Source organism: Variovorax sp. VNK109, assembly GCF_049445855.1.
Lineage (GTDB): Bacteria > Pseudomonadota > Gammaproteobacteria > Burkholderiales > Burkholderiaceae_C > JAGOCV01.
This window is the reverse complement of sequence record NZ_JBMSDV010000004.1, coordinates 393,182-436,083: the sequence shown is the minus strand read 5'-3', so window position 1 is coordinate 436,083 and position 42,902 is coordinate 393,182. Positions and strand designations below refer to the sequence as shown.

The following is a 42,902-nucleotide window of genomic DNA, read 5'->3' as shown; positions in this document are numbered from 1 at the left end:
CCACCGAACTTCGTGGACAGCACCGTCGTGATCGCCGCCGTCAGCGTCGTCTTGCCATGGTCCACGTGACCGATCGTGCCCACGTTCACGTGCGGCTTCGTACGCTCAAACTTGCCTTTTGCCATTTTTTCGACTCCGAAAAAGAAACAACGATCTCAACAAAATATCTGGTGCCCATGGCGGGAATCGGACCCGCGACCTCTCCCTTACCAAGGGAGTGCTCTACCACTGAGCCACATGGGCAAAACCGTTCGCCAATGCACAGAACCGATGATGGAGCGGGAGACGGGAATCGAACCCGCGTCATTAGCTTGGAAGGCTAGGGTTCTACCATTGAACTACTCCCGCTTCGGGCTAACTCAATGACCCTCGCGGCTTCCGCAGCGCCATGCAATCAATTCTTCGCTGGTGGAGGAGGCTGGATTCGAACCAGCGTAGGCGTAAGCCAACAGATTTACAGTCTGCCCCCTTTAGCCACTCGGGCACCCCTCCGGCGAACCTCGAAATATAGCATGTTTTGATTGCGCCAGCGAGTACCCCCATGGGTTTTGAAGCATGGGCTTTATGCAACCCGCTGCAACAAAGTCATGTTGCACTGCACAATAAGCCATGTCCACGCCGTCTTCCGCCATTCCCGCTCATGTCGTTGCGCCCTCACCTGTCCGGGGGCATGCCGTAAATCTTGCCCTCCAAGGCGGGGGCTCCCATGGCGCGTTCACCTGGGGTGTACTGGACAAACTGCTGCAGGACGGCCGGCTGGAGCTCGAGGGCGTCAGCGGTACGAGTGCCGGCGCCATCAACGCGGTGGCAATGGCGAGCGGATTTGCCGAAGCAGGCAAGAACGCCACGCCCGAAGAAGCTCGGGAAGCAGCGCGCGCCTCGCTGGCCCGCATCTGGCACGGCGTGGCGGCGGCGGGCAGCCTCGGGGCCCTGACCCAGGGTCTCATGCGCATGCTGATGGGGGGCTGGCCTACAGAACAAGTAGGCGCAAACTTCTTTGGAAACCCCATCAGTCAATGGCTTTCGCCGTATCAATCCAACCCGCTCGACATCAACCCGCTGCGCAGGCTGCTGGAGGAACAGATCGATTTCGCGGCACTGGCCAGGCTCGATTCACCCAAAGTCTTCGTGTCCGCGACCCACGTGAAAACCGGTCGCGCGGAGATTTTCTCCGGCAAGCGGCTCACATTGCAGGCCGTCATGGCTTCGGCGTGCCTGCCCATGGTGTTCCAGGCGGTGGAAATAGACGGCGAGCACTACTGGGATGGCGGCTTTTCCGGCAACCCGGCGCTGCTGCCGCTGATCAACGCGTGCGCCAGCCGCGACATCGTGCTGGTGCAGATCAACCCGCTCAAGCGGCAGCACACGCCGCAGGCACCGAACGAGATCATGGACCGCGTCAATGAACTGACCTTCAATGCCAGCCTGTTGTCGCAGATGCGCACCATCGACTTCATCAACCGCTTGCTGGCCGATGGCCGCCTGCAGGAGGGCGAGAAGTACAAGAGCGTGCTGCTGCACCGCATCGACGGCGGCGAGGCCATGGAGGAGTTCCCTTCTTCCACCAAGATGTCCACCGACTCCGCAATGATGGAGAAGCTGTTCGCGCTGGGTCAGGATGCCGCAAAGCGCTGGCTCAGCCGTCACTTCGAGGCGCTGGGCCAGCAGAGCACCATCAACATCCGGCGCGACTACGTGGGCAACGTGCCGCAGGGCTTCTAGCCCCGCCAACAGCGAACCTGCTCAGAAACGCAGATCGACGCCCTGCTCCGCCAGCCACGCCTGCGTCTTGCCGAAATGGCCGCAGCCCATGAAAGGCTCCGGCGGGCGCAACGCTGACAGCGGCGACGGATGATTGGCCGTCAGGATGAGGTGCCGGCCCGCGTCGATCAGCGCGCGCTTGGCCTGCGCATGCGCACCCCACAACAGGAACGCGATGGGCTGCGGCTGCTTGCCAACGGCGGTGATCAGTGCATCGGTCAGGGTTTCCCAACCGCGGCGGGCGTGGCTTGCCGCCTGTCCGTCTTCCACCGTGAGGCTGGTGTTGAGCAGCAGCACGCCTTCACGCGCCCAGCGCACCAGCGAACCGTTTGCCGGTATCGGGACGCCCGGATCACGCTGCAACTCCTTGAAGATGTTGCGCAGGGAAGGCGGTAACTTGACGCCCGGTGCGACAGAAAACGCGAGCCCTTCCGCCTGGCCGGGGCCGTGGTACGGGTCCTGCCCGAGGATCACGACGCGCACACGGGACAACGGGGTGAGTTCAAGCGCGCGCAAGGGTTGGGGCGGATAAATCACAGCCCCCTGTCCGATCCGCTCACGCAGGTAGGCCAGCAGGGACTGGCCTCTGGCTCCCTGCCAGAACGGCTGCAGCACGGGCTGCCAGTCGGGCGCGGCCGCCCATTGCGAAGGATCCGCCGACGCCAGTTGCATGTCCGGGATCAGCATGGCATCACCCGAACAGCGCGGCCAGCGCTTCGCCCGGCTCCTTCGCGCGCATGAAAGCCTCGCCCACGAGGAAGGCGTTGACATCCGCTTCACGCATACGCTGCACGTCCTCGCGCGTGAGGATGCCGCTCTCGGTCACCAGCAGGCGATCGGCGGGCACGTCTTTCATCAGCGACAGCGTCGTGTCCAGCGTGACGTCAAAGGTGCGCAGGTTGCGGTTGTTGATTCCCACCAGCGGTGTCTTCAGCTTCAGCGCGCGCGCCAGTTCCTCGCCGTCGTGCACTTCCACCAGCACCGCCATGTCGAGCGAACGGGCAACCGCTTCGAGCTCGCCCATCTGCGCATCCGACAGGCACGCGGCGATGAGCAGGATGCAGTCGGCGCCGATGGTCCGCGCCTCATACACCTGGTAGGCGTCGATCATGAAGTCCTTGCGCAGCACGGGCAGCTCGCACGAGGCGCGCGCCTGCTTGAGATAGTCGACGCTGCCCTGGAAGAACTGTTTGTCGGTGAGGACGGACAGGCACGCTGCGCCATGTTCCGCGTAGCTCTGCGCAATGTCGGAGGCGAAGAACTCCTCGCGCAGCACACCACGCGACGGGCTCGCCTTCTTGACCTCGGCGATCACCGCAGGCTTGCCCTGCGCGATCTTCGTGCGCATCGCGCCGATGAAGTCCCGCGTGAGCACGCGGCTCTCCGCATCTTCACGCATGGCGGCAAGCGATTTCTTCTTCAGGCCCTGCGCCACTTCCTGGCGCTTGACCTCGACGATCTTGTTCAGGATGTCGGACATCGATCAACCCGCCAGTGAATGTGTGAGGCGCGACAGATGGTCCAGCCGCGCACGCGCCGCACCGGATTCGATGGCTGCGCGCGCCTTCTCCACGCCGTCCTTCATCGTCGATGCGACGTTCGCCGCGTACAGCGCAGCGCCGGCATTGAGGATCACCACGTCACGTGCTGCGCCCGGCACGTTGTCCAGCACACCCAGCAGCATCGCGCACGATTCCTGCGGCGTGCCGACGCGCAGTGCGCGGTTGCTCGCCATCGGCATGCCGAAATCCTCCGGGTGGATTTCGTACTCCGTGATCTCGCCGTTCTTGAGCTCGCCCACCAGCGTGGCCGCGCCGAGGCTCACTTCATCCATGCCATCCTTGCCGTACACCACCACCGCGTGCTCGGCACCCAGGCGCTGCAGCGCGCGCACCTGGATGCCCACGAGATCGGGGTGGAACACGCCCATGAGGATGTTCGGCGCGGATGCCGGATTGGTGAGCGGGCCCAGGATGTTGAACAGCGTCCGCACGCCGAGTTCCTTGCGCACCGGCGCCACGTTCTTCATCGCCGGGTGATGGTTGGGCGCAAACATGAAACCCGCCCCCACCTCGGCGATGCAACGCGCAATGGCCTCGGGCGACAGGTTGATGTTGATGCCCAGCGCCTCCAGCACGTCCGCACTGCCCGACTTGCTGGACACACTGCGGCCGCCGTGCTTGGCCGTGCGCGCGCCCGCCGCGGCCGCCACGAACATCGAGCAGGTGGAGATGTTGAAGGTGTGCGACCCGTCGCCGCCCGTGCCGACGATGTCCACGAGATGCGTCTTGTCCGCCACGTTCACCTTGGTGGAGAACTCGCGCATCACCTGCGCTGCGGCAGTGATCTCGCCGATGGTTTCCTTCTTGACGCGCAGTCCGGTGATGATGGCGGCGGTCATGACGGGCGAAAGTTCGCCGCTCATGATCATGCGCATGATCGAGAGCATTTCGTCGTGGAAGATTTCGCGGTGTTCGATGGTGCGCTGCAGCGCTTCCTGCGGGGTGATGGACATGAAGGTCTCCGGTCTTGGTTATTTCGATGGGGATGGCAGCGCGGCCATCGGGTTCTCCGAGAACGCCAGCTTCAGGCCGAAGCCGATGAACAGCGCGCCCGCCACGCGTTCGAGCCAGTGCATGCCGCGCTGCACGGCACCCACGCGCCGCGCGAGCCACGCCGCGCCGAGCGCCCACCCGATATTGACGGGAATGGCATTGATGTTGAACAGCAACCCCAGCAGGAAGAATACCCAGGCCTTGTTCTCGACACCCGGCGCTATGAACTGCGGGACGAACGCGAGGAAAAACAGTGCAACCTTCGGGTTGAGCACATTGGTCAGGAAGCCCTTGACGAAAACATCGGACAAGCCGGATTCGGACGTCGGCGAGGACGGGCGCGCGTGATCGGGTGATTGCGCTCCCCCATCAAGCGACAGGGCGGGCGCCTTCGACATCAGCATGCGCACGCCGACGTAGACCAGATAGGCCGCACCGATCAGCTTGAGCACGGTGAATGCCGTGGACGACGCCGCCATCAACGCGCTCACACCGATGGCGGCCGCAAAGATGTGCACGAAGCAACCCGCGGTAATGCCGAACGACGCCACCACGCCCGCGCGCGCGCCGCGGCGCAGGGCGTTCGTCACGATGTAGAGCACGTCCGGGCCCGGCGTCAGGTTGAGCAGCCAGCCCGCGACGATGAAGATCAGGAGTTGATGCGAGTCAGGCATGGAAATGCTCCCGGATGGCGGAGACGGCGCGATCGACACCGGCCGCATCGACGTCCAGATGGGTCACGAAGCGCAGGCGGTAAAGGCCCGTGGCCAGGACACCGCGTTCGGCGAGAAACGGCAGCAGCCCGTTGCCGCGTTCGCGCGCCGCGCCGGAAAGATCCACGAAAACGATGTTGGAGTGCGGAGCCTCCACCTGCACGCCTTCGATGCCCGCCAGGCCATCGGCCAGCCTGCGCGCGAGTGCATGGTCATCCGTCAGCCGGGTGATGTGATGGTCCAGCGCATGGGAAGCAGCAGCAGCCAGCACACCGGCCTGCCGCATGCCACCGCCTGCCATCTTGCGCACACGGTGGGCGCGGGCAATGAACTCCTTGGAGCCGCACAGCGCGGAGCCGACCGGCGCACCCAGTCCCTTGCTGAAGCAGACGGACACGCTGTCGAAACACTGCGCAATGCGTCGCGCTTCGTCATGCACGTCGGCGCCGGTCTGCGCAGCCTGCGCCGTCGCCGCGTTGAACAGCCGCGCACCGTCCAGATGCCGCGACAGGCCATGCCGCCTGGCAAGCGCAGTGGCCGACTGCACATAGGCGAATGGAAGCAACTTGCCGCCGAGCGTGTTCTCCAGTGCCAGCAGGCGGGTGCGCGCGAAATGCGCGTCGTCGGGCTTGATGGCCGCCTCGATGTCTTCGAGCGGCAGCGTGCCATCGGCTGCATGGTTCAGCGGCTGTGGCTGGATGCTGCCGAACACCGCGCCGCCGCCGGCTTCCCAGCGGTAGCTGTGCTGCATCTGGCCGACGATGTATTCGTCGCCGCGCTGGCAGTGCGACAGCAGCGCGCACAGGTTGCTCTGCGTGCCGGTGGGCACGAACAGCGCGGCCTCGAAGCCCAGCATCGAAGCAATCTTCTCCTGCAGCGCATTCACGCTCGGGTCGTCGGCGAACACGTCGTCGCCCAGCGGCGCAGCCATCATCGCTGCGCGCATCGCGGCGGTGGGCTGCGTCACCGTGTCGCTTCGCAAGTCCACCCTGCGGCCAGTCGTCATTTCTGCTCCAGGAAGTTGCGCAGCATGGCATGGCCATGCTCGGTGAGGATGGATTCCGGGTGGAACTGCACGCCCTGGATCGGCAGCTCCTTGTGGCGCACGCCCATGATCTCGCCGTCGTCCGTCCACGCGGTTACTGCCAATTCTGCCGGACAGCTCTTGCGGGCAATCGCGAGCGAGTGATAGCGATTCACCGTGAACTTCTCCGGCAGGTCGGCAAACACACCTTCACGCGTGGTGGTGATGACGCTGGTCTTGCCGTGCATGAGCTCCTGCGCTCGCACAATGTCGCCGCCGAACGCTGCGCCGATGCTCTGGTGTCCGAGGCATACGCCCAGGATCGGCAGCCTGCCTGCGAAGTGGCGGATCGCCTCCACCGAGATGCCCGCCTCGGCCGGCGAACACGGGCCGGGCGAGATCACCAGCAGGTCGGGCCTGCGCTCGGCCACACCGGCCACGGTGATCTCGTCGTTGCGGAACACTTCCACGTCCGCCCCCAGTTCACCGAAGTACTGGACGATGTTGTAGGTGAAGCTGTCGTAGTTGTCGATCATCAGAAGCTTGGCCATGACTTACTCCAGTCCTTCTTCGACGAGTTCCGACGCGCGCAGCAACGCACGCGCCTTGGCTTCGGTTTCTTTCCACTCCAGCTCGGGCACCGAATCGGCGACGACACCTGCCGCAGCCTGCACGTAAAGCGTCTGGTCCTTGATGACACCGGTGCGGATGGCGATCGCCACGTCCATGTCGCCCGCATAGCTCAGGTAGCCGCAGGCGCCGCCATAGAGGCCGCGCTTGGTCGGCTCCATCTGGTCGATCAGTTCCATGGCGTGTACCTTGGGCGCGCCGGTCAGCGTGCCGGCCGGGAACGTGGCTTTGAGCACGTCGATGCTGGTCATGCCATCGTTCAGCACGCCCTCGACGTTGCTCACGATGTGCATCACATGGCTGTAGCGCTCGACCGCGAAAGCCTCCGTTACCTTCACCGTGCCGGTCTTTGCGATGCGCCCGATGTCGTTGCGCGCCAGGTCGATGAGCATCACATGTTCGGCGCGTTCCTTCGGGTCGCTGATCAGTTCCACCTCGGTGGCCTTGTCCAGTTCCGGCGTCGCGCCGCGCGCGCGTGTGCCGGCCAGCGGCCGGATGGTGATCTTCTGGCCTTCGGACGTCTGCTCCTGCCGGACCAGGATTTCAGGCGAGGCCCCCACCACGTGCATGTCGCTGCCCTCACCTTCGGCACCGCTGAAGTTGTAGTAGTACATGTAAGGGCTGGGGTTGAGAGAACGCAGGGCCCGGTACAGCGAGAGCGGGCTTTCCGTGTAGCGCTTCTTGATGCGCTGGCTCACCTGCACCTGCATGAAATCGCCGGCGGCAATCAGCTCCTTCGCGCGCTCCACCGCCTTGATGTAGTCGGCCTTGGCGAAGTCGCGCTCTGCCGGATAGCCCTGAGATGCCCGCACCTGGGGCGCGCTGACCGAGTAACGCAGCTTCTCCTTCAGGTCGCGCAGGCGCTTCTTGCCATTGGCGAACGCCTCGGGCTGCGCCGGATCGGCGTAGACGATGAGATAAAGCTTGCCCGACAGGTTGTCGATGACGGCGAGTTCCTCACATTGCAGCAGCAGCATGTCGGGGCAGCCGAGCGTATCGGGCGGGCAGCTCTTTTCGAGCTTCTTCTCGATGTAGCGAACGGTGTCGTAGCCGAAGTAGCCCGCCAGACCGCCGCAGAAGCGCGGCAGGCCGGGCCGCAGCGCCACCTTGAAGCGCTTCTGGTACGCCTCGATGAAGTCGAGCGGGTTGCCCGACGCAGTCTCGACGACCACACCATCCTTCACCACTTCAGTGACGGCCTCGGCACCAAAGCCGCGCGAGCGCACCAGCGTGCGCGCGGGCAGCCCGATGAAGCTGTAACGGCCGAAGCGCTCGCCGCCCACGACGGACTCGAGCAGGAAACTCAGCTTGCCGCCGCCTTGCGAGTGCGCGAGTTTCAGGTACAGGGAGAGGGGGGTTTCGAGGTCCGCAAAGGCTTCCGCAATGAGCGGAATGCGGTTGTAGCCTTGCAGCGCAAGGCTCTTGAATTCGAGTTCGGTGATCACAGGTTGAGCCTCCAGCTCGGGCCACGCGGTGGCCGTTCATTCAGGGTCCGGGTGCTCCAGCGGGTGGAGCGTGGGAGCGCAGGCTGTGCCGGGGCGAGCCCCCGCGGCTGCGCGTCAGATACGCACGAATTCAGGCTTACGCCAGGGCCAGGCTCCCCGGTCGCTCAAACCTGTGATGGTGGTGCGGTGAATGAACATTGGACGCAAAGTGTAGCAAAGCCTTGTTCGAGGGCAAACACCCTTGATTCGCACGTCGCCCGCACCCCACAATGCGCGGCCACACTCGCCGAACAAAATTCCGGAGACTCCATGACTGCTGTACGCCGCGCTGGCAAGCGCCTCTTCGTCCGCCACGCAGGGGCGACGCTATGTCTCACCCTCGGACTGGCACTGTCCGTGCCCGCGCTGGCGGCGCCCGTGGACGTGAGCGGCGTGAAGTACGAGGAGTCCATCGACCTGCGCGGCACGCCGCTGGTGCTCAACGGCGCGGGCATCCGCTACAAGGCCGTGTTCAAGGTCTACGCGATGGGCCTGTACCTGCCGCAGAAGGCGGCAACCCCCGAAGCCGTGCTGGCGCAGACTGGCGCCAAGCGCTTTTCCATCACCATGCTGCGCGACATCGACGCCAATGAACTGGGCAAGCTGTTCGTGCGTGGCGTGGAAGACAACACCCCGCGCAGCGAGTTCTCGCGCCTCGTACCCGGGCTGCTGCGCATGGGCCAGATGTTCGCCGACCAGAAAAAACTGAGCGCAGGCGACACCTTCACCGCCGACTGGATTCCCGGTGTCGGCACCGTGATCACGGTGAAAGGCAAGCCGCAGGGCGAGCCGTTCAGGGAGCCCGAGTTCTACGGCGCGCTGCTGCGCATCTGGCTCGGCCCCAGCCCGGCCGACTGGCAACTCAAGGAACTGCTGCTCGGGAAGTCGCCGCGCGCCCAGTGAGCTTGCCGAGCAGCGCGGCAATCCCGGTCATCGAATCGACATACGCGTCGGCGCCGGCCAGCCGCACCGGCTCGCCATGGTTGTAGCCGTAGGTGACGAGCACCACCGGGCAGCCGGCCGCCCGTGCCGCCTGGGCATCGTTGCTCGAGTCACCGATCATCAGCGTGCGCGCCGGCTCGGTGCCGAGCGCCTCACAGGTCTTGAGGAGCGGCAGCGGATCGGGCTTCTTGCGCTCGAACGAATCGCCGCCGAACACCTGTTCGAAGCAGGAAGCCAGCCCCTTGATTTCCAGCAGTTGCCGAGCGAACCCGACGGGCTTGTTGGTCAGGCAAGCCAGGCGCAGGCCACTCGCGTGCAATGACGCGAGACCTTCCGCGACGCCGGGAAAGACGTGCGCGTGACGGCCATTGATCCGGTCGTAAGCCGCCTGATACGCGTCCCACGCCGACGGAAACAGTGACTCGATCCTGCCTGCATCGGCAGCCGGTAACACCGTCTGCAGTACGCGACGGATCAGATGCCCGGAGCCCTTGCCCACGAACGTGCCCACAGCGGGGCGGTCCACGTGCGGCAGCGACAGCGTGTCGAGCATGGCGTTGAGTGCCGCCTCGAAATCGCCGAGCGTGTCGACCATCGTGCCGTCGAGATCGACGATGGCGGCCTGGAAGGGGTGCGGAGGGTTGCTCATGATCGGCGCCCATCCTACAAGGCCCGACCGGAACGTCCTACCGCGCCGGCTCATGCGGGCGGTCAGACTGGTCGATCATTCACGTGGAGACAGCCATGTCCGACCCCGACAACAAACCCGCACCCGGCGAAACCCGTGTCACCCGTAACGATGGCGACAAGGAGAAGAGCGAACCGAAATTGCCGCATGAACGCGACCAGTCCGCCAGTGCGCAGGTCGACGGCACCCCCATGGACGACGAGCGTGCGCGCAAAGGCCATGACGACATCGAACGCGGCGTGGTGGACACCGACAAGGGGCCGGTGCTGGAACAGATCGACGAACGCATGAAGCGCTCGGCCACGGTCAAATAGAAGAACGAAGCAGATCGGCTCAGGCGAGCGCGGCCCGCATCTGGTCGATCACGCCCTTGTAGTCCGGCTTGCCGAAGATCGCACTGCCCGCCACATAGGTGTCGGCTCCTGCATCGGCCACGCGCCGGATGTTGTCAGTCTTGATGCCACCGTCCACTTCGAGGCGGATGTCCTTGCCCGACGCGTCGATGCGCTTGCGCACGTCCTCGATCTTGCGCAGCGCCGAATCGATGAAACTCTGCCCGCCGAAGCCCGGGTTCACGCCCATGATGAGGATGAGGTCGATGTCGTCGATGACCCAGTCCAGCACGTCCAGCGGCGCGGCCGGGTTGAACACGAGGCCCGGCTTGCAGCCCTTGGCGCGGATGGCCTGGATGCTGCGATGCACATGCGGTGACGCGTCCGGGTGGAAACTGATGTAGTCCGCGCCCGCATCGGCGAAGGCGGCAGCGAGCGCGTCCACCGGCTGGATCATCAGGTGCACGTCGATGGGGATCGCCTTGCCGTCCGCCGTCTTCGAATGCGGCTTGAGCGCCTGGCAGATCATCGGGCCGAAGGTGAGGTTCGGCACGTAGTGGTTGTCCATCACATCGAAATGGATCCAGTCGGCCCCGGCCGCGATGACATTCTTCACTTCCTCGCCCAGCCGCGCGAAGTCGGCGGAGAGGATGGACGGCGCGATGCGATGGGTACGGGGGGGCTTGCTCATGGTTTGCGGATTGTCGCAGGTAACATACCCGCCATGCCCAAGTACCAGTTCACCGTCGAAGTGACGCCGCGCTACCTGCCCGAGCAATCGGCGCCGGACCAGAACGTCTACAGCTTCGCCTACACGGTGACCATCTCGAACACCGGGGAAGTGCCGTCGCAGCTCATCTCGCGGCACTGGAAAATCAATGACGCCACCGGCCACGCCGAAGAAGTGAAGGGCCTGGGCGTCGTGGGCGCGCAACCGCTCATCAAGCCCGGCGAATCGTTCCAGTACAGCAGCGGCTGCCGCCTGCGCACCCCGACAGGCACGATGCACGGCACCTATTTCATGGTGGCCGAGGACGGCGAGCGCTTCGATATCTCCATCCCGCTGTTCGTGCTGGAGGCTTCCAGCGGCGGTGGCGCGCCTTCCGGCCGCGTGCTGCACTGAAGGCTTGCATGGCGCGCGGCCCCGACCTGAAGACGCTGCTCGCGCGGATCGACCCCCACGCACCGCTGGCCGAACGGCATCTCTGGCTGATCGCCCTGTTCGACTGGATCCGCGGCAAGCGTGACTCCGCAGAGGCCGCCGCCAGCCGCGTGCGCCTGTTCCTCGATGCCATCGAAGCCGATGCCGACGCGCAGGCCCGTCTGCAGGCCTGGTGGCAGGTACTCGCTCAGACGGTCGACATCACCACGCTGCTGGCCGACTTCGGCTTCGCGCCACGCACCGCTTTCGTGAGCGAACTGTCCGACCGCCTGCGCCGCAAGCTACTGCCCGGCACACCCGAAACGCAGGACGCGTCCGAACTCTTCCGCCTGGTGCTGCCGGGCGACTTCGACGCACGCTGGCTGATGCTTCTGGATGAGACACAGGTCAATCGCCTCGCCCGTGCGCTGGGCGGCCCCACGCCGAACGGCGGCACGCGCTGGCAGGGCATCCTGGTCGAGGCCATCACCTTCTGCACGAGCCAGATCGTTTCGGCGGGCTTCTCGCCCGAACTCCGTTTGCGCATGAGCGCCCCGGTCCGGCAGGAGGCGCCCTTCCACCTGCTCACCGACAGCCTGGTGGAATTGCGCGTCGCGGCGCTCGCACAGCCCCGCGACGTGTCGCGCCTGCAGCAGGCCATGCAACAGTTCCGCGAACGACTGGACGCCTGCCGGCATGCTGCGTCGTCCGTGTACACGCACCTCGAGGAAAACGGCATCTCGGTCGGCCTGGTGTTCCGGCTGCGCCAGTTGCGCGAGCGCGTGCTGCGCATCCGCGAGCTGATGGACTGCCTGATGTCACCCCATCCCGCCACAAGTGCTGCGAAGCTGATCGGGCGGCTCGTCGTCACCGGACGCGAACGCGCGAGCGTGCGCGCGCTGATCGCCTCCAACTCGTCGCTGCTGGCCGCCAAGGTGGCCGAGCGCAGCGCGGAAACCGGTGAGCACTACATCACCCGCAACGCGCGCGACTATCGCGCCATGTTGCGAAAGGCCGCAGGTGGCGGCGCGTTCATGTCCATCACGACGATGATGAAGTTCGCGTTGCTCGCACTGGGCTTCTCGGCGTTCTGGAGCGGCTTCTACGCGGGCATCAACTATTCGCTCAGCTTCGTCGCCATCCAGTTGCTGCACCTCACGGTGGCCACGAAGCAGCCGGCAATGACGGCGCCGGCGATGGCCGCGAAACTGAAAGACCTGAACCAGCAGGGCGGCGTCGAATCATTCGTGGACGAAGTCGCACACCTGGTGCGATCGCAGGTGGCGGCTGTGCTGGGCAACGTGCTGCTGGTCGTGCCCTGCGTGCTGCTGCTGAGCTGGCTGATCCTGCTGGCGACAGGCCGCCCGATGATCGACCGGGCCGAAGCCGACCACGTGCTGCATGCGCTCACCCTGCTCGGCCCCACCGCGCTGTTCGCTGCGTTCACCGGCGTGCTGCTGTTCTCGTCGAGCATCATCGCGGGCTGGGTGGAGAACTGGTTCGTGCTGCACAAGCTCGACTCGGCCGTGCGCTACAACCCGCGCATCACGCGCTGGCTCGGCGTGGCACGTGCGGACCGCTGGGCCCGCTTCATGCGCGAGAACATCTCGGGCCTCGCGTCCAACATCTCGCTGGGCATGATGCTCGGTCTCGTACCGGCTTTCGCGCTGTTCTTCGGCCTGTCGCTCGAGGTCCGGCACGTTACGCTGTCCACCGGACAGGTGGCGGCAGCCGTCGCCAACTACGGCATCGCTGCCTGGCAGACACCGGCCGTACTTCATGCCGTGTTATGGTGTCTGACAGGCGCGGCGGTCACCGGCGCGCTGAACGTGGGCGTGAGTTTCTACCTGGCGTTCCGGCTCGCACTGCGGGCCCACAACATCAGCGGCGTGGAACGCGCCCGCATCCGCTCTGCCATCTGGGCCCGCTGGCGCCAGAGGCCGCTGAGCTTCTTCCTGCCCGAGCGTGAAAATGCACGCGTGCAGATGTAACCGATTCCGGCCCAGTCCTACAGGCGGGCCTGCCGATGCCGGATAACCTGCGGCGCGACGGGAGACATTCGAGATGAACGAATTGATGGCCTTCTGGGCCGAATGGATACGGCCTTCCGCCGGCGTGCCCACGGTGCAGTGGTCACTGCTGCTGGCCGTTGCCAGCATTGCCGGCTATCTGGTCCAGCGCTACACGGGCCTGCCCAAGGTGCTCGGTTATACGGTGATCGGTACCTTCGCGGGCCTGGCCGGGTTCACCGGCGTGCAATGGCCCCTGCAGGGCATCGGCCTTTTCCTGCTGGAGCTCGGCGTCGCGGTGGTGCTGTTCGAAGCCGGTGGGCGCATCCCGCTGCGCTGGTTCCGCCACAACCCGATGGTGTTGCTGCAAAGCCTGCTGGAAGCGGTGCTGACTTACTTCGGCGTCCTGTGGGTCCTGATGTGGCTCGACATTCCCGGCCCCGTGGCGGCGCCGATCGCAATCATCGCCGTGGCCGCTTCGCCGGCCGTGCTCACCCGCGTGGTGATGGACACGCGCGCCTCCGGCCCCGTGACCGAACGCGCCGTGACGCTCGCAACGCTGAGTACGCTCTACGCACTGGCCATCGGCGCTGCGCGTGCGGGCCTGATGGACCGCTCGGAGCACGGCCTCGTTGCCACGATGTATCCGGTGGCGGTGGTGCTGGGTATATCGGTGGCCGTGGGCGGCGCGCTCGCGCTGGCCTTGCGCATGGCACTGCGCGTGATGAGCCCGACCAGCGAGAACACCTCCATCGTGCTGCTGGCACTGATTGCCGCGAGCGCCGCCGTCGCCGCGACGCTGGGCGGCTCTGCGCCGCTGGCCGCACTGCTGGGCGGCATGCTGCTCAAGCAGTTGAACCCGCGTCCGTGGTCCTGGCCGCGTCAGCTGGGCACCGCGTCTTCGCTGCTCACCATGCTGATGTTCGTGCTGGTGTCGGTGGTCGCGGCGCAGGCCGACTGGTCCGGTCCGGTGGCGAGTGTGGTGCTGGCTGTGATCGTGGTGCGCGGCATCGCGAAGATCGCCGGCGTCGCGCTCGCGAACCCGGGCAGCGGCGCGAGCTGGCGGCAGGCGCTGTGGGTCGGTTGCGCGATGTCTCCCATGTCGTCGGTCGCGTTGCTCATCACCTCGCAGTTCGTCGCCTCGTCGCCGATGCTCGGCCCGATGATCACGCGCATCGCACTGCCCGCCATCCTGCTGATGGAAGTGCTGGGCGCAGTCATCGCCACCATCGCGCTCTACCGCGCCGGTGAAAGTTCGAAACCCTGGGAGCCGCAGGCGCTCCCGCCGCTGGCAGGAGACACACGTGAGTCTTGAACCGTTCCAGAAATCCGCGGCGCTGTCGCTGGGCGTGGAGCTGGAGCTTCAGCTGGTCAACACGCACGACTACGACCTCGCGCCTTATGCGGAAGACATGCTGCGGCTGATGGACAAGATCGAGCTGCCGGGCTCGGTGGTGCCGGAGATGACGTCCAGCATGATCGAGATCTCCACTGGTGTGTGCCAATCATCGGCGCAGGTGCTGGGCGAGCTCACGCAGATCCGCGACTCCTTGGTGAAAAGCGCCGACAAGCTCAACATTGCGGTGGTAGGCGGCGGCACGCACCCGTTCCAGATGTGGCACGAGCGGCGCATTTACGACAAGCCGCGCTTCCGCGAACTGTCCGACCTGTACGGCTACCTGTCCAAGCAGTTCACCATCTTCGGCCAGCACGTGCACATCGGCTGCCCGAGCGCGGACGAAGCGCTTTTGATGCTGCACCGCATGTCGCGCTACATCCCGCACTTCATCGCGCTCTCGGCGTCGAGCCCGTACGTGCAGGGACACGACACCGCATTCGACTCCGCACGGCTCAATTCGGTGTTCGCCTTTCCGCTGTCGGGCCGCGCACCGTTCACGCTGACGTGGGACGAGTTCACCGCTTACTTCGACAAGATGACCCGTACGGGCGTCGTCAAGAGCATGAAGGACTTCTACTGGGACATCCGTCCCAAGCCGGAGTACGGCACCATCGAGATCCGCGTGTTCGACACGCCGCTGACGGTGGAGCGTGCGTCCGCGCTGTCGGGCTACGTGCAGTCGCTCGCCTCGTGGTTCCTGCGCGAGCAGCCGTTCATGCCGGCCGAGGACGACTACCTCGTCTACACCTACAACCGCTTCCAGGCCTGCCGCTTCGGCATGGAGGCGGTGTACGTCGATCCGGCCACCGGCGAGCACATGGCCCTGCGCGACCACATCCTGCAGACCATGCAGCGCATCGAACCCGATGCCGAGAAGGTCGGCGCTGCGGCCGCCGTCCATTTGCTGCGAGGCAGCGTGGAGCGTGCGCACAACGACGCGCGCTGGCTGCGCGAGGTGCAATACAAGGAACGCCTGCTGGCCGAGGCCGTGCGCCAGGCTGCGCAGCGCTTTCGCGGCAGCGTCTGACCCAGGTTCGCGACCCACACGGGTATGCTTGCGCGCATGGGTGAATTCGACCTCATCGCGCACTACTTCAAGCGGCCTGCACGCCGCGCGGCGCTCGGCGTCGGTGACGACTGCGCTTTGCTCGCACCGGCGCCCGGCATGCAGCTCGCGATCTCCAGCGACATGCTGGTCGAAGGCCGGCACTTCCTGTCCGGCGTCGATCCGGCGCGGCTCGGACACAAGTCGCTTGCGGTGAACCTGAGCGACCTGGCCGCATGCGGCGCGAAGCCGCTCGCCTTCACGCTCGCGCTGTCGCTGCCGCATGTGGATGAGACGTGGCTCGCCGGCTTTTCGCGCGGCATGTTCGCGCTGGCCGACGCCCACGAATGCGAACTGATCGGCGGCGACACCACGCATGGCCCGCTCAACATCTGCATCACCGTTTTCGGTGAAGTACCGCAAGGCAAGGCATTGCTGCGCAGCGGCGCAAAGCCCGGGGACGACCTCTACATCAGCGGCACCGTCGGCGATGCACGCCTGGCGCTCGAAGCGCATCGCGGCACTGTGTCGCTGGACGCGCAGGCGCTGCAGGCCGCGCAGGCGCGCATGGACATGCCCACGCCGCGCGTTGCGCTCGGCACCGCTTTGCGCGGCATCGCGACCTCTGCCGTCGACCTGAGCGACGGGCTGCTCGGTGACGTCGGCCACGTGCTGGCCGCTTCGAAGGCAGGCGCGCGCATCGACGCGGATGCCGTGGCCGCGCGCCTGGGCATCCGCATCGATACGACGACACTGCCGCAAGACCTGCGCCGCCAGTACACGCTGGCAGGCGGTGATGACTACGAGCTCGCCTTCACCGCGCCCGCATCGGCACGCGACGCGGTTGCGCATGCGTCGCTCGCTTCGCAGACGCCCGTCACGCGCATCGGCAGCATCGAAGCGGATGCCGGTCTGCGGCTCGTCGATGCATCAGGCCAGCCGGTGACCGGCCGCTTCGCGTCGTTCGATCATTTCGCCTGAGCCAGGCGCGACGCGCCGGAGCGTGCCGTGAGCTCCGCCCGCAAGACCTGCACGAAACTCTCGCACGCCGGTGGCAGTGAACGTCCGCGCCGCGTGACGATCATGATGTCACGCGTCACGCGCGGCGCCGTCAACGGCCGCACGGCCAGGCCTTCGCCGTCGCCGGTCTGCGCGAAGGCGGCCGGCATGATCGATGTACCCAGCCCGCTGCGCGTCATCCACAGCGCGGTCGACAGAAAGGTGACGTCATTGACCACCTGCAGCTTCACACCCGCCTGCGCCGCCGTGCGGTCGATCAGCGGGCGGATGCCATAGCCGGCCCGCACGGTGATCACCGGCTCACCCGCCAGATCGGCCCAGCGCACCGATTTCTTCGCCGCCAGCGCATGACCGCGCGGCATCACCACGCTGAGCGGATCGCGCATCAGCGTCTGCAGATCGACACCCGCCGCCGAGCCTTCCGGTGTACCGATGCCGAAGTCCACATGCTCACCGGTGACGCGCGCCATGAACTGGTCGGGTGCGCAATCGTCGATGAGCACGCGGACGTCCGGGTGGCCCGCGCTGAACTTGCGAACCGCCTCGGGCAGCAGGATGCCCGCCAGAGTCGGCGTGACGGCGATGCTGACCCGGCCACGCCGCACACCCGCGATTTCGCCCATGCCTTCGCCCAGCAGGTCCACGTCGCGCAGGATGCGCGTTGCCACGACCACGGCTTCGTCCGCCGCCTGCGTGGGCTGCAGCGAACGCGTGGTGCGATCAAACAGGCGCGCGCCCAGGCCTTCTTCCAGTTGCCGTATCAGCACGCTCACCGCCGACTGCGTGACGTGCAATTGCTCCGCCGCCGCGCCGAGCTTGCGCAGTTCGTACACCGCCATGAAGGCACGCAGCTGCCGCAGGGTCGGCATGAATTTCTTGTTCATGAATAAAAATCAGGAATCGTTCGGAAATTTTCGATTTACGAATGAATTGTGCTGCGGTTCAATGCGCCTTGACAACAATCAAACGGAGACAAGACATGCAGCTTTCCCGGCGCTTCCTGATGGGCGCGGCCACGGCCGTCGCTTTCGCATCCAGCCTTCTCGCCGCCGCACCCGTGGCGGCGCAAGGCAACTACCCCGACAAGCCGATCCGCGTGGTCGTCACCTTCCCGCCCGGCGGCAGTGCCGATGCGGTGGTGCGCATGCTGGTGCCGCGCCTGAACGACAAGCTCGGCCAGCAGGTCGTGGTGGACAACCGGCCCGGCGCAGGCGGCAACATCGGCCTGTCGATCGCGGCCAAGGCGCCGGCGGACGGCTACACGCTCGGCGTGGGCGCAGCCGGTGCACTGGCCGCCAACAGCAGCCTGTACGCGCAGATGCCGTTCGATCCGCTCAAGGACTTCAAGCCGGTGTCCATGCTTGCCGCCATTCCCTTCGTGATCGTGGGCCACCCGTCGCTGGGCATCAAGACGCAGAAGGAACTCGTGGCGATGGCGAAGAGCCAGCCGGGCAAGCTGTCCATCGCCCATGGCGGCAACGGCACGGCCATGCACCTGTCGTCTGCGCTGTTCGCACAGATGGCCGACGTGAAGCTCGTCGAAGTGCCTTACAAGGGTTCCGGCCCTGCCGCGCTGGACGTGCTGGCCGGGCAGATTCCGATCGGCGTGGTGGACCTGCCTGCTGCGCTGCAGCACATCAAGGCCGGCAAGCTCATCGCCTTCGCCGTTACCAGCCCGCAACGCCTGCCCATGCTGCCGGACGTGCCGACCGTGTCCGAAGCCGGCCTGACCGGCTACGACTCGACCGGCTGGTTCGGTGTGGTGGCCCCTGCGGGCACGCCGCAACCCATCGTGAACCGGCTGAACGCGGAGATCACCGCGGCGCTGAACGACGAACAGATCAAGACCAGCATGCGCAACCTCGGCGTGGAGCCCGCACCCGGCAAGCCGGAAGAGTTCGACGCCTACATCCGCAGCGAAACGCAGAAGTGGTCCAAGGTCATCAAGACCGCCAACATCAAGCTCGAGTAAGAACACATGATTGCTGAACTCAAGGCCGACGTCCTCATCGTCGGCGGCGGCCCCGTGGGCCTCACCCTCGCCATGGACCTCGCCGGGCGCGGCGTGCAGGTGGTGATTGCCGAAATCCGCCGCTACGCAGAGCCGCCCAACGTGAAGTGCAACCACGTCTCGGCGCGCACCATGGAGCAGTTCCGCCGCCTGGGCGTCGCGCAGAAGCTGCGCGACGCAGGCCTGCCCGCCGACTACCCGAACGACGTGGTGTTCCGCACCAGCGTCACCGGCACCGAACTCACGCGCATTCCGATTCCCTGTCGCGCGGACCGCTACACCGAGACCGAAGGCCCGGACGCGTGGTGGCCCACGCCCGAGCCGCCGCACCGCATCAACCAGCTGTTCCTGGAGCCGATCCTGCTGGAACACGCCGCATCGCTGCCCGGTGTGACCTTGCTCAACCGCACGCAGGTGACGGACTTCACGCAGGATGCTTCGGGCGTCACCGCAACAGCGACCAGACTCGACACCGGCGAAGCGCGCACCATCCGCGCGAAGTACATGGTCGGCTGCGACGGCGGCAGCTCCGCCGTGCGCAAGCAGATCGGCGCGAAGCTCGAAGGCACGGCCGTCATCCAGCGCGTGCAGTCCACCTACATCCGTGCGCCGCAACTGCGCGCCATGATCCCGGGTAAACCGGCGTGGTCGTACTACTCCGTCAATCCGCGGCGCTGCGGCACGATGTTCGCCATCGACGGCCACGAGACCTGGCTGGTCCACAACCACCTCAACCCCGACGAACCCGAGTTCGACTCGGTGGACCGCGACTGGTCGATCCGACAGATCCTCGGCGTGGGCGACGACTTCACCTACGAAGTCATCAGCAAGGAAGACTGGGTGGGCCGCCGCCTCGTGGCGGACAAGTTCCGTGACCGTCGCGTGTTCATCGCGGGCGACGCCGCGCACCTGTGGGTGCCCTATGCGGGCTACGGCATGAACGCCGGCATTGCCGATGCGATCAACCTGTCGTGGCTGTTGGCCGCGCGCATCCAGGGTTGGGGTGACGAAGCCATGCTCGACGCGTACGAAGCCGAGCGCCAGCCGATCACCAACCAGGTGTCGCACTTCGCCATGGACCATGCGGCCAAGATGATCAAGGCGCGCCGCGCCGTGCCGCAGGACCTGGAGAAGCCGGGCGCCGAGGGCGAGCGGCTGCGCGCGGAAATCGGCGAAGAAGCGTATGCGCTCAACGTGCAGCAGTTCTGCTGCGGCGGGCTCAACTTCGGTTACTTCTACGCGGGCTCTCCGATCATCGCGACCGACGACGAAGCACCGCCGGTGTATTCGATGGGCGACTTCACGCCGTCCACCGTGCCGGGTTGCCGCGCGCCGCATTTCTGGCTGAAGGACGGCCGCTCGCTCTACGACGCATTCGGGCCGGGCTACACGCTGCTGCGCAGCGACGCGTCGGTGGACGTTGCGCCGCTGCTCGCAGCAGCAGCCGCGAAAAAGGTGCCGCTGGCGCTGCTCGACATCGCCGGTGAAGCCGTGCCCGACGCCTACCGGCACAAGCTCGTGCTGTGCCGCGCCGACCAGCACGTCATCTGGCGCGGTGATGCGTTGCCGCGCGACGCAGCGCAGCTGGTCGAGATGCTGCGCGGGGCCGTGGCGGCGGAGATGCCGCTGGCGGCCTAGTTCCCGTACTTGCGGGGTCCATGCGGGCGTGGTGGCAAGATAGCGGCTGTCGTTCCCCGCCACATGCCCTCCTCCGACCCCTCCATCGACACCGTGCTCGAGCACTCCGGCGCCGAAGCGCCGCGCCCGTACCGCCCGACGGTGCGGTTCATGCTCGCGCACCCGGCGCACTACGTGGCGCTCGGCTTCGGCTCGGGCCTGAGCCGGTTTGCGCCGGGAACGGCCGGCACGCTGTGGGCATGGTTCGCGTTCTTCGTGTGGCAGCTGTATGTGCCGCCGCAGCATTTCGAGCTCTGGACGGGCACCGCGATCCTGGTGTCGACACTCATCGGCTGGTGGGCCTGCACGGTCACGGCGAAGAACCTGCGCGTGGCCGACCCTGGCAACATCGTGTGGGACGAAGTGGTGGCGTTCTGGCTGGTGCTGTGGCTCATTGCACCGACAGGTTTCTGGGGACAGCTGATCGCCTTCGCGCTGTTCCGCTATTTCGACGCTGCGAAACCCGGACCGGTCGGCTGGGCGGACTCGGTCTTCAAGGGATTCAATGCACGCGGTGGCTTCGGCATCCTGTTCGACGACTTCGTGGCCGCGTTCTGCACGCTGCTGGTGATCGCGGCGTGGAGGCACCTCACATGAGCGCAGACATGGGTGGTGGCGTGCATGCCGCCGTACCGCCACTCTCTGCGTTGCTGGCCTCGCGCAACTGGATGATGGCCACCGCCGAGAGCTGCACCGGCGGCCTGATTGCGGGCGCCTGCACCGACATGGCCGGCTCCAGCGCGTGGTTCGAACGCGGTTTCGTCACCTACTCCAACGAAGCCAAGACCGAACTGCTGGGCGTGGACGCCGCGTTGATCGCGCGCCACGGCGCGGTCAGCCAGGAAGTCGCCCGCGCCATGGTGCTGGGTGCCATCGCCCGTTCGCGGGCGCAGGTCGCAGTGGCCGTCACCGGGGTCGCCGGCCCCACGGGCGGCAGCAAGGAAAAGCCGGTCGGCACCGTGTGGTTCGGCTGGTCCGTCGACGGCCACGTCATCACGGAGATGCAGCGCTTCGACGGTGACCGCGCCGCAGTGCGCGAGGCCACCGTGACGCACGCCCTGGAGACGCTGCTCAGCCTGCTGCGCTGAACGCGATCCGTTCGATGCAGTCGGCCATCCAGTCGTCCGGCAGCACGGGCAGCGCGCTCGCGGGCAAGGGCTTCACACGCCATCCGGCATCCGTGCGCTCCGCCTGAACCGGCTGGCCGCGCCACACCTGCCAGGCCAGCCAGGCAACGGACGCGGCGCTCGGCTTGTCGCGCGTCGGCGCTTCGAGCGCCCAGGTGAAGACGCTGCGGTCCGTCACCACGAGCACGTCGCCCTCCGCATGCGCCTGGCCGGGCAAAGCCTGCGCCAGCGCGGCGAATGTCGCTGCCGTTTCGCCACCGCTGCCGAAGGCGGGCTCCCACCGCGCCAATAGCTGGCCGATGGCGATGCCGCGCTGCGTCTCCAGCTGCATCAGGTCGGCGTGGTCCATGGCGTGCCAGTCGATGGAAGGCGCCGAGCAGCCGACCTGCATCGCCGTCTCGAGGAATGCATAAAGGCCTTGCGCATATTCCGGTCGCACGAAGCCCGCGCTCGCCACGGCAATCTGGCTCACGCGTGCGGCGAGGAGTTGTTGCTGCTGCACCAGCATCTTCTCGCGCACGAGGCCGTCGCGCTCGCTGCGCAGTTCGGCAAGTTCCAGCGCATTCCTGAGATCGGCGCGCAGGCTTTCGATGTCCCACGGCTTGGTGATGTAGCGGTAGATCTCGCCGGAGTTGATGGCTTCGATGGCCTCGCCGAGTTCGGAATAGGCGGTCGTGAGCATGCGCACGATGGACGGATGGTTCTCGCGCGCATAGCTCAGCAGTTCGTTGCCGTGCGCGCCCGGCATGCGCTGGTCGGACACCAGCACGGCGATCTCGTCACCATGGGCGCGCAGCAGTTCCTTACCTTCGGCAACGGACGAGGCGGTGAGCACCGGCGCCATGGGCCTGACAAGGCGTTCGAAGTACTTGAGGGCCATCGCCTCGTCGTCGACGTAAAGGATCTTTTCGGGTTTGGTCATGCAGGTTCCTCAGGTGGGCAACGACGGGAAATACAGCGACACGCAGGCACCCTTGCCCAGGTTGGATTCGATGTCGATGGCGCCGCCCAGTGACTGGACGACGCGACGGCAGAACATGAGCCCCATGCCGCTGCCGCCCGAATGCGCCCGTGTCGTCACGGGTTCACGCGTCAGTCGCGACAGGATCTCGGGCGGGATGCCGGGCCCGTTGTCGATGAAGCGGATGGCGCAGCGCGCAGGTTGTCCGGCGGGGGCCTCGTTCTCGCGGCCCAGTTCGATGGACAGCGACGGCGCAGGCCTGCCACGCAACGCGAGCAGCGCATTCTTCGTCAACGTGCTGAGCACCAGGAACAGCAGGTCGCGCTGGCCCGGCAACGCGAAGTCTTCCCCGAGGCTGGCGCGCACGCAATCGCGCTCGCCCTCTTCGAACGGATATTCGTTCAGCAGCACCTGCACCAGCCCGCCCGCCGTGACGGACTGGGCAATGACGCCGGGATACGCGTCGCGCGCCGAACGCACGAACGTGGACACGAGCGACTGGCAATACAGCGCGTTGCGCTCGGCAGCTTCCAGCGCGGTCAGGATTTCGCCGGGCCGTTGTTCGGTGAACATCGCGCCGGCTTCGCCGTTGAGCGCGGGCACATGCCTGTCGCGCAGCGCGCTCATGTAGCCGCGCACGGTGGTCAGCGGCGTGTTGAGTTCGTGGGCGAGAAAGCCCAGCGTCTCGCGCACCGCGAGCACGCGGCTTTCGTGCAGCGCCTGTGCCAGCACCTGCGCGCGGTGGCGCGCGATCGCCTCACGCAGCACCTGCCGTGTCTGCAGGCCATCCAGCGGCTTTTCGAGGATGCGGAACACCTGCCCCTGATTGACCGCGGCGATGGCGACCTCCTTCTCCGCGAAGGCCGTGACGAGCAGGCGGATCACATGGCGGTGGTCGCGCTGTGTGGCGAGCAGCAGGTCCAGCCCGTTGCGGCCCGGCATGCGGTAGTCCGTGGCCAGCACGGCGACGGGCGGCACGCCCTGTTCGAGCAGCCGCAGGGCTTCGTCGACGCCATCTGCCGTGATGATCGTGAATTCATCGCCGAACGAACGCTCGAACCATTTGCGCGCCTGAGGTTCGTCGTCCACGTAGAGGACCGCGTAGGCTTCGGTGTAGGGCGGGACGGCCGACATCGCGCTTTCCTCAGGCCTGCGGGCTGGCCAGCGCCAGATCGAAGGAGAACTCGGTCCACGCACCTTCTTCGCTCGTCACGCGAAGCTCGCCGCCGTGGCGCTGGATGATCGCGTAGCTCACCGACAGGCCGAGCCCGAGGCCCTGGCCGACGTCGCGCGTGGTGAAGAAGGGCTCGAACACCCGCGTGAGGTTCTCCGGCTTGATGCCGGTGCCGTTGTCGCGCACGGCCACGTGCAGCCGCCCGGCTTCGCTGTGCCCCTTGACGGTGATGCGCGGGTCTTCGCGCTGCGCATTGCGCATGGCCAGCGCAGCATTGCTGAAAAGGTTGATCAGCACGCCGATCAGCGCGGGTTCGTCGCCACGCACATGCGTGTCCAGCGGCAGCTCGACGTCGATCGCGATGCCCTTGAGTTCGTAGCCCGTCAGGCGCTCGGCGGAATTCACTGCCTTCTCGAGCAGGAAGACGCGGTTGCTGTCTTCGCCGGGCTTCTGGTAGGCGAAGGTCTTGAGGTCCGAGACGATGTTCTGCACCCGTTGCATGCCTTCCTTGGCATCGGTCAGGCTCTCCTTCAGGTCGGCGCTGGTCTCGACGGCCGGGTCGATGAGTGCCATGTTGAGCGCCATCATGCTGTAATTCACCGGGTTGTTGACCTCGTGCAGCAGGCCCGCCGACAGCGTGCCGAGGGCCGCCATTTTTTCCTGCTGGATCATGTGACCCTTGATCTGCGCGAGGTTCTGGTTGGTGTCCTGCAGCAGGTTGTTCTTCTCGGACACTTCGTGCTGCAGCTCGAACAGCTGGATACGCGCGCGCTCGTTGTAGAACGTGCAGCCGGCCGAGATGGTGGCCGAGAACACGAGGAAGAGGCTGTTGCCGATGAACTCCGCCAGCCCCGCGCCCGGGTGCAGGTAGCACGCCAGCGCATAGGCCAGGCAGGTGAACACGCCCAGCGAGATGCTCTGGAAGAAACCGATCGGCATGATGATGCCCGCCGCATAGAGCGCCAGGCTCAGGCCGAACACGTAGGGCGAGGCCGGTCCCTGCGTCCAGAAGATCATCCACGAGATCATGACCTGCGGCACCGCGAGCCACAGGAGTGTGAGCAGTCGCACGCGCTCAAGCGCAGCCGGCATCCACAAGGCCCAGAGGATCAGCAGCGACGCGAGCGTGCCGAGTGCGCGGGCAATGCCCAGTGGACCCATGTGTTGCGGATAGAACGCATAGTCCAGGCCCACGCCGAATGCGATGAGGACGGTGGACACGATGCAGCCGGTGCGGCTGAAGGCCAGCCGGAACCCGGCGAGTTGGGCCTGGTAGCCGGAGCGCAACGGCTGGTCCACGGCGACCGCCTCAGACCGGCAACGCCGAACCCGGCGGGGGCGCGTTGCGGATGTCCACGAACACGTTGACGCCGGTGACGTCGGTGTAGGTGCGTTCCACCGTGCAATGCGGCGGCACCAGGCGGTTCATGTCCGCCTCGTTGCGGTAGATCAGGTGCCACTCGAGCAGGTGTTCCATGGAATGCCGCTCCGGATTGTTCTTGTGGACGTTGGTCACCAGGATCATGCCATCGGCGCGCGTGCGTGACGAGAAATACTGGATGAGCCGGTTGCAGACCTTGTCGGACAGGTAGTCGAACAGGCCGGCGCAATACACGTAGTCGAACTGCGGGCCGGCCGCCGTGCGGCTGGCCGAGGTGCGCTTGAGCAGGTTGTGCACCGATTCATGCACCAGTTCCACCTTGGCGGTGATGCCGCGCGTGGCGCACACCTCGTCGATGCGCGCCTTGGTGTAGGCCAGCGTCTCCTCGCTGAAGTCCATCAGCGTGAACGAGAAGCGCTCGGGGTTCGGGTGCGTGGCCAGCAAGCGCTGGATCTCGACCGCCGGGCCGCAGCCGACGTTGAGGATGCGCACCTCGTCCTTGCCCTGCGGCATGTCGAGCGCGATCTGCTGCAGATGCTGCACGAGGATGTCGATGCGGTTGCGGTGCGCCTGCGCCACGGCGGCGTTCAGGAACAGCGCATTGATGATCTGGAAGTAGATGCTGGCGCCGTCGCGCGGGTCGGACAGCATCTGGTTGACCATCTCGTAGTCGCCCGCATAGCCCATGGGCTTGGCGAAGGTGCGGTAAACGAAGGGCGCGCGCAGGATCAGCGGATGGATGGCCGTCTGCGCAAACACACGATGCGCACTCTGCTGCTCGACGGGCACGGTGGGCGCCACTTCCTCCAGCCGGTCGAAATAGGTCCGCGCATGCAGCATGAGCGGCGTTGCGATGTCGGTGAACACGTCCATGCGCAGGCGACCCGTGTCGTCCTTGGGCAGTGTGGCCGCCATGTCGGCCTGGTCGACCCAGCGCGACACGTCCGCCAGATACGCCCGCAGTTCGCTCACCACCACCTGGTAATCGCGCGAAATGTTGAAGCGGGCCAGCCACTCCTGAACGAAACCCGAGGCCTGGATGCCATAGGACGCCTGTTCCCGCCCGAGCACGGCCAGCTCGTTCCATTCGTCCGTGAGCGTGACGGACACCACGGCCATGAGCCCGGTGTTCACCAGGCTCACGACGACGGCCTTGCCGCGGTAGATGCTCTTCTCGCCCGCGCGCACCACGAGGTCGCTGAGCACCTCGCTGACCTGCACGATGGAGTACGGGTTGTAGATCTCCATCACCAGCGCCCGGCGCTGCAGGTTGGTGAGGGTGCCGCGCACGACCTCTCCCTGGCTGTTGCGGAAGGTGATGACAGGATCTATCGGGCGGAGTGACTGCACGGAATCTGGAGGTACTGCGGTTGAATCCCAAGTCGGCGGATGATTGTGGCACCGTTGTCCTGCTTCTGTTACACGAGCCTTCCCGCTGTGTGGCATGGGCACGACGTGACGCCATGCATTCGAACCATCCCTGTCATGGGGCAGGTGTACCATCCGCCCGACGTCGCAACCCCGGAGACACAACGATGAATGCTCAAGAGCAGCTGATCGACAGGTTCTACCGCGCGTTCACCGCGCTCGACACCGACACCATGGCTGCCTGCTATGCCGAGGATGCGACCTTCGACGATGAGGCCTTTTCTCTCAATGGCCGCACCGAGATCGCAGGCATGTGGCGCATGCTCGCAACGGCGGTGCGCAAACAGCAGGCCGCCGGCAGCGGCGACTGGAAGCTGGCCTACAGCAGCGTTCGCGCCGACGCATCCCGCGGCCAGGCCCACTGGGAGGCGCACTACCTGTTCAGCGCGACGAACCGGCAGGTGCACAACGTCATCGATGCGGACTTCGTCTTCAACGCGCACGGACTGATCGCGAAGCACCGCGACCGCTTCGACTTCTGGCGCTGGTCGCGCCAGGCGCTGGGCACACCGGGCCTGCTGCTGGGCTGGAGCCCGTTCCTCAAGGCGAAGGTGCGCCAGCGCGCCGCCGACAACCTGCGCAATTTCCTGGCAGCAGAGTCGAAGACCACGGCAGCCGCGCAGGCCTGAGCAACGCCCATGCTCGCTGCACTCAACCAGCTCTACCCCGTCAGGCTGACTGTTTTTGCGCTGTGCGTGTTCGGCCTGCTGCTTTCTGCGCTGGCCATTGCCGCCTACGGAACGGTCTGGGCCTGGATGGCGTTCGTCGTGTTCGGCCTGCTCACCTGGCTGGGTGTGTACGACGTGCGGCAGGTGCGTCATTCGGTGCTTCGCAACTACCCGGTCATCGGGCATCTGCGCTTCCTGCTCGAATACATCCGGCCCGAACTGCGGCAGTACTTCATCGAAGGCGACAACGAAGCCGCGCCGTTTTCACGTGCGCAGCGCTCGCTGGTGTACCAGCGCGCCAAGGGCGAGCCGGACAACCGGCCCTTCGGTACACAACTCGACGTGGGCGCCGATGGGTACGAATGGATCAACCATTCCATGCAGCCGACGCACCTGGCGTCGCACGACTTCCGCATCCTCATCGGCGCGGATCGCGCGCAGCCGTATGAAGCGAGCGTGTTCAACATCTCGGCGATGAGTTTCGGCGCACTGTCGGCCAATGCCATCCTCGCGCTCAACGCCGGCGCGCGGCGCGGGCGCTTCGCGCACGACACGGGCGAGGGCTCGATCTCGGTGCACCACCGCGCCAATGGCGGCGACCTGATCTGGGAGATCGGCTCGGGCTACTTCGGCTGCCGCAACGACGACGGCTCGTTCAGCGAGGAGCGCTTCATCGTCAACGCGCAGGACCCGCAGGTGAAGATGATCGAGCTCAAGCTCAGCCAGGGCGCCAAGCCCGGCCACGGTGGCGTGCTGCCCGGGCCGAAGGTGACGGTGGAGATTGCCGCGGCGCGCGGCGTGCCCGTCGGGGTGGACTGCGTGTCGCCGTCATCACACAGCGCGTTCTCGACACCCGTGGAGATGATGCGTTTCATCGACCGCCTGCGCGAGCTCTCGGGCGGCAAGCCCACCGGCTTCAAGTTCTGCCTGGGTCACCCGTGGGAATGGTTCGCCATCGTCAAGGCCATGCTGGAGACCGGCATCACGCCGGACTTCATCGTGGTGGACGGCGCCGAGGGCGGCACGGGCGCGGCGCCGGTGGAGTTCAGCGACCACGTGGGGGCGCCGCTGCAGGAAGGGCTGGTGCTCGTGCACAACACGCTCAAGGGCGTGGGCCTGCGTGACCGCATCAGGATCGGCTGCGCGGGCAAGGTCATCACCGCCTTCGACATCGTGCGCATGATGGCGCTGGGTGCCGACTGGTGCAACGCAGGGCGCGGCTTCATGATGGCGCTCGGCTGCATCCAGGCGCAGGCCTGCCACACCGGCCATTGCCCGACCGGCGTGACCACGCAGGACCCGAAGCGCCAGCAGGCACTGGTGGTGCCCGACAAGGCCGAGCGCGTGTTCCACTTCCACCAGAGCACGCTGAAGGCGCTGAAGGAGCTGGTGCAGGCCGCCGGCCTCAACCACCCGCAGGAGATCACCGCGCACCACATCGTGCGGCGCATCGACGACACCGAGGTGCGGCTGCTGTCCAACCTCGTCATGCAGGTGGAGACCGGTTCGCTGCTCGGCCCGCTGGACGGCAAGCAGAAGGTCTTCAGTCTCTACTGGCCGCTGGCCGACGCGCACAGCTTCCGCGCATTGAAGGTCGAACAGCTTCCCGCGTGAAGCGCTTTGCGCCAAGGGCGCCTGCCGGTCGCACGCCCATAATCAGTGCATGCCCGACTCGAACGACCCTGCTGCCTTCCTGCGCGCCACACTGCCCGCGCAACGAGCCGGCATCGCGCGGCACGTGACAGGTGGCCGCACCGTCTGGCTGAAGAAAGCCGGCCCTCGCAACCCGCGCTGGCGCTACTGGCTGCTCGGCGCTCTGGCCGGCGCCTTCCGGCTGGACGTGCTCAGTCCCGTCATGAACCTTGGCGGCGAAGACGCCATTGCCCATGAGGCGCGGCGCCTGCGTGAGCTTGCAGCGCTCGGCCTTCGCGTGCCGCAGGTACTGGCCGAGCAGGCCGACGGCCTGCTGCTGTCGGATCTGGGTGACCATCGCCCCGCCGGTAGCGCGGGCGCCGCACCTGTGGACACGATGCTCGGCGAAATCGCCGCTGCTGCGCGCCGCGGCCCTGCCGACGCCCTGTTCACCTGGAAGCTGGGGCTCGACGCGATTGCCGACGTGCACGCACGCGGCAGCTACCTGAGCCAGGCCTTCGCCCGCAACCTGGTGCTCTGCCCCGATGGCCGCATCGGCTTCATCGACTTCGAAGACGACCCCGGGCACAGCCTCGACCTCGCGCACTGCCAGGCGCGCGACTGGCTGAGTTACATGCACTCGACGGCGATGTACCTCGTGCAGGTCGATGGTGTGGCGGCCGCAGTGCCCCTGTGGCATGGCGTGCTGTCACGCGAAGCCGCCGAAGTGCGCCAGGCCATCGACGAAGCTGCAGCGCGCATGCGCTGGTTGCGCCGTCTGCCGCAGGGCCCGCGCTGGGGCACGGACACGCGGCGGCTGCGCTCCGCCGCACTGTTCTTCGCTACAGCGGCTCCTGTGCAGTCACACTGACCGGCAGCGCGGTCTGCGCCTGCACACCCAGCGCGAGAAGGCGCTTCTTCATGCGCAGCACCTCGCGATCCTTGCTGAGCAGCAGCGCCCGGTGCGCTACGGCGAGGTCGATGAATTTCTGGTCATCCGGGTCGCCGCAGGTGGTGGGCGCCTTGCCGGCCGCAGGCACGATGTGCACGTTCCGGTCGAACGCGTCCATCACCTGCCCGGCCGGCGTCCTTAAAAGCCGGCGCGCGATCTGCGGATAGCCGAGCACGCGTTCCAGTTCGGCGCGCATCTCGCCACTGGCCAGCCACTGCCAGGTGCGCTGCTCCAGCGCACGCCTGAGCGGCAGCGCGGCTTCGTCTGCGAAGACGAAGAGATCCAGCACGATGTTGGTGTCAATGACGATCGGCGGGCTTTCCATCGGCAGACGTGCTCGCGGGTGTGTCGGCAACAGGCTTCTGCCGGGCCGTGCCCTTGACCATGTCGAAGCGGAACAGGCGGCATTCGATCGGCCCGTTCCACATCGGCACACGACGCGATTCCTTCAGGCGCATGCGGCTGGGCAGCTTCATGTCGGGCGTGAGAATCCACGCCGTCCAGTCCGCATAGTTCTTTTTCCAGTGCGTCGCCAGCTGGCTGAAGAAGTCGCCGCCGTCCGCCGTCTCGGCGCGCTGACGACCGGCCACGCCGGCTGTTTCGATGCGCTCGCCATAGGGCGGGTTCACCAGCATGAGGCCGGGCACGTCCGCCGGCGGCATGCGCTGCAGCGCGTCGCCGCCCCGCAACTGGATGGCGTGCGCAATGCCCGCACGCTGCGCGTTGCGCATCGCGAAGTCCACCATGCGGTGGGCCACGTCGCTGCCGAAGACCTCGGCCTTGGGTGCATGCACCGCCTCCTGCGCTTCGCTCTTCAGTGCACTCCACACGTGTGGCTGGAAAGGCAGCAGCTTCTCGAACGCGAAGCGGCGCAGCAACCCTGGCGCCATGCCGCAGGCGACCTGCGCGGCCTCGATGGCCACCGTACCGCTGCCGCAGCACGGGTCGTACAGCGGGACGGTTGCGTCCCAGCCGCTGGCGGCGATCATCGCAGCGGCCAGCGTTTCCTTGAGCGGTGCGTCGCCCTTGTCCTCGCGCCAGCCACGCTTGAAGAGCGGCTCGCCGGAGGTGTCGATATAGAGCGTGACTTCGTCCTGCGTGAGGTGCGCATAGACGCGCACGTCGGGCCATTGCGTCTCCACGCTCGGGCGCACGCCGCCGCGATCGCGGAAGCGGTCGGCGATGGCGTCCTTCACGGTGAGCGCGGCAAAGTTCAGGCTCTTGAGCGGGCTGTTCTGCGCGGTGATCTCGACCTTGAAGGTCTGGCGCGGCGTGAACCAGATCTCCCATGCGACGCTGGCAGCGGCGGCATAGATGTCCTTCTCTTCTCGGTAGCCGCCATGCGCCAGCTGGATCAGCACGCGCATGGCCAGGCGGCTGTGCAGGTTGAGCGCGAGCGCGTCGCGCCACGAGCCGGACAGCAGCACGCCACCGCGTCGCTTGCGCACGTCTTCCGGCGCAGCGCCTGTGATGCGCAGCACTTCGTCGGCGAGGAAGTCTTCCACGCCGGCGGCGCAGGGCAGGAACAATCGGAGCTGGTTCACAGGGACTTGCGGAGGTTGGCGGGCGCGATGCGCAGCGCCTCGCGGTATTTGGCGACGGTGCGGCGCGCGCACTCGATGCCCTGTTCCTTGAGCATTTCGGAAATCTGGTTGTCCGACAGCGGCTTCTTCTGGCTCTCGGCACTCACGAACTGCTTGATGAGCGCGCGCACTGCCGTGCTGGATGCATTGCCGCCGGTCTCGGTGCCGAGCGCGGAACCGAAGAAATACTTGAGCTCGAAGGTGCCATAGGGCGTGGCCATGTACTTGGCCGTGGTCACGCGCGAGATGGTGGACTCGTGAAGGCCGAGTTCGTCGGCGATCTCGCGCAGCACCAGCGGGCGCATGGCGAGCTCGCCGTGCACGAAGAAATTCTTCTGGCGCTCCACGATGGCGTTGGACACGCGCAGGATGGTGTCGAAGCGCTGCTGGATGTTCTTGATGAACCAGCGCGCCTCCTGCAGCCGCTGCTGCAGCGCCTGGTGGCCCTCGCCCTTGTGCGACTTCAGCGCGCCGGCATAGATGTCGTGCACACGCAGGCGCGGCATGACGTCGGCGTTGAGCTGCACGCGAAAGCGCATCGATGCGCCCCGGCCCGACTTCACGACGATGACGTCCGGCACGACGATGTTGCGCTCCACGTTCACGAAGCGGCGGCCGGGCTTGGGTTCGAGCCGCCCGATGAGCGTCATCGCGGCCTTCACCACGGCTTCGGACTCGTTGCAGATCTGGCACAGGCGCTTGATGTCGCGCCGCGCCATCAGCTCCAGCGGCTGACCGCAAATGCGCAGCGCGGCAGCGCGCACGGCGGGCTCGGCGTCTTCGTCGGTGAGCGCGCGGATCTGCAGCGACAGGCATTCAGGCAGGTTGCGTGCACCCACGCCGACCGGCTCCATGCTGTGCAGCAGGTGCAGCGCCATGGTGAAGCGCCCGACAAGTTCTTCGGCCTGTTCGAGATCGTCACCGGCCAGGCTCACCGCCAGCGCGTCGATCGAATCCTCCAGATAGCCGTCGTCGTTGAGCGACTCGATGAGGAAGCGCAGCGCCGCACGGTCCACCTCGCTCAGGCGCAACGACCGTGTCTGGGCATGCAGATAGGCCTGCAGCGACTCGTGCTCACGCGCGAGTTCGGTGGCGTCCATCGCGTCGTCGCCATCGAGGTTGTTCTTGCGGGCAGGCGCGTCGCCGCCCCACTCGGTGTCGTCCACCACGATCTCGGTGCTGCCGTCGCCTTCCCAGCTGTCGGCGAGTTCGGCCGCAGGGTCGGCCGGCGCGGCTTCATCGGACACGTGGTCGGACGCCGCATCGCTCCCGTGGTCTGAGCCGTCGTAGTCGGAGCCCGCATCATCCCGCACGCGGGTCGTCTCCAGTTGCGCGGCCGCCATGTCCTCGCCCGGATGGTCTTCGACCTCCATCTCGAGGAACGGGTTCTCGTCGAGCATCTGCTCGACTTCCTGGCTGAGTTCGAGCGTCGACAGCTGGAGCAGGCGGATCGATTGCTGCAGCTGGGGCGTGAGCGCCAGATGCTGCGATACGCGTAGAGAAAGACCCTGCTTCATGACGGAACCCGAAGACGCGGCGAAAGCGCCGTCACATCCGGAAGTGCTCGCCGAGGTACACCCGGCGCACTTCGGCGTTGTCCACGATTTCCGACGGCGTGCCCTGCGCGAGCACATGGCCGTCGCTGATGATGAACGCATGGTCACAGATGCCCAGCGTCTCGCGCACGTTGTGGTCGGTGATCAGCACACCGATGCCGCGCGACTTGAGGAAGCCCACGATGCGCTGGATCTCGATCACCGCGATCGGGTCGATGCCGGCGAACGGCTCGTCCAGAAGGATGAACCGCGGCTGCGTGGCCAGTGCCCGCGCGATTTCCACCCGGCGTCGTTCGCCGCCCGAGAGCGCAAGCGCGGGCGAGTCGCGCAGGTGGTCGACGCGCAGGTCCTGCAGCAGGGTGTCCAGCCGCTTGTTGATCTCGGCGCGGGACAGTGACTTGCCCGCGTCAGGCCCATCCTGGTATTGCTGCAACTCCAGCACGGCGCGCACGTTCTCTTCCACCGTCAGCTTGCGGAAGATCGACGCCTCCTGCGGCAGGTACGACAGGCCCATGCGCGAGCGGCGGTGGATCGGCATGTCGGTGACGGGCTGGCCGTCGATGCTGATGGCGCCCGCGTCGGCACGCACCAGCCCGACGATCATGTAGAAGGACGTGGTCTTGCCCGCGCCGTTGGGCCCGAGGAGCCCGACGACTTCGCCCTTCTGCACCGACAGCGACACATCCTTCACGACCTTGCGGCTGCCGTAAGCCTTCTGGAGATGGCGCGCCTCGAGACGGCCTGCCGCCGGTCCGGCCGGTGCGGCCGATACGGCAATGGCCGAGGGGGTTGCGGGTACTGCGATATCGGGCACGTTCGACGTCACTTCTTTTCGCCGCCCAGCGTGGTGCTGGGGCGCAGCGGCGCAGATCCCGGACCAGCCGGTGTGGCCGGCGCTGTCGCACCCGGATCCGAGGCCGCGCTTCGCGGCGTCAGCATGGCGCGGACGCGGCCGCCCGGCGCAGGCGCAGTTCCCTGCTGGGCAGGCACGCCGTTGATGGTGAACACATCGCCGCCGTTGTCGTAGGTGATGATGTTGCCGGTCATCTCGTCGTTCATGGTCGCACCACGGTAGCGGCGCAGTTCGGCCCGGCGGATGAATTTGACGTTGTCGGCCTTGCTGTTGTATTCGATGACTTCGGACTCGCCTTCGATGTATTCGTCCAGGTTGTCGCGCTTCTGGCGGTAGTAGGCGAGCTTGCCGGGTTCGGCCGTCACCACGCCGTACTGGTAGCCCTCAGGGTCCTGCCGGACCTCGACGCGGGCGCCCCGGATGATGATCGTGCCCTTGGTCAGGACCACGTTGCCGGTGAAGACGCTGGTCTGCTTCAGGTCGTCGTAGCGAAGCGAGTCGGCCTCGATGTTCATCGGCTTGTCGCGGTCGGCCTTCTCGGCGTGGGCAGTGCCCCAAATCAGGGCAAAAGCGGCGATCAGCGAGGGAATGAGGGTGTTTTTCATAAAGGCACGAAACTTGCTGGGGATTGTATCCCCCAAACTTGGACGTGCCCAAAGAAAAGCCCACCGTGAAGGCGGGCTGTTCGTGGGAAACCGTGCGCTCCGCGCGCCGGCTGGCGCAGTCAGCGGCCCTTGCGGACTTCGCCGACGAGGTAGTCGACGACCTGCAGCGCGTTGCCCATGTTTCCTGCCATGGTGCCATCGGTGTAGAACCGGCCGGCCACGCCCATCGACGGGACGCCCTGCACCTTGAAGGCGTTCTGCAGTTGCGTGCCGCGCGCGGCCTTGCTGACCACGGTGAACGAATTGAACAGCTCGAGGAACCTGGCCTTGTCCAGCCCCTGGCTTTCGGCCCAGGCAACGATGCCTTCCTGGCGGGTCAATTGCTTCTTCTCGGCATGGATGGCCATGAAGACCTTCTTGTGCAGTTCGGGCAGCTTGCCCATGGCCTCGAGCGTGTAGAACAGCTTCTGCTGCGGCACGAAGTCGTCGCGGAAGGCCACCGGCACGCGGCGGATGTGCACATCGGCCGGCTGGCGCTGGATCCAGGCCTCGAGCATGGGCTCGAAAGCATTGCAGTGGGGGCAGCTGTACCAGAAGAATTCGATCACCTCGACCTTGCCGGGAGGCGCCTCGACCGGCGCGGCCTTCTCGAGCGGCCGGTATTCGGTGCCGCGCTGGGGCTGGGCGTGGACGGCCGGGGTGGCCAGGGTGGCGGCAGCCATGGTGGAAGCGGCGGCCAGCGAAAAATCACGACGTTTCATCAATCAACTCTCCTGTCTGCGTTACAGAGACGGACGGCGCAAGGGAAGTTCCCGCCGTCTGCCCGGCAACCGGAACCGTTCAGCGCTGCACGCGCACGATCGCGGCTTCATTGCCCGCGACTTCCAGCCGTTCCTTCATGCGATCGGCATCTTCCTTGCGCTCGAACGGGCCCGTGCGCACACGGAAGACGGTGCGTCCCGATTGCTCACGTTCGGTGACCTTGGCTTCGACACCCATGAGCGAAAGCTTCGCGCGCTGGGACTCGGCGTCATCGGCCGTGCGGAAGGCACCGGCCTGCACGAAGTAAAGGAACGGATCAGCGGTTGCAGCACCGGCCTTCGCCTTGGCCAGATCGCCCAGCGGATCGCCGGACGCGGACTTGCCCGCAGGTGCAGGTGCGTTGCCCGGACCACCGGCGACGGCCGGCGCCTGCGGAGAAGCCGGGGCGTTGGTGCCGGGAGTCGCTGCGGCCGTGCCGGGTGTCGAAGGCGTCACCGCCGGCGGCGGCTGCATGCCGGGCAGCACCTGCGGCGGGCGCGCCGGATTCTTGCCGCCCAGCGGGGCGTTCGGGTCCCAGTTGCGGTTCTTGCGGGCTTCGGCCGCGTCCTGCTCGGGCGTGGCGGCCTGGTTCTTGTTGACGAAGGGGATCGGAACCTTGGTCACATAGATGGCCACGGCCAGCGCCAGGCCCAGGCCCACGAGAACGCCCAGGATGAAGCCGATGATGGTGCCGCCGCGCTGCTGTCGTTTCATGTCTGCTTTCGCTCTCACATCTTGGTCGGGGCGGAGACGCCCAGGACCGCCAGGCCATTGTGCAATACCTGCGCCGTGGCGGCGACCAGCGCCAGGCGCGCCTTCTTCACCGCTTCGTCATCGACCAGGATGCGCTCGGCATCGTAATAGCTGTGGTAGGCCGCCGCGAGTTCGCGGAGGTAAAAAGTCACATCGTGCGGTGCGAAATCCTGCGCTGCGGCGGTCAGCATGTCGGGATACCTGGCCAGCAGCAGCATGAGGGCCTGGGCTTGGGGGCTTTCCAGCGGCGACAGGTCCACGCCCTGCAGCGACGCGGCGCTGCCGCCGTCCTTTTCGGCCCACTGCGCCAGCACCGAGCAGATGCGCGCATGCGCGTACTGCACGTAGTACACCGGGTTGTCGTTGTTCTGCGCGAGTGCGAGGTCGATGTCGAAGATGTATTCAGTGTCCGGCTTGCGCGACAGCAGGAAGAAGCGTACCGCGTCCGTGCTCGTCCACTCGATCAGGTCACGCAGCGTGACATAGCTGCCCGCGCGCTTGCTGATCTTCACTTCCTCGCCGCCACGCATCACGCGCACCATCGTGTGCAGCACGTAATCGGGGTAGCCCTCGGGAATGCCGACGTTGGCAGCCTGCAGGCCGGCGCGCACACGCGCGATGGTGCCGTGATGGTCGGTGCCCTGGATGTTCACCACTTTCGGGAAGCCACGCTCCCATTTGGTGATGTGGTACGCCACGTCGGGCACGAAATAGGTGTACGTGCCGTCGGACTTGCGCATCACGCGGTCCTTGTCGTCGCCGTAGTCGGTGGACCGGAGCCACAGCGCGCCGTCCTGCTCGTAGGTCTTGCCGGCAGCGATGAGCTTCTGCACCGCAGCCTCGACCTTGCCGCTGGTGTACAGGCTCGACTCGAGGTAGTAGTTGTCGAACTTCACCTGGAAGGCCTGCAGGTCCAGGTCCTGCTCGTGGCGCAGGTAGGCGACAGCGAACTGGCGGATGGAGTCGAGGTCGTCGACGTCGCCGCTCGCTGTGAATTCGCGGTCGTCGGCCTTCACGGTCTGGCGCGCCTTGAAGTCCTGCGCGATGTCGGCGATGTAGTCCCCGTTGTAAGCCGCCTCGGGCCAGCCGGCGTCGCCGGGCTTGAGCCCCTTGGCGCGCAGTTGCGTCGAGTTGGCGAGCGTGGCGATCTGCACGCCCGCGTCGTTGTAATAGAACTCGCGATACACGTCCCAGCCCTGGGTGGCGAAGAGGTTGCAGATCGCATCGCCCAGCGCGGCCTGGCGGCCGTGGCCCACGTGCAGCGGCCCGGTCGGGTTGGCCGAAACGAATTCCACCAGCACGCGCTGGCCGTTGGAGGTCTGGTTGCCGTACTTCGCCCCGGAAGCCAGCACGTCATGCACCACCGCCTGCTTGGCTGCGGGCTTCAGGCGGATGTTGATGAAGCCGGGCCCGGCGATTTCCACCGCGTCCACCCACTGCTGGAAGGCCGGCGAGGCGAGCAGGTCGGTACGGAGGGTCTCGGCGAGCTGGCGTGGGTTGGCCTTGAGCGGCTTGGCCATTTGCATGGCCGCGGTGCAGGCGAGATCGCCGTGCGAGGCCATCTTGGGCGATTCGAACGCAGCCTTCCCGCCGGCACCGGGGGAGAGCTTTTCCAGCCCGGCAGCCAGCGCTGCGAGCAGTTCTTGTTTGACGAGGAGCATTGCGGGATTTTACGGGGGTGGGCGGCGTCATCCGGCCGTCCCCGGCCGGCGTTAAGCTGGCTGGCCCGCAAACCCCACACAACATCCGAGGACGCCACCATGAAACAGCTACTTTCCATCGCCTGTGCCATCGCCGTGACCGTGTCGGCAGGCCTGGCCCACGCGGCAGACGACGCCAAGACCGCCCAGCAGAACAGGATGGCCACCTGCAGCGCCGACTTCAAGGCGACCGGCAAGGACGGCAAGGAGCGCCAGGCTTTCATGAAGGAGTGCCTGAGCGCCAAACCGGAAACCCGGCAAAGCAGGATGACCGCCTGCAGTGCCGACTTCAAGGCCACGGGCAAGGACGGCAAGGAGCGCCAGGCCTTCATGAAGGAATGCCTGAGCAGCAAGCCCGCTGCCAAGGCCGATGCACCGAAGAAATAAAAGCGGAAACCTGAGAAACCAGGAAGAAAGAAGAAGCGAGAAGCTGTCACACATTCACCCCGCCCGGCCATCAGGCCCGGCGGGGTTTTTATTTTGCGCCCCAGCCGCGCGCGAAGAACACGGCCAGCACGACGATGAGCGGGATGATGTGGGCCTGGATCATCACCAGCTTGCGCGTCTTGCGGACCTCGGCCTCGGCCGGCAGCGCGCCGGTGGCACGCAGCGCCTTGCGCCAGCGCAGGAAGCGGATGGTGGGGAAGATCGAGATCACCCCCATGATGACGAACAACGTGAGCTTGGCGTGCAGCAGCGGGTTGGACCAGTAATAGACGCCGCCCTTCATGCCCCAGTAGGTGCGTGCCAGCCCCGTGAGCAGCACGGCCACCGCCGCGATGCCGTACACCATGTCCACCTTCGCCAGCCGCTCGACGGTCGCGGCATTCATCCATTCAGGCCGGCACAGCGCGGCCTCGCTGACGAGGAACACCACCATCGTGAGGATGGCGAGCAGGTGGAACGCGGCCAGCAGGGTTTCGAGCAAGGTCATGGGTACGACTCCGTGGGAAAGTTCTTTCGGTAATGATGCCGCAGAAAGTCCAGCCACAGGCGCAGGCGCAGCGGCATGTGCTTGCGCTGGGGGAACACGGCGTAAATGCCATTGGGCGGGGCGGCGAACTCCTCGAGCACTGGCACCAGCTTGCCGGCGGCGATGTCGGCCTCCACCTCCCAGATGCTGCGCCAGGCGATGCCGTGGCCGGCGAGGCACCATTCGTGCAGCACTTGCCCGTCCGAGCAGTCGAGCGGCCCCGAGGGTTTGAGGTGGATCACTTCGGAAGTACCGTCTTCGTTCGGGATGCGGAACGCCCAGCCGCGCGTCTGCGACGCATCGCTGGACAGCACGAGACAGTCGAATCGCGACAGATCGTCGGGATGGCGCGGCGTGCCATGGCGCTTGAGGAAGGCCGGCGTTGCCACGCACAACCGCCGGTTCTCGGCCAGCCGCACGCTCACGAGCGAAGACTCGGCCAGGTCGCCCACGCGCACCGCGCAGTCGAAGCCCTCGGCCGCCATGTCGACCACGCGATCACTCAGGTTCAACGACAGCTTCACGTCGGCATGTTCGGCGCGAAAACGTGGCACCAGCGGCGCGACATGGCGGCGGCCGAAACCGGCCGGCGCGGTGATGCGCAGATGGCCGCTGGCCTTCACGCCGCCGGCACTGACACTGGCCTCGGCATCGGCCAGGTCGCCCAGCAGGCGCTGGCAGTCCTCGAGGAACGCGCTGCCCTCGTGCGTGAGGCTGATGCGGCGCGTGGTGCGCACCAGCAGCTTCACGCCAAGGCTTTCTTCCAGCGCGTCGAGCCGGCGTCCCATGATGGCGGGTGCCACGCCCTCCGCGCGCGCCGCAGCCGTCAGGCTGCCGCGCGTGGCCACGGATACGAACGACTCCAGGGCTTTGAGCTTGTCCATGGGACAAGTCTAAGCGGCCGGCCGGGTTCCTCCTCAGGCAGGCGGGCTCAGCCGGGCGATCTGGTCTTCCGGATAGCCGAGTTCCCGCAGCAGCTCGGCCGTGTGTTCACCCTGTTTCGGTGGATCGAGCCGCACGCCCGGGCGCTGGCCGCCGAGCGTGAGCGGAAGCAGCACGGTGTCGGTCTTCTGGCCGGCCGGCAGCGTGACCGGCGCGAGGCCACCGGTCGCCTTCAGGTGCGGGTCGTCCAGCAGGTCGTGCGGACGCGTGATCGGGGCAAACGGCAGACCGGCCGCCTCGAAGCGCTGCGAGAGTTCCTGCGCGCTGAACTGCGCCAGCAGTTCGCGCAACCTGGGGAGCAACCAGTCGCGCGCCTGCACGCGGTCGTTGTTGGTCGCCAGACGGGCGTCGCCCCGCAACCCGGGCAGACCGAATGCATCGCAGAAGATGGCCCACTGCGTGTCGCTCACCACGGCCAGGAAGATCTGCCCGCCGTCCTTCACGCTGAACACGTCGTAGATGGCCCAGGCGGAAATGCGGGCGGGCATCGGCGCGGCCGGCTTGCCGGTGACCGCGAACTGCATCATGTGCTGCGCGACGAGGAACACGTTGTTCTCGAACAGCGCACTCTGGATTTCCTGGCCGCGCCCGGTCTTCCCGCGCTCGGCCAGCGCGGCCATCGCGCCGATCGCGCCGAACATGCCGCCCATGATGTCGTTAACGCTCGAGCCGGCGCGCAGTGGATCACCCGGGCGACCCGTCATGTAGGCGAGGCCGCCCATCATCTGCACCACTTCGTCGAGTGCAGTGCGGTGCTCGTACGGCCCGGGCAGGAATCCCTTGTGGCTGACGTAAATAAGGCGCGGGTTGAGCTTGGACAGGCTCGCGTAGTCGAGGCCCAGCTTCGCCATCGCACCGGGTTTGAAGTTCTCGCTCACGATGTCGGCCGTGGCGATGAGGCGCAGCACGGCCTCCTTGCCTTCGGGCGAACGCAGGTCGAGCGACACGCTCTTCTTGTTGCGGTTGAACAGCGGAAAAAAGCCCGCACCCGAGCCCAGCAGATGCCGCGTTCGGTCGCCTTCGGGCGGTTCGATCTTGATGACTTCGGCGCCCAGATCGGCCAGCACCATGCCGCAGGTCGGACCCATCACCATGTGCGTGAATTCGACGACGCGGATGCCCTCGTAAGGCAGCGGGCGCTTGGCGTTGCGGTCGGATATCGTTTTCTCAGACATGGGCCGCCTCCATGGCGTAGCCCTTGGGAAGCCCGGCTTCCGGCGTCATGCCGTACAGCGGCTCTTCGGGCAGTCCGCGCGCGAGCACTTCGCGCGCCTCCAACAACCGCGCCATGTCCACGCCGGTGCGCACACCCATGGCTTCGAACATGAACACGAGGTCTTCGGTGACCACGTTGCCCGACGCACCCGGCGCATACGGGCAACCTCCGAGGCCCGCCTGCGAGGCATCGAAGGTGGTCACTCCCTCCTCGAATGCGGCGAGACAATTCGCCAGACCGAGGCCACGTGTGTTGTGCATGTGGGCCGCGCCCGCGCGTTCGCCGAGTTCGGCGCGAAGGCGGCGGAACAGCCGGCGCACCTGCGCAGGGTTGGCATAACCGGTGGTGTCGGACAGGCCGACTTCCTGCGCCCCCGCTTCGGCGCAGAGCACGGCAAGGCGGATCACGTCGTCTTCCTCGACGCGCCCCTGCAACGTGCAGCCGAAAGCCGTGGAGATGCCGACTTCGACGCCCACCGCCGGGTCATGCGCATCACGCAATGCAACGACGGCACGCACTTCATCCACCATCTGAAGCGGTGTGCAGCGCACGTTCGCCATGGAGTGCGCTTCGCTGGCCGACACCGGCAGCGTGAGCTTGTGCGCGCCGGCCGCCAACGCAGCGCTTGCGCCTTTCTGATTGGGAACGAGGGCCATGACCGTCAGGCCCGGCAACAGGCGTGCACCGGCCACGACTTCGGCGGCATCGGCCATCTGTGGCAGCAGTTTCGGCGGCACGAAAGAGCCGACCTCGATCTCACGCAGGCCGGCGGCATGCAAGGCGGCGATCCAGCGCAACTTGTCGGCGGTGGCCATGATGCGCTTCGTGCTCTGCAGCCCGTCGCGCGGGCCGACCTCACTGATCTGGACGTCGGGCTTCTTGCCGCCCGACGCAAGGACTTGACTCATATGTTCTATTGAATGAAATAATGTTCTTTCTTTTGAAATAATGACTGCAAAGCACGTTCCTTGTCAACCCGGATAGCCCGAACCGATACGCCGCACGCCTGCCGCGCCTCTTAAGATCACGCCCTCACCAGACCCGCCATGCCACGCAAAGCCCAGACCGAATCCGTCGCTGATCTCCACGCCGCCCCCGGCGGCACCGCAGCCGTGGACCGCGCGCTCACACTCCTTGCCGCCTTCCAGACGGGCGACCGGGCGCTCACGCTCGGCCAGCTGGCCGAGCGCACAGGCCTCTACAAGAGCACGGCGCTGCGCCTGCTCGCCTCGCTGGAGCATTCGCGGCTGATCCAGAAGCTCGAGGACGGCCGCTACTCCCTGGGCGCCGAGATCGCACGGCTGCACGGCGTCTACGCCGCGTCGTTTTCGCTGGAGCAGGTGGTCATGCCGGTGCTCCGTGCGCTGGTGGCATCCACCGGCGAGAGCGCGGCCTACCACGTGCCGCAAGGCGATTCGCGCCTGTGCCTCTACCGGGTGGACTCGCCCCATCCCATCCGCGACCACATCCGGGCGGGCGACCTGCTCCCGGCCGGCCGGGGGAGCGGCGGGCGTGTGCTCACCGCGTTTTCCAGCGCAGCGGCCACCGTCGCCGATGCGAACGAGCGGCTGCTGCATGACCGCATCCGCCAGCAGGGGTACTACGCCGCCAGCGGCGACCGTCTGGCCGACGTGGCCGGTGTGTCGGCGCCCGTGTTCCGTGCCGACGGCGAGCTCGCCGCCGCCGTCACCCTGACGATGCCGGCCAACCGATACACCGATGCCCACATCCCGGCGGTGATCCAGGCGGCCCGCGAGCTGTCCGGCCGGGTCGGCTGAGCACCCAGCCCCGGGAAAACCCTCGAAGCCATTGCGATGCTGCCATGGCGTCTTCTAGAATTATAGAATGACGTTCTGTTAGATAGAACATCAACCATAACTCAGGAGACCCTCATGACTGCATCCTCGCGTTCCGCGCCGTTTCCGCTCTCCCGTCGCCAAGTGCTCGGCGCGGGCATTGCCTCCGGCCTTGCCTCCATCGCCCCCGGCGCATTCGCGCAGGAATGGCCGACGCGCCCGGTGCGCATGATCGTGCCGTTCTCCGCCGGTGGCGCTGCGGACACCTCGGCCCGCACGGTCGGCCAGCGCATCTCGGAAGCGCTGGGCCAGCCGCTGACCATCGAGAACCGTACCGGCGGCAATGCAGTGGTCGCCGCGACCGCCGTGC

45 protein-coding genes and 3 tRNA genes (1 of these 48 cut by a window edge) are annotated in these 42,902 nt (G+C 66.4%); 18 read left to right on the top strand and 30 right to left on the bottom strand.

Annotation, left to right across the window (positions count from 1 at the left end):
• From ACO2Q9_RS16425 to ACO2Q9_RS16410, 4 genes are all read right to left on the bottom strand, one after another.
• The coding region (locus ACO2Q9_RS16425; RefSeq protein ID WP_236585750.1) for a GTP-binding protein at nucleotides 1-125 on the bottom strand (125 nt) is incomplete at its 3' end.
• Between the two features lie 43 nt (nucleotides 126-168).
• A tRNA-Thr gene (locus tag ACO2Q9_RS16420) sits at nucleotides 169-243 on the bottom strand.
• 31 nt (nucleotides 244-274) lie between these two features.
• Nucleotides 275-348: transfer RNA gene (locus ACO2Q9_RS16415), tRNA-Gly, on the bottom strand.
• 58 nt (nucleotides 349-406) lie between these two features.
• A tRNA-Tyr gene (locus tag ACO2Q9_RS16410) sits at nucleotides 407-492 on the bottom strand.
• A 117-nt stretch (nucleotides 493-609) separates the two neighbouring features.
• Here ACO2Q9_RS16410 and ACO2Q9_RS16405 point away from each other — a divergent pair.
• On the top strand, nucleotides 610-1,722 hold the full coding sequence (locus ACO2Q9_RS16405) for a patatin-like phospholipase family protein (protein ID WP_423312874.1): 1,113 nt from the start codon (nucleotides 610-612) through the stop codon (nucleotides 1,720-1,722).
• A gap of 21 nt (nucleotides 1,723-1,743) precedes the next feature.
• Here the strand turns inward: ACO2Q9_RS16405 and ACO2Q9_RS16400 are convergent, their stop codons facing one another.
• From ACO2Q9_RS16400 to trpE, 7 genes are read right to left on the bottom strand one after another with little or no spacing between them, the layout of a single operon-like run.
• The gene (locus ACO2Q9_RS16400; protein ID WP_423312873.1) at nucleotides 1,744-2,448 is read right to left on the bottom strand and encodes a uracil-DNA glycosylase; all 705 of its coding nucleotides are present in this window, start codon (nucleotides 2,446-2,448) and stop codon (nucleotides 1,744-1,746) included.
• A gap of 4 nt (nucleotides 2,449-2,452) precedes the next feature.
• On the bottom strand, nucleotides 2,453-3,241 hold the full coding sequence (gene trpC / locus ACO2Q9_RS16395) for an indole-3-glycerol phosphate synthase TrpC (protein ID WP_423312872.1): 789 nt from the start codon (nucleotides 3,239-3,241) through the stop codon (nucleotides 2,453-2,455).
• Between the two features lie 3 nt (nucleotides 3,242-3,244).
• Complete coding sequence (gene trpD / locus ACO2Q9_RS16390; RefSeq protein WP_423312871.1) at nucleotides 3,245-4,276, bottom strand: anthranilate phosphoribosyltransferase; 1,032 nt, start codon at nucleotides 4,274-4,276, stop codon at nucleotides 3,245-3,247.
• 18 nt (nucleotides 4,277-4,294) lie between these two features.
• Nucleotides 4,295-4,990, bottom strand: a complete 696-nt coding sequence (locus ACO2Q9_RS16385; protein ID WP_423312870.1) for a LysE family translocator — start codon at nucleotides 4,988-4,990, stop codon at nucleotides 4,295-4,297.
• Complete coding sequence (gene ltaE / locus ACO2Q9_RS16380; RefSeq protein ID WP_423312869.1) at nucleotides 4,983-6,035, bottom strand: low-specificity L-threonine aldolase; 1,053 nt, start codon at nucleotides 6,033-6,035, stop codon at nucleotides 4,983-4,985. The genes ACO2Q9_RS16385 and ltaE overlap by 8 nt, the downstream gene beginning before the upstream one ends.
• Nucleotides 6,032-6,604 (bottom strand): anthranilate synthase component II, encoded by a 573-nt coding sequence (locus ACO2Q9_RS16375; RefSeq protein WP_423312868.1) that lies wholly within the window; start codon nucleotides 6,602-6,604, stop codon nucleotides 6,032-6,034. The genes ltaE and ACO2Q9_RS16375 overlap by 4 nt, the downstream gene beginning before the upstream one ends.
• Nucleotides 6,605-6,607: 3 nt before the next feature.
• Complete coding sequence (gene trpE, locus ACO2Q9_RS16370; protein WP_423312867.1) at nucleotides 6,608-8,128, bottom strand: anthranilate synthase component I; 1,521 nt, start codon at nucleotides 8,126-8,128, stop codon at nucleotides 6,608-6,610.
• Nucleotides 8,129-8,437: 309 nt separating this feature from the next.
• Here trpE and ACO2Q9_RS16365 point away from each other — a divergent pair, with 309 nt between their 5' ends.
• Entirely contained in the window at nucleotides 8,438-9,070 is a 633-nt protein-coding gene (locus ACO2Q9_RS16365; protein WP_423312866.1) for a chalcone isomerase family protein, read from the top strand.
• Here ACO2Q9_RS16365 and gph read toward each other — a convergent pair.
• Entirely contained in the window at nucleotides 9,030-9,758 is a 729-nt protein-coding gene (gene gph, locus ACO2Q9_RS16360) for a phosphoglycolate phosphatase (RefSeq protein ID WP_423312865.1), read from the bottom strand. The genes ACO2Q9_RS16365 and gph overlap by 41 nt on opposite strands.
• Nucleotides 9,759-9,853: 95 nt before the next feature.
• Between gph and ACO2Q9_RS16355 the strand changes: the two genes are divergently transcribed.
• Nucleotides 9,854-10,111: a hypothetical protein gene (locus tag ACO2Q9_RS16355; protein ID WP_423312864.1), complete on the top strand. Its 258-nt coding sequence runs from the start codon at nucleotides 9,854-9,856 to the stop codon at nucleotides 10,109-10,111.
• A 19-nt stretch (nucleotides 10,112-10,130) separates the two neighbouring features.
• Here the strand turns inward: ACO2Q9_RS16355 and rpe are convergent, their stop codons facing one another.
• Entirely contained in the window at nucleotides 10,131-10,820 is a 690-nt protein-coding gene (gene rpe / locus ACO2Q9_RS16350) for a ribulose-phosphate 3-epimerase (protein ID WP_423312863.1), read from the bottom strand.
• Between the two features lie 33 nt (nucleotides 10,821-10,853).
• Here rpe and apaG point away from each other — a divergent pair, with 33 nt between their 5' ends.
• The 5 genes from apaG (at nucleotide 10,854) to thiL (ending at nucleotide 16,704) form a co-directional block, all read left to right on the top strand.
• Nucleotides 10,854-11,252 carry a Co2+/Mg2+ efflux protein ApaG gene (apaG, locus tag ACO2Q9_RS16345; protein WP_423312862.1) on the top strand — a complete coding sequence of 133 codons (399 nt, stop codon included), beginning with the start codon at nucleotides 10,854-10,856 and terminating at the stop codon, nucleotides 11,250-11,252.
• A gap of 8 nt (nucleotides 11,253-11,260) precedes the next feature.
• Nucleotides 11,261-13,261 (top strand): site-specific recombinase, encoded by a 2,001-nt coding sequence (locus ACO2Q9_RS16340; RefSeq protein ID WP_423312861.1) that lies wholly within the window; start codon nucleotides 11,261-11,263, stop codon nucleotides 13,259-13,261.
• A 73-nt stretch (nucleotides 13,262-13,334) separates the two neighbouring features.
• Complete coding sequence (locus tag ACO2Q9_RS16335; RefSeq protein ID WP_423312860.1) at nucleotides 13,335-14,594, top strand: cation:proton antiporter; 1,260 nt, start codon at nucleotides 13,335-13,337, stop codon at nucleotides 14,592-14,594.
• Nucleotides 14,584-15,705: a YbdK family carboxylate-amine ligase gene (locus ACO2Q9_RS16330; protein WP_423312859.1), complete on the top strand. Its 1,122-nt coding sequence runs from the start codon at nucleotides 14,584-14,586 to the stop codon at nucleotides 15,703-15,705. Before ACO2Q9_RS16335 ends, ACO2Q9_RS16330 begins: the two co-directional genes overlap by 11 nt.
• Before the next feature lie 36 nt (nucleotides 15,706-15,741).
• On the top strand, nucleotides 15,742-16,704 hold the full coding sequence (thiL, locus tag ACO2Q9_RS16325; RefSeq protein WP_423312858.1) for a thiamine-phosphate kinase: 963 nt from the start codon (nucleotides 15,742-15,744) through the stop codon (nucleotides 16,702-16,704).
• Here thiL and ACO2Q9_RS16320 read toward each other — a convergent pair.
• Nucleotides 16,692-17,627 (bottom strand): LysR family transcriptional regulator, encoded by a 936-nt coding sequence (locus tag ACO2Q9_RS16320; RefSeq protein WP_423312857.1) that lies wholly within the window; start codon nucleotides 17,625-17,627, stop codon nucleotides 16,692-16,694. The two genes, thiL and ACO2Q9_RS16320, sit on opposite strands and share 13 nt — an antisense overlap.
• Nucleotides 17,628-17,722: 95 nt before the next feature.
• On the opposite strand from ACO2Q9_RS16320, the gene ACO2Q9_RS16315 reads away from it, so the two are divergent.
• The 4 genes from ACO2Q9_RS16315 to ACO2Q9_RS16300 all read left to right on the top strand — a co-directional run bounded on the left by ACO2Q9_RS16315 (nucleotide 17,723) and on the right by ACO2Q9_RS16300 (nucleotide 21,519).
• Nucleotides 17,723-18,715, top strand: a complete 993-nt coding sequence (locus ACO2Q9_RS16315; protein WP_423312856.1) for a Bug family tripartite tricarboxylate transporter substrate binding protein — start codon at nucleotides 17,723-17,725, stop codon at nucleotides 18,713-18,715.
• A 6-nt stretch (nucleotides 18,716-18,721) separates the two neighbouring features.
• Nucleotides 18,722-20,392 (top strand): FAD-dependent oxidoreductase, encoded by a 1,671-nt coding sequence (locus ACO2Q9_RS16310; protein ID WP_423312855.1) that lies wholly within the window; start codon nucleotides 18,722-18,724, stop codon nucleotides 20,390-20,392.
• Between the two features lie 63 nt (nucleotides 20,393-20,455).
• Nucleotides 20,456-21,028 (top strand): phosphatidylglycerophosphatase A, encoded by a 573-nt coding sequence (locus ACO2Q9_RS16305; protein ID WP_423312854.1) that lies wholly within the window; start codon nucleotides 20,456-20,458, stop codon nucleotides 21,026-21,028.
• Nucleotides 21,029-21,036: 8 nt separating this feature from the next.
• On the top strand, nucleotides 21,037-21,519 hold the full coding sequence (locus tag ACO2Q9_RS16300) for a CinA family protein (RefSeq protein WP_423312892.1): 483 nt from the start codon (nucleotides 21,037-21,039) through the stop codon (nucleotides 21,517-21,519).
• On the opposite strand, the gene ACO2Q9_RS16295 is transcribed toward ACO2Q9_RS16300, so the two are convergent.
• From ACO2Q9_RS16295 to ACO2Q9_RS16280, 4 genes are read right to left on the bottom strand one after another with little or no spacing between them, the layout of a single operon-like run.
• Complete coding sequence (locus ACO2Q9_RS16295) at nucleotides 21,503-22,480, bottom strand: response regulator (RefSeq protein ID WP_423312853.1); 978 nt, start codon at nucleotides 22,478-22,480, stop codon at nucleotides 21,503-21,505. The two genes, ACO2Q9_RS16300 and ACO2Q9_RS16295, sit on opposite strands and share 17 nt — an antisense overlap.
• Before the next feature lie 9 nt (nucleotides 22,481-22,489).
• On the bottom strand, nucleotides 22,490-23,653 hold the full coding sequence (locus tag ACO2Q9_RS16290) for a hybrid sensor histidine kinase/response regulator (RefSeq protein ID WP_423312852.1): 1,164 nt from the start codon (nucleotides 23,651-23,653) through the stop codon (nucleotides 22,490-22,492).
• Nucleotides 23,654-23,663: 10 nt separating this feature from the next.
• Complete coding sequence (locus ACO2Q9_RS16285; RefSeq protein ID WP_423312851.1) at nucleotides 23,664-24,992, bottom strand: sensor histidine kinase; 1,329 nt, start codon at nucleotides 24,990-24,992, stop codon at nucleotides 23,664-23,666.
• Between the two features lie 10 nt (nucleotides 24,993-25,002).
• The gene (locus ACO2Q9_RS16280) at nucleotides 25,003-26,424 is read right to left on the bottom strand and encodes a methyltransferase domain-containing protein (RefSeq protein WP_423312850.1); all 1,422 of its coding nucleotides are present in this window, start codon (nucleotides 26,422-26,424) and stop codon (nucleotides 25,003-25,005) included.
• Between the two features lie 185 nt (nucleotides 26,425-26,609).
• Between ACO2Q9_RS16280 and ACO2Q9_RS16275 the strand changes: the two genes are divergently transcribed.
• Genes ACO2Q9_RS16275 through ACO2Q9_RS16265 form a run of 3 tightly spaced genes read left to right on the top strand, consistent with a single transcriptional unit; the run spans nucleotide 26,610 to nucleotide 29,673 of the window.
• A complete protein-coding gene (locus ACO2Q9_RS16275; RefSeq protein ID WP_423312849.1) occupies nucleotides 26,610-27,131 on the top strand; it encodes a nuclear transport factor 2 family protein in 522 nt (173 codons plus the stop codon).
• Nucleotides 27,132-27,140: 9 nt separating this feature from the next.
• A complete protein-coding gene (locus tag ACO2Q9_RS16270; RefSeq protein WP_423312848.1) occupies nucleotides 27,141-28,784 on the top strand; it encodes an FMN-binding glutamate synthase family protein in 1,644 nt (547 codons plus the stop codon).
• 49 nt (nucleotides 28,785-28,833) lie between these two features.
• On the top strand, nucleotides 28,834-29,673 hold the full coding sequence (locus ACO2Q9_RS16265) for a hypothetical protein (RefSeq protein WP_423312847.1): 840 nt from the start codon (nucleotides 28,834-28,836) through the stop codon (nucleotides 29,671-29,673).
• Here ACO2Q9_RS16265 and ACO2Q9_RS16260 read toward each other — a convergent pair.
• The 8 genes from ACO2Q9_RS16260 to argS all read right to left on the bottom strand — a co-directional run bounded on the left by ACO2Q9_RS16260 (nucleotide 29,645) and on the right by argS (nucleotide 37,566).
• Nucleotides 29,645-30,079, bottom strand: a complete 435-nt coding sequence (locus tag ACO2Q9_RS16260; RefSeq protein ID WP_423312846.1) for a putative toxin-antitoxin system toxin component, PIN family — start codon at nucleotides 30,077-30,079, stop codon at nucleotides 29,645-29,647. The two genes, ACO2Q9_RS16265 and ACO2Q9_RS16260, sit on opposite strands and share 29 nt — an antisense overlap.
• Nucleotides 30,054-31,298 carry a THUMP domain-containing class I SAM-dependent RNA methyltransferase gene (locus ACO2Q9_RS16255; protein WP_423312845.1) on the bottom strand — a complete coding sequence of 415 codons (1,245 nt, stop codon included), beginning with the start codon at nucleotides 31,296-31,298 and terminating at the stop codon, nucleotides 30,054-30,056. The genes ACO2Q9_RS16260 and ACO2Q9_RS16255 overlap by 26 nt, the downstream gene beginning before the upstream one ends.
• The gene (locus tag ACO2Q9_RS16250; protein WP_423312844.1) at nucleotides 31,295-32,854 is read right to left on the bottom strand and encodes an RNA polymerase factor sigma-54; all 1,560 of its coding nucleotides are present in this window, start codon (nucleotides 32,852-32,854) and stop codon (nucleotides 31,295-31,297) included. Before ACO2Q9_RS16250 ends, ACO2Q9_RS16255 begins: the two co-directional genes overlap by 4 nt.
• Before the next feature lie 31 nt (nucleotides 32,855-32,885).
• Nucleotides 32,886-33,671, bottom strand: a complete 786-nt coding sequence (gene lptB, locus ACO2Q9_RS16245; protein WP_423312891.1) for an LPS export ABC transporter ATP-binding protein — start codon at nucleotides 33,669-33,671, stop codon at nucleotides 32,886-32,888.
• Between the two features lie 44 nt (nucleotides 33,672-33,715).
• Complete coding sequence (gene lptA, locus ACO2Q9_RS16240; protein WP_423312843.1) at nucleotides 33,716-34,351, bottom strand: lipopolysaccharide transport periplasmic protein LptA; 636 nt, start codon at nucleotides 34,349-34,351, stop codon at nucleotides 33,716-33,718.
• Nucleotides 34,352-34,470: 119 nt separating this feature from the next.
• Nucleotides 34,471-35,112, bottom strand: a complete 642-nt coding sequence (locus ACO2Q9_RS16235) for a thiol:disulfide interchange protein DsbA/DsbL (RefSeq protein ID WP_423312842.1) — start codon at nucleotides 35,110-35,112, stop codon at nucleotides 34,471-34,473.
• Between the two features lie 79 nt (nucleotides 35,113-35,191).
• A complete protein-coding gene (locus ACO2Q9_RS16230) occupies nucleotides 35,192-35,866 on the bottom strand; it encodes an SPOR domain-containing protein (protein WP_423312841.1) in 675 nt (224 codons plus the stop codon).
• Between the two features lie 14 nt (nucleotides 35,867-35,880).
• Nucleotides 35,881-37,566: an arginine--tRNA ligase gene (gene argS, locus ACO2Q9_RS16225; RefSeq protein WP_423312840.1), complete on the bottom strand. Its 1,686-nt coding sequence runs from the start codon at nucleotides 37,564-37,566 to the stop codon at nucleotides 35,881-35,883.
• 99 nt (nucleotides 37,567-37,665) lie between these two features.
• Between argS and ACO2Q9_RS16220 the strand changes: the two genes are divergently transcribed.
• Nucleotides 37,666-37,992: a PsiF family protein gene (locus ACO2Q9_RS16220; protein WP_423312839.1), complete on the top strand. Its 327-nt coding sequence runs from the start codon at nucleotides 37,666-37,668 to the stop codon at nucleotides 37,990-37,992.
• Nucleotides 37,993-38,080: 88 nt separating this feature from the next.
• On the opposite strand, the gene ACO2Q9_RS16215 is transcribed toward ACO2Q9_RS16220, so the two are convergent.
• The 4 genes from ACO2Q9_RS16215 to ACO2Q9_RS16200 are packed head-to-tail and all read right to left on the bottom strand — an operon-like array spanning nucleotide 38,081 to nucleotide 41,644.
• Entirely contained in the window at nucleotides 38,081-38,539 is a 459-nt protein-coding gene (locus ACO2Q9_RS16215) for a DUF2214 family protein (RefSeq protein ID WP_423312838.1), read from the bottom strand.
• The gene (locus ACO2Q9_RS16210) at nucleotides 38,536-39,462 is read right to left on the bottom strand and encodes a LysR family transcriptional regulator (protein ID WP_423312837.1); all 927 of its coding nucleotides are present in this window, start codon (nucleotides 39,460-39,462) and stop codon (nucleotides 38,536-38,538) included. Before ACO2Q9_RS16210 ends, ACO2Q9_RS16215 begins: the two co-directional genes overlap by 4 nt.
• A gap of 33 nt (nucleotides 39,463-39,495) precedes the next feature.
• Nucleotides 39,496-40,695 carry a CaiB/BaiF CoA transferase family protein gene (locus tag ACO2Q9_RS16205; RefSeq protein WP_423312836.1) on the bottom strand — a complete coding sequence of 400 codons (1,200 nt, stop codon included), beginning with the start codon at nucleotides 40,693-40,695 and terminating at the stop codon, nucleotides 39,496-39,498.
• Nucleotides 40,688-41,644 carry a hydroxymethylglutaryl-CoA lyase gene (locus tag ACO2Q9_RS16200; protein ID WP_423312835.1) on the bottom strand — a complete coding sequence of 319 codons (957 nt, stop codon included), beginning with the start codon at nucleotides 41,642-41,644 and terminating at the stop codon, nucleotides 40,688-40,690. Before ACO2Q9_RS16200 ends, ACO2Q9_RS16205 begins: the two co-directional genes overlap by 8 nt.
• A 138-nt stretch (nucleotides 41,645-41,782) precedes the next feature.
• Between ACO2Q9_RS16200 and ACO2Q9_RS16195 the strand changes: the two genes are divergently transcribed.
• Both ACO2Q9_RS16195 and ACO2Q9_RS16190 read left to right on the top strand, forming a co-directional pair.
• Nucleotides 41,783-42,514: an IclR family transcriptional regulator gene (locus tag ACO2Q9_RS16195; protein ID WP_423312834.1), complete on the top strand. Its 732-nt coding sequence runs from the start codon at nucleotides 41,783-41,785 to the stop codon at nucleotides 42,512-42,514.
• A gap of 114 nt (nucleotides 42,515-42,628) precedes the next feature.
• On the top strand, nucleotides 42,629-42,902 hold the 5' end (the start) of the coding sequence (locus ACO2Q9_RS16190; RefSeq protein WP_423312833.1) for a Bug family tripartite tricarboxylate transporter substrate binding protein. 731 nt of this gene lie beyond the right edge of the window; the window shows 274 of its 1,005 coding nt (coding positions 1-274); it begins with the start codon at nucleotides 42,629-42,631; the stop codon falls past the right edge of the window.

What these genes read in the sequence shown, in the direction of transcription:
- ACO2Q9_RS16205 (WP_423312836.1), bottom strand. Translation starts at nt 40,695, where the DNA reads ATGTCTGAGAAAACGATATCCGACCGCAACGCCAAGCGCCCGCTGCCT.
- rpe (WP_423312863.1), bottom strand. Translation starts at nt 10,820, where the DNA reads ATGAGCAAGCCCCCCCGTACCCATCGCATCGCGCCGTCCATCCTCTCC.
- ACO2Q9_RS16275 (WP_423312849.1), top strand. Translation starts at nt 26,610, where the DNA reads ATGAATGCTCAAGAGCAGCTGATCGACAGGTTCTACCGCGCGTTCACC.
- ltaE (WP_423312869.1), bottom strand. Translation starts at nt 6,035, where the DNA reads ATGACGACTGGCCGCAGGGTGGACTTGCGAAGCGACACGGTGACGCAG.
- ACO2Q9_RS16230 (WP_423312841.1), bottom strand. Translation starts at nt 35,866, where the DNA reads ATGAAACGACAGCAGCGCGGCGGCACCATCATCGGCTTCATCCTGGGC.
- ACO2Q9_RS16220 (WP_423312839.1), top strand. Translation starts at nt 37,666, where the DNA reads ATGAAACAGCTACTTTCCATCGCCTGTGCCATCGCCGTGACCGTGTCG.
- trpC (WP_423312872.1), bottom strand. Translation starts at nt 3,241, where the DNA reads ATGTCCGACATCCTGAACAAGATCGTCGAGGTCAAGCGCCAGGAAGTG.
- ACO2Q9_RS16310 (WP_423312855.1), top strand. Translation starts at nt 18,722, where the DNA reads ATGATTGCTGAACTCAAGGCCGACGTCCTCATCGTCGGCGGCGGCCCC.
- ACO2Q9_RS16385 (WP_423312870.1), bottom strand. Translation starts at nt 4,990, where the DNA reads ATGCCTGACTCGCATCAACTCCTGATCTTCATCGTCGCGGGCTGGCTG.
- ACO2Q9_RS16250 (WP_423312844.1), bottom strand. Translation starts at nt 32,854, where the DNA reads ATGAAGCAGGGTCTTTCTCTACGCGTATCGCAGCATCTGGCGCTCACG.
- ACO2Q9_RS16235 (WP_423312842.1), bottom strand. Translation starts at nt 35,112, where the DNA reads ATGAAACGTCGTGATTTTTCGCTGGCCGCCGCTTCCACCATGGCTGCC.
- ACO2Q9_RS16375 (WP_423312868.1), bottom strand. Translation starts at nt 6,604, where the DNA reads ATGGCCAAGCTTCTGATGATCGACAACTACGACAGCTTCACCTACAAC.
- ACO2Q9_RS16355 (WP_423312864.1), top strand. Translation starts at nt 9,854, where the DNA reads ATGTCCGACCCCGACAACAAACCCGCACCCGGCGAAACCCGTGTCACC.
- ACO2Q9_RS16340 (WP_423312861.1), top strand. Translation starts at nt 11,261, where the DNA reads ATGGCGCGCGGCCCCGACCTGAAGACGCTGCTCGCGCGGATCGACCCC.
- ACO2Q9_RS16270 (WP_423312848.1), top strand. Translation starts at nt 27,141, where the DNA reads ATGCTCGCTGCACTCAACCAGCTCTACCCCGTCAGGCTGACTGTTTTT.
- ACO2Q9_RS16365 (WP_423312866.1), top strand. Translation starts at nt 8,438, where the DNA reads ATGACTGCTGTACGCCGCGCTGGCAAGCGCCTCTTCGTCCGCCACGCA.
- ACO2Q9_RS16320 (WP_423312857.1), bottom strand. Translation starts at nt 17,627, where the DNA reads ATGAACAAGAAATTCATGCCGACCCTGCGGCAGCTGCGTGCCTTCATG.
- gph (WP_423312865.1), bottom strand. Translation starts at nt 9,758, where the DNA reads ATGAGCAACCCTCCGCACCCCTTCCAGGCCGCCATCGTCGATCTCGAC.
- trpD (WP_423312871.1), bottom strand. Translation starts at nt 4,276, where the DNA reads ATGTCCATCACCCCGCAGGAAGCGCTGCAGCGCACCATCGAACACCGC.
- ACO2Q9_RS16260 (WP_423312846.1), bottom strand. Translation starts at nt 30,079, where the DNA reads ATGGAAAGCCCGCCGATCGTCATTGACACCAACATCGTGCTGGATCTC.
- ACO2Q9_RS16305 (WP_423312854.1), top strand. Translation starts at nt 20,456, where the DNA reads ATGCCCTCCTCCGACCCCTCCATCGACACCGTGCTCGAGCACTCCGGC.
- argS (WP_423312840.1), bottom strand. Translation starts at nt 37,566, where the DNA reads ATGCTCCTCGTCAAACAAGAACTGCTCGCAGCGCTGGCTGCCGGGCTG.
- ACO2Q9_RS16210 (WP_423312837.1), bottom strand. Translation starts at nt 39,462, where the DNA reads ATGGACAAGCTCAAAGCCCTGGAGTCGTTCGTATCCGTGGCCACGCGC.
- ACO2Q9_RS16405 (WP_423312874.1), top strand. Translation starts at nt 610, where the DNA reads ATGTCCACGCCGTCTTCCGCCATTCCCGCTCATGTCGTTGCGCCCTCA.
- ACO2Q9_RS16195 (WP_423312834.1), top strand. Translation starts at nt 41,783, where the DNA reads ATGCCACGCAAAGCCCAGACCGAATCCGTCGCTGATCTCCACGCCGCC.
- ACO2Q9_RS16215 (WP_423312838.1), bottom strand. Translation starts at nt 38,539, where the DNA reads ATGACCTTGCTCGAAACCCTGCTGGCCGCGTTCCACCTGCTCGCCATC.
- ACO2Q9_RS16200 (WP_423312835.1), bottom strand. Translation starts at nt 41,644, where the DNA reads ATGAGTCAAGTCCTTGCGTCGGGCGGCAAGAAGCCCGACGTCCAGATC.
- apaG (WP_423312862.1), top strand. Translation starts at nt 10,854, where the DNA reads ATGCCCAAGTACCAGTTCACCGTCGAAGTGACGCCGCGCTACCTGCCC.
- ACO2Q9_RS16300 (WP_423312892.1), top strand. Translation starts at nt 21,037, where the DNA reads ATGGGTGGTGGCGTGCATGCCGCCGTACCGCCACTCTCTGCGTTGCTG.
- ACO2Q9_RS16335 (WP_423312860.1), top strand. Translation starts at nt 13,335, where the DNA reads ATGAACGAATTGATGGCCTTCTGGGCCGAATGGATACGGCCTTCCGCC.
- lptA (WP_423312843.1), bottom strand. Translation starts at nt 34,351, where the DNA reads ATGAAAAACACCCTCATTCCCTCGCTGATCGCCGCTTTTGCCCTGATT.
- ACO2Q9_RS16290 (WP_423312852.1), bottom strand. Translation starts at nt 23,653, where the DNA reads ATGTCGGCCGTCCCGCCCTACACCGAAGCCTACGCGGTCCTCTACGTG.
- thiL (WP_423312858.1), top strand. Translation starts at nt 15,742, where the DNA reads ATGGGTGAATTCGACCTCATCGCGCACTACTTCAAGCGGCCTGCACGC.
- ACO2Q9_RS16315 (WP_423312856.1), top strand. Translation starts at nt 17,723, where the DNA reads ATGCAGCTTTCCCGGCGCTTCCTGATGGGCGCGGCCACGGCCGTCGCT.
- ACO2Q9_RS16400 (WP_423312873.1), bottom strand. Translation starts at nt 2,448, where the DNA reads ATGCTGATCCCGGACATGCAACTGGCGTCGGCGGATCCTTCGCAATGG.
- ACO2Q9_RS16265 (WP_423312847.1), top strand. Translation starts at nt 28,834, where the DNA reads ATGCCCGACTCGAACGACCCTGCTGCCTTCCTGCGCGCCACACTGCCC.
- ACO2Q9_RS16295 (WP_423312853.1), bottom strand. Translation starts at nt 22,480, where the DNA reads ATGACCAAACCCGAAAAGATCCTTTACGTCGACGACGAGGCGATGGCC.